Annotated in this window: 48 protein-coding genes (2 of these 48 cut by a window edge); 17 read left to right on the top strand and 31 right to left on the bottom strand. The window is 41.7% G+C overall.

The features are described from left to right. Positions 1–540, bottom strand: the 5' portion of a protein-coding gene (locus tag IQ274_RS12340) for a sucrase ferredoxin (protein WP_163931661.1). 438 nt of this gene lie to the left of the window's left edge; only the first 540 of its 978 coding nucleotides appear in the window; it begins with the start codon at positions 538–540; its stop codon lies off the left edge, out of view. Between the two features lie 1036 nt (positions 541–1576). Between IQ274_RS12340 and IQ274_RS12335 the strand changes: the two genes are divergently transcribed. Then, the gene (locus tag IQ274_RS12335; protein ID WP_194142416.1) at positions 1577–2329 is read left to right on the top strand and encodes a Mut7-C RNAse domain-containing protein; all 753 of its coding nucleotides are present in this window, start codon (positions 1577–1579) and stop codon (positions 2327–2329) included. Positions 2330–2333: 4 nt separating this feature from the next. Here the strand turns inward: IQ274_RS12335 and IQ274_RS12330 are convergent, their stop codons facing one another. Further along, positions 2334–2555: a hypothetical protein gene (locus IQ274_RS12330; protein ID WP_163931665.1), complete on the bottom strand. Its 222-nt coding sequence runs from the start codon at positions 2553–2555 to the stop codon at positions 2334–2336. A gap of 111 nt (positions 2556–2666) precedes the next feature. Here IQ274_RS12330 and IQ274_RS12325 point away from each other — a divergent pair, with 111 nt between their 5' ends. Together IQ274_RS12325 and IQ274_RS12320 are read left to right on the top strand one after the other, a co-directional pair. Then, positions 2667–3668, top strand: a complete 1002-nt coding sequence (locus IQ274_RS12325; protein WP_194142415.1) for an ROK family protein — start codon at positions 2667–2669, stop codon at positions 3666–3668. Continuing rightward, positions 3669–4331 (top strand): HAD family hydrolase, encoded by a 663-nt coding sequence (locus tag IQ274_RS12320; protein ID WP_228058157.1) that lies wholly within the window; start codon positions 3669–3671, stop codon positions 4329–4331. It abuts the gene before it with no gap. A gap of 17 nt (positions 4332–4348) precedes the next feature. On the opposite strand, the gene proB is transcribed toward IQ274_RS12320, so the two are convergent. From proB to IQ274_RS12270, 10 genes are all read right to left on the bottom strand, one after another. Next, positions 4349–5452, bottom strand: a complete 1104-nt coding sequence (gene proB, locus IQ274_RS12315; RefSeq protein ID WP_194142413.1) for a glutamate 5-kinase — start codon at positions 5450–5452, stop codon at positions 4349–4351. Between the two features lie 294 nt (positions 5453–5746). Continuing rightward, complete coding sequence (locus tag IQ274_RS12310) at positions 5747–6286, bottom strand: YqeG family HAD IIIA-type phosphatase (protein ID WP_190962947.1); 540 nt, start codon at positions 6284–6286, stop codon at positions 5747–5749. A gap of 53 nt (positions 6287–6339) precedes the next feature. Further along, entirely contained in the window at positions 6340–6966 is a 627-nt protein-coding gene (locus IQ274_RS12305) for a hypothetical protein (protein WP_163931720.1), read from the bottom strand. Positions 6967–7173: 207 nt separating this feature from the next. Then, positions 7174–7746, bottom strand: a complete 573-nt coding sequence (locus tag IQ274_RS12300; RefSeq protein ID WP_012407134.1) for a DUF3727 domain-containing protein — start codon at positions 7744–7746, stop codon at positions 7174–7176. Positions 7747–7888: 142 nt separating this feature from the next. Further along, positions 7889–8365 carry a Holliday junction resolvase RuvX gene (gene ruvX, locus IQ274_RS12295; protein ID WP_194142412.1) on the bottom strand — a complete coding sequence of 159 codons (477 nt, stop codon included), beginning with the start codon at positions 8363–8365 and terminating at the stop codon, positions 7889–7891. Further along, positions 8365–9603: a GNAT family N-acetyltransferase gene (locus IQ274_RS12290; RefSeq protein ID WP_194142411.1), complete on the bottom strand. Its 1239-nt coding sequence runs from the start codon at positions 9601–9603 to the stop codon at positions 8365–8367. The genes ruvX and IQ274_RS12290 overlap by 1 nt, the downstream gene beginning before the upstream one ends. Before the next feature lie 221 nt (positions 9604–9824). Next, positions 9825–10031, bottom strand: a complete 207-nt coding sequence (locus IQ274_RS12285; RefSeq protein WP_012407131.1) for a hypothetical protein — start codon at positions 10029–10031, stop codon at positions 9825–9827. A 144-nt stretch (positions 10032–10175) separates the two neighbouring features. After that, positions 10176–10667 carry a hypothetical protein gene (locus IQ274_RS12280; protein ID WP_194142410.1) on the bottom strand — a complete coding sequence of 164 codons (492 nt, stop codon included), beginning with the start codon at positions 10665–10667 and terminating at the stop codon, positions 10176–10178. A 119-nt stretch (positions 10668–10786) separates the two neighbouring features. Beyond that, positions 10787–12943: a pentapeptide repeat-containing protein gene (locus tag IQ274_RS12275; protein WP_194142409.1), complete on the bottom strand. Its 2157-nt coding sequence runs from the start codon at positions 12941–12943 to the stop codon at positions 10787–10789. Between the two features lie 184 nt (positions 12944–13127). Next, positions 13128–13472 (bottom strand): hypothetical protein, encoded by a 345-nt coding sequence (locus tag IQ274_RS12270; RefSeq protein WP_194142408.1) that lies wholly within the window; start codon positions 13470–13472, stop codon positions 13128–13130. A 468-nt stretch (positions 13473–13940) separates the two neighbouring features. On the opposite strand from IQ274_RS12270, the gene IQ274_RS12265 reads away from it, so the two are divergent. Then, positions 13941–14372 carry a hypothetical protein gene (locus tag IQ274_RS12265; protein WP_194142407.1) on the top strand — a complete coding sequence of 144 codons (432 nt, stop codon included), beginning with the start codon at positions 13941–13943 and terminating at the stop codon, positions 14370–14372. Positions 14373–14421: 49 nt separating this feature from the next. Here IQ274_RS12265 and IQ274_RS12260 read toward each other — a convergent pair whose 3' ends face one another. The 6 genes from IQ274_RS12260 to petB form a co-directional block, all read right to left on the bottom strand. Continuing rightward, the gene (locus tag IQ274_RS12260; protein ID WP_163931695.1) at positions 14422–14793 is read right to left on the bottom strand and encodes a hypothetical protein; all 372 of its coding nucleotides are present in this window, start codon (positions 14791–14793) and stop codon (positions 14422–14424) included. Positions 14794–14864: 71 nt separating this feature from the next. Next, on the bottom strand, positions 14865–16046 hold the full coding sequence (locus IQ274_RS12255) for a glycosyltransferase family 4 protein (RefSeq protein WP_194142406.1): 1182 nt from the start codon (positions 16044–16046) through the stop codon (positions 14865–14867). Positions 16047–16056: 10 nt separating this feature from the next. Then, positions 16057–17046, bottom strand: a complete 990-nt coding sequence (locus tag IQ274_RS12250; protein WP_163931702.1) for a GDP-mannose 4,6-dehydratase — start codon at positions 17044–17046, stop codon at positions 16057–16059. Positions 17047–17388: 342 nt separating this feature from the next. Next, positions 17389–17829, bottom strand: a complete 441-nt coding sequence (locus IQ274_RS12245) for an ATP-binding protein (RefSeq protein WP_041565844.1) — start codon at positions 17827–17829, stop codon at positions 17389–17391. A 358-nt stretch (positions 17830–18187) separates the two neighbouring features. Further along, positions 18188–18670 carry a cytochrome b6-f complex subunit IV gene (gene petD / locus IQ274_RS12240; RefSeq protein WP_012407122.1) on the bottom strand — a complete coding sequence of 161 codons (483 nt, stop codon included), beginning with the start codon at positions 18668–18670 and terminating at the stop codon, positions 18188–18190. A 258-nt stretch (positions 18671–18928) separates the two neighbouring features. After that, the gene (petB, locus tag IQ274_RS12235) at positions 18929–19576 is read right to left on the bottom strand and encodes a cytochrome b6 (RefSeq protein ID WP_012407121.1); all 648 of its coding nucleotides are present in this window, start codon (positions 19574–19576) and stop codon (positions 18929–18931) included. Between the two features lie 506 nt (positions 19577–20082). On the opposite strand from petB, the gene ctpA reads away from it, so the two are divergent. Beyond that, positions 20083–21327 carry a carboxyl-terminal processing protease CtpA gene (ctpA, locus tag IQ274_RS12230; protein ID WP_163931705.1) on the top strand — a complete coding sequence of 415 codons (1245 nt, stop codon included), beginning with the start codon at positions 20083–20085 and terminating at the stop codon, positions 21325–21327. A 471-nt stretch (positions 21328–21798) separates the two neighbouring features. Here ctpA and IQ274_RS12225 read toward each other — a convergent pair whose 3' ends face one another. Beyond that, complete coding sequence (locus tag IQ274_RS12225) at positions 21799–22293, bottom strand: GNAT family N-acetyltransferase (RefSeq protein ID WP_163931708.1); 495 nt, start codon at positions 22291–22293, stop codon at positions 21799–21801. 293 nt (positions 22294–22586) lie between these two features. Next, positions 22587–23759, bottom strand: a complete 1173-nt coding sequence (locus IQ274_RS12220) for an RpoD/SigA family RNA polymerase sigma factor (RefSeq protein ID WP_114083591.1) — start codon at positions 23757–23759, stop codon at positions 22587–22589. Between the two features lie 803 nt (positions 23760–24562). Between IQ274_RS12220 and priA the strand changes: the two genes are divergently transcribed. Then, positions 24563–27226, top strand: coding sequence for a primosomal protein N' (gene priA / locus IQ274_RS12215; protein ID WP_194142405.1), 2664 nt, complete (start codon positions 24563–24565; stop codon positions 27224–27226). Between the two features lie 136 nt (positions 27227–27362). Here priA and IQ274_RS12210 read toward each other — a convergent pair whose 3' ends face one another. Both IQ274_RS12210 and IQ274_RS12205 read right to left on the bottom strand, forming a co-directional pair. After that, complete coding sequence (locus IQ274_RS12210; RefSeq protein WP_194142404.1) at positions 27363–28037, bottom strand: response regulator transcription factor; 675 nt, start codon at positions 28035–28037, stop codon at positions 27363–27365. 59 nt (positions 28038–28096) lie between these two features. After that, positions 28097–29239, bottom strand: a complete 1143-nt coding sequence (locus tag IQ274_RS12205; RefSeq protein ID WP_194142403.1) for a sensor histidine kinase — start codon at positions 29237–29239, stop codon at positions 28097–28099. A gap of 525 nt (positions 29240–29764) precedes the next feature. Here IQ274_RS12205 and kdpA point away from each other — a divergent pair. The 4 genes from kdpA (at position 29765) to IQ274_RS12185 (ending at position 36202) form a co-directional block, all read left to right on the top strand. After that, a complete protein-coding gene (gene kdpA / locus IQ274_RS12200) occupies positions 29765–31450 on the top strand; it encodes a potassium-transporting ATPase subunit KdpA (RefSeq protein WP_194142402.1) in 1686 nt (561 codons plus the stop codon). Between the two features lie 350 nt (positions 31451–31800). Further along, positions 31801–33906, top strand: a complete 2106-nt coding sequence (gene kdpB / locus IQ274_RS12195; RefSeq protein WP_194142401.1) for a potassium-transporting ATPase subunit KdpB — start codon at positions 31801–31803, stop codon at positions 33904–33906. A gap of 343 nt (positions 33907–34249) precedes the next feature. Next, positions 34250–34852: a K(+)-transporting ATPase subunit C gene (kdpC, locus tag IQ274_RS12190; protein WP_012407111.1), complete on the top strand. Its 603-nt coding sequence runs from the start codon at positions 34250–34252 to the stop codon at positions 34850–34852. Positions 34853–35047: 195 nt separating this feature from the next. Then, positions 35048–36202 (top strand): universal stress protein, encoded by a 1155-nt coding sequence (locus IQ274_RS12185; RefSeq protein WP_175586589.1) that lies wholly within the window; start codon positions 35048–35050, stop codon positions 36200–36202. Between the two features lie 4 nt (positions 36203–36206). Here IQ274_RS12185 and IQ274_RS12180 read toward each other — a convergent pair whose 3' ends face one another. From IQ274_RS12180 to IQ274_RS12170, 3 genes are all read right to left on the bottom strand, one after another. Then, positions 36207–37703, bottom strand: coding sequence for a carotenoid oxygenase family protein (locus IQ274_RS12180; protein WP_194142400.1), 1497 nt, complete (start codon positions 37701–37703; stop codon positions 36207–36209). A 116-nt stretch (positions 37704–37819) separates the two neighbouring features. After that, positions 37820–39235, bottom strand: a complete 1416-nt coding sequence (locus tag IQ274_RS12175) for a folate/biopterin family MFS transporter (protein ID WP_163928394.1) — start codon at positions 39233–39235, stop codon at positions 37820–37822. A gap of 482 nt (positions 39236–39717) precedes the next feature. Continuing rightward, positions 39718–40521 carry a hypothetical protein gene (locus IQ274_RS12170; RefSeq protein ID WP_163928396.1) on the bottom strand — a complete coding sequence of 268 codons (804 nt, stop codon included), beginning with the start codon at positions 40519–40521 and terminating at the stop codon, positions 39718–39720. Between the two features lie 706 nt (positions 40522–41227). On the opposite strand from IQ274_RS12170, the gene IQ274_RS12165 reads away from it, so the two are divergent. The 4 genes from IQ274_RS12165 (at position 41228) to IQ274_RS12150 (ending at position 46985) form a co-directional block, all read left to right on the top strand. Beyond that, entirely contained in the window at positions 41228–42466 is a 1239-nt protein-coding gene (locus IQ274_RS12165; protein WP_163928398.1) for an anhydro-N-acetylmuramic acid kinase, read from the top strand. Between the two features lie 135 nt (positions 42467–42601). Beyond that, positions 42602–43048 (top strand): hypothetical protein, encoded by a 447-nt coding sequence (locus IQ274_RS12160; protein WP_114083579.1) that lies wholly within the window; start codon positions 42602–42604, stop codon positions 43046–43048. A gap of 485 nt (positions 43049–43533) precedes the next feature. Further along, the gene (locus tag IQ274_RS12155) at positions 43534–44547 is read left to right on the top strand and encodes a glycosyltransferase family 2 protein (RefSeq protein WP_194142399.1); all 1014 of its coding nucleotides are present in this window, start codon (positions 43534–43536) and stop codon (positions 44545–44547) included. An 884-nt stretch (positions 44548–45431) separates the two neighbouring features. After that, positions 45432–46985 (top strand): serine/threonine-protein kinase, encoded by a 1554-nt coding sequence (locus IQ274_RS12150; protein WP_194142398.1) that lies wholly within the window; start codon positions 45432–45434, stop codon positions 46983–46985. Positions 46986–47462: 477 nt separating this feature from the next. On the opposite strand, the gene IQ274_RS12145 is transcribed toward IQ274_RS12150, so the two are convergent. The 5 genes from IQ274_RS12145 to abc-f form a co-directional block, all read right to left on the bottom strand. After that, positions 47463–47660, bottom strand: coding sequence for an NblA/ycf18 family protein (locus IQ274_RS12145; RefSeq protein WP_041565841.1), 198 nt, complete (start codon positions 47658–47660; stop codon positions 47463–47465). A 665-nt stretch (positions 47661–48325) separates the two neighbouring features. After that, positions 48326–49051, bottom strand: coding sequence for a Stp1/IreP family PP2C-type Ser/Thr phosphatase (locus IQ274_RS12140; protein ID WP_163928404.1), 726 nt, complete (start codon positions 49049–49051; stop codon positions 48326–48328). An 18-nt stretch (positions 49052–49069) separates the two neighbouring features. Continuing rightward, on the bottom strand, positions 49070–50755 hold the full coding sequence (locus IQ274_RS12135; RefSeq protein ID WP_163928434.1) for an ABC1 kinase family protein: 1686 nt from the start codon (positions 50753–50755) through the stop codon (positions 49070–49072). A 144-nt stretch (positions 50756–50899) separates the two neighbouring features. Beyond that, positions 50900–51226 (bottom strand): DUF6825 family protein, encoded by a 327-nt coding sequence (locus IQ274_RS12130; RefSeq protein WP_163928406.1) that lies wholly within the window; start codon positions 51224–51226, stop codon positions 50900–50902. Positions 51227–51364: 138 nt separating this feature from the next. Next, a complete protein-coding gene (gene abc-f, locus IQ274_RS12125; protein ID WP_194142397.1) occupies positions 51365–52999 on the bottom strand; it encodes a ribosomal protection-like ABC-F family protein in 1635 nt (544 codons plus the stop codon). A 522-nt stretch (positions 53000–53521) separates the two neighbouring features. On the opposite strand from abc-f, the gene IQ274_RS12120 reads away from it, so the two are divergent. Next, the gene (locus tag IQ274_RS12120; RefSeq protein WP_194142396.1) at positions 53522–54202 is read left to right on the top strand and encodes a Uma2 family endonuclease; all 681 of its coding nucleotides are present in this window, start codon (positions 53522–53524) and stop codon (positions 54200–54202) included. Positions 54203–54214: 12 nt separating this feature from the next. Here the strand turns inward: IQ274_RS12120 and IQ274_RS12115 are convergent, their stop codons facing one another. Then, positions 54215–56929, bottom strand: a complete 2715-nt coding sequence (locus IQ274_RS12115) for a CBS domain-containing protein (RefSeq protein ID WP_194142395.1) — start codon at positions 56927–56929, stop codon at positions 54215–54217. Positions 56930–57080: 151 nt separating this feature from the next. Here IQ274_RS12115 and psbZ point away from each other — a divergent pair, with 151 nt between their 5' ends. Together psbZ and ribH are read left to right on the top strand one after the other, a co-directional pair. Beyond that, entirely contained in the window at positions 57081–57269 is a 189-nt protein-coding gene (gene psbZ / locus IQ274_RS12110) for a photosystem II reaction center protein PsbZ (RefSeq protein WP_012407095.1), read from the top strand. Positions 57270–57458: 189 nt separating this feature from the next. Continuing rightward, positions 57459–57671 carry the 5' portion of a 6,7-dimethyl-8-ribityllumazine synthase gene (gene ribH / locus IQ274_RS12105; protein ID WP_094346524.1) on the top strand. Its footprint extends 366 nt past the window's final position, so 213 of the gene's 579 nt are visible here — the first part of the coding sequence; its start codon is at positions 57459–57461; its stop codon lies off the right edge, out of view.

Below are 57671 nucleotides of genomic sequence, written 5' to 3'. Positions count from 1 at the left end.
CCGATGGCCACCAAAGTGTGATGATTTCCAAATTCGCACATTATCTAAGCACAAATCAGCATTTTTCGCTGTCACATGAAAGTAAAAAGGAGCGCCATATCTAGCACAACACTTATCATGGCTACCGTGGGTACAAACTAAAATATCTCTAGTTGTACTAGTTTCTACTTCAAAATTAGAATCGATACCCCATATCCACTTTTGGACAACTCCTGCCACTTGCTCAATATTTGCTAGCTTAAACTCTTGCTTATGGTATCCATTACTTAGCCCCTCTTCTTTTTGATAAATTAAAAGTGTAGTGTGATTGACCTTGTGTGATACATCATTAGCAATTAAAAGAAATCTAATCGGTAGTTTAGCACGCTTCACTTCTTCTACCAAAACCCTCAAATTCTGAGGTACCCATTTGGAATTAAGGGCTTCTGATGTCCAAGGTAAAGGACACTCAACTAAAATATAAGTTTGATAATTAGTGGCACTACCAATAACATCTTCTCCTACTTGACGTGAATCGTCAGAACAAAAAAAAGTATTCATCTCGCTGTACTCATTAGCGTATTTTATGGACAAAAGGTATTACCAAATACATTTGTGTTCTTCACTACAATATCCTTGGCTAAAGGAGATACAAAAGAACAATATTCATTTCCCTATTAAAACTAGGTAGCCACTTTATAACATCATTATTGATCGAGGTCTTTCCGGTTAATAAATTTTCCACAATAAAGATAAATAGTGTCAAGATAGATTTTTCCGTATGAGCGACGTTAATTTTGTATCTAGTTTTATTGTTCTTTGGTATTTTATAAATTTTCACTTGCTGAAACTCGGTTTTTATGAACTTGCTTTCTTGGGTAAAATCAAATAAATTCAATCTTATACATAGACGCAAACCTACTTGGAGAGTTACCAAGGATTAACTTGCTGACAATCTCAATGTAGCCGATACTACAACTAAAAACATGGCTGGCAATAAGATACTTGTTTAAAGTTTTGCTGAAGTTATTTATATAGTTACTTAACAATCCTGTTTTTACATCTAAAAATCTAGTTTGTTGTCTTTCTTTTGAACAAGATATTCCTAAAGAGCGATGTGGAATCAGCCAATACGAGTTTAAAAATCTTTCTCCCCTATCTACTTTTAATATATCTATAAGTTTATACATATTGCGAATAATTCTCAATTAAATTAGAAAAATAAAAACAACCCAATTAGGGATAAATGCTTTAGTGCCCCATATTTCATGCACGATAAGTTAATGTTGAAAACTAGTGACCAATTATTAACAGCATCACTGAAATCAACATTGACAAACTTGTTATTTACCTTCTTACCTAATCTAACTTCATGAAGCTTATGTCAGAGTTTGATGATAGGCATCTAATTTGACTGTAACTGAACTCAATAATAAATGCAAGTATTTGAGAATCTTTATACTTTTAATTAAGCTAAATGGGCATTTTATAGTAGAAATACTTCACTTTAACAAATATTGATTTTTTCAATACAATAGATAGAGTTTTGCAATTGTGACAAATTGTTGCCAGTAGGGTAATCCAAATATCTGTGGCTATGGCGATCGCATATTTCTACTTCCATGCAGAATTGAATCATTTTTTACCACGGCATCACAAGCAGGTGAAAATATCTCATTTTTTTGAGGAGAAAGCTTCAATTAAGGACATGATTGAGTCGTTAGGTGTCCCTCATCCCGAAGTTGATTTTATAAAAGTTAATGGTAAATATATAAATTTTTCTTACATAGTTGCGGATGGAGATGCTATCAATGTTTATCCAATTTCAGCTAGGAGTGTGATTATACCAAGCATTTCTGTTTTGCCAAAACCGCTCAGTATTATCTGCTTTGTTTTAGATATTCATTTAGGGAAGCTGGCGACATCGTTACGACTTTTAGGTTTTGATACTTTATACCGCAATGACTACGAGGATGATAATTTAGCCCAAATATCCTCTAGCCAAGGGCGGATTCTGTTGACTCGTGATAAGGGTCTATTGATGCGTAGTTTGGTAACGCATGGGTATTACGTTAGAAACACTAACCCTCAAGAACAAATTATAGAAGTACTACAACGCTTCGACTTATTTAAATTAATTGCACCATTTAAACGGTGTTTGCGTTGCAATGGATTATTAGAATTTGTAGATAAGCAATCCATTATTGAACAAGTGCCAGAAAAAGTGCGATCGCAGATCGATCAATTCCAGCGTTGCCAAGACTGCGATCGCATTTATTGGAAAGGTTCCCATTATGAACGATTGCAACAGTTTATTGATGGAGTAATCAATTCACAAAAAGTTGAGTAACTATTTACCCAGCTGAGATATTCCCACTAATTATTTGACTACCTCCGATTCTGGGATCTTCATCTTCGCCATTCAAATTATCAGGAGTGGGATTTAGCTTACTCTCTCCACTAACTTCTTTTGGTTCAATGGGATCTGCCTCTTGAGCTTTATCAATATAAAGAGAGTGAGGAGTTTCTTTAGCATGAGAGAAATCGATCAATGGATCGGGTTGCTCAGTATTCATGAGTTGCTAAATAATAGTTTAGTTTTTTCTAGTGTTAAATGTATCTTGAGTGCAAACATCTTTCTTCAGAAAGAAACTAGGTTCTGTGATGGTATAAGAAAAGGTGAGTGAATGACATTAATTTTAGCTCTCGATTTTGGCGGAACTAAGCTGGCGGCTGCATTGGTAAATGTTGGTTCGAGAAAGTGGTTACGTTATGAACGTCGTCTATCACCAGTAGGTGCAAATGCTAGCACTGACTTGGAAATTATGCGATCGCTCATTTACTCGTTGCTAGAAGACGCAAAACCTGCTGCGATCGGTGTCAGCTTTGGCGGCCCGGTTGACGCTTCCACGGGGACGGTGCGGCTATCTCATCATGTCGCTGGATGGGAAAATATTCCTCTCAAAGCTTTGTTGGAGGAGGAGTTTGGTGTTCCTGTTGGTGTAGACAATGATGCCAATGTTGCTGCTTTGGGTGAACACCGCTTTGGTGCGGGACAGGGATACAATAACCTGTTTTACATTACTGTCAGCACTGGCGTGGGTGGTGGTTGGATACTCAATGGCCAGCCTTGGCGGGGTGCTGGTGGGATGGCTGGCGAAATTGGACATATCGTTGTAGATCCGGCTGGGCCAGTTTGTTTGTGTGGGAAACGGGGATGTGTGGAACGTTTGGCTTCGGGGCCTTATATGGCCCAAAATGTTAGGGAAATTTTGGAAAACGTAGACGCGCCAGCGGCTTCCCGGAGGGTACCGCAGAGGCGCGAAGGACTCAGAGATGGAGAGATTTTGAGGGGTTTGGTGGGGGATAATTTAACGTTGCTGACGGGGCAGTTGGTAAGTGAAGCGGCGGCAGCTGGGGATGATTTGGCCAAGGAAGTTTTACACAAGGCTGCTTGGGCGCTGGGTGTGGGTATTGGTAATGTGGCAAATTTGATGAATCCGCAGCGCTTTGTGTTGGGAGGCGGTGTGACGAAGGCGGGTGAGGATTTTTGGCAGGTGGTGCGTCAGGTGTCGCGGGAGACGGCTTTACCGGAGGTTGATTTTGAAATTGTGCCGGCGGTGCTGGGTGATGATGCGCCTTTGTGGGGGGCTGTGGCGATCGCTTCTATGACAATCCCGAATTTGTAAATGAGTCAGGCGTGGAGCGTAATGCAAACAGAATTAGTTATTTTTGACTGTGATGGAGTGTTGGTAGACAGCGAAGGATTAGGCAATCGCGTTCTTGTGGAATTTGTCGCTGAGTTTGGGCTGGCAATGAAACTTGAAGAAGCCATTTTATTATTTAAGGGTTGCAAAATGGCTGATTGTATTACTGTCATTGAGCAAAAACTTGGGAGAAAAATGCCGCAAGATTTTGTAACTCAGCTTCGTGCCCGCACTGCTGAAGCATTCGAGCGTGAACTACGTCCTGTAGAAGCAATAGAAGCAGCTTTAGACAAGATTAATCTACCTATTTGCGTTGCTTCCAGTGGCCCGCCAGAAAAAATTAAGTTAGCTTTGCGTGTAACTAATCTGTTGTCTCGATTTGAAGGGTGCATTTTTAGTTCGTATGAAATTGAAAGTTGGAAGCCAGCACCTGATTTATTCTTATATACAGCTAAAAATATGGGATTTCAAGCTCCATCTTGCACTGTTGTAGAAGATAGCGTTTTGGGTGTACGTGCAGGTGTTGCTGCTGGTATGAGAGTTTTAGGTTACACCGAGCAAAGTGAGGCTCATCTACTTGAGGCATCTGGAGCGCATATCTTTTACTCTATGCACCAACTGCCTTCTTTGCTATCACACTATTAGACTATCGGCGCTCCATCCTAAATCAAAACCAAATTATCCCGGTGAATAACTGTTTCTACACCGGCATAGCCTAAAATTGTAGGAATTTCTCGTGAATGACAGCCACGAATCTTTTGCAGATCATTGCTGTTGTAATTCACAAGTCCTCTGGCAATTTCGTTACCGTTGCTGTCACACAATTGCACAGCATCCTGTGTATCAAATTCTCCTTCTACTGCCTTAATTCCAGCAGCTAATAACGATTTTCCTGCTAGAGAAATTGCCGCGATCGCACCTTCATCTAAATACAATTTACCCGCAGGTAAAAGTCCGTAAGCTATCCAACGTTTACGCGCCGAAGTTGGTTCAAGTTGCGGTTCAAAATGCGTTCCAATAAGTTCGCCTTGGATAATTTTTTCGATATTCCGGGGAAATCGCCCTTGAGTAATTACAGTCCGCACTCCCGCAGCGATCGCAATCCTCGCAGCCGAAATTTTTGTCACCATCCCACCAGTACCCCACTGAGAACCTTGGGAACCTATTTGTAACTCAGCTAATTCTTTAATGCTACTAACTAGAGCGATCGGCCGCGCATCTGGCACGGAACGGGGATCGGCTGAGTATAGCCTATCGACATCGGTGAGCAAAAATAGCCAATCTGCTTCTACTAAGCTGGCAACTAATGCCGAAAGAGTGTCATTATCACCAAATTTTAGTTCGTCTATCGCTACGGTATCATTTTCATTGACTATGGGGATCACTCCCAGCCCCAGTAATTCCTGAAAGGTGTTGTAGGCATTGAGATAGCGGCTACGCTGTACTAAGTCACTCCGTGTCAGTAATACTTGAGCGATCGCCTGTTGCAAGGTAGTAAATAAATCATCGTATATCCGAATTAACCTACCTTGTCCAACTGCTGCTACAGCTTGTTTGAGTGCGATCGCTTTAGGACGTTCAGTTAACCCCAACCTTGCACAACCCACACCCACAGCGCCAGAAGAAACCAAAATTACCCGGTGTCCCTGACTTCTCAAATGGCAAAGTGTTTCCGCCAAGGTAGCAATAGTGGAAAGTGCTAATTGTCCCGTTTCTGGTTGAGTAAGGCTAGAAGTACCGATTTTGACAACAATTGTTTTAGTCATTGGTCATTGGTCATTAGTCATTAGTCATTGGTCATTAGTCATTAGTCATTGGTCATTGGTCATTAGTAACTGACGAATGACTACGGATAAATGACAAAGGACAAATGACTAAAGAAATTTTAAAGCGCCAATCCCTCTATAGTGAAGGCTGACGCTTTACGGGTGTATATTTACTTAGTATGAGTTAGGGTCTTTTTTGGCTGACCCCATGTTATTAATACTTATGATCCCCGATTTTTGGCTTCCAGTAAGATTCCTTAACCATTTCTTTAGATTTACTTTCCTGACGATTTTTTAAGTTTTGTGAATCTTGCTTTTCTTGGGGGTAATAGAGGCTCCTAAGATTTCAGATATCCAAACTTCAAAATTGCGGACGGGATGAGAGCGGAGGGCTGCGTCTGCATGGACAATCGGCTCAACTAGAATGGTAAACATCCCCAGGCGATTACCTGCTATGACATCGGTAAATAAGCGATCGCCTACCATCCCGACTTGATGCACTGGTAGATCCATTGTTCTGACTGCTGCCCTAATTTTGCGTCGAGAGGGCTTGGCTGCACCCAAATAGTAAGGTAAATTGAGTGATCGCGCAATTCCCCCAATTCGTGCTTCACTCAGGTTGTTACTTACCAAACACAATGCAGTACAGGTACGAATTTGTTCTACCCACTCTCGTAGTTCTGGGGAAGCCATCCCTACTGTAAAAGGTACTAAGGTTTCGTCTACATCCAACACCAGCCCTTTAAGCCCGTATTTTTGAATAATATCTGGTGTTAGATTCAACACTGAACCTTCTAAAATCAAGTCAGGTTGCAAAAGGTTGTTCCAGGCCATAGTCAACAGTCAAATTTAAATAGCTCAGACAAATGAGCATAACCCAATATAGTTTAGTTAGTCGAACTGCATTCTGGAATATCTCCCTGAACATTTTGAGATAAAATCCCTAATATCTTATCTATCTCTTTGATGTAATAATTACTCAAATCAATAAATATATCGTTTTCTTCTAACTTCAAAAACTTCCAAATATCCCCTGTAGTTACTGCGCCGTAAATTTTTCTGATTTCATTTCCTTCTTGTTGATTAAACAATTGTGCTGCCAACATTGCGGCCGCACATTGACCTAATCCCCCTTTAATATTTTCATTTTTGGCTTCAATAATAACCACTACAGGCACATTAATTGTTAGTTGCTCTTTAGAACGACTGATGATAAAGTCACAATAGCCATTCAGACCGTTTTCTGCATCTACATTAAAATCTGTTCCAGAAAATAAACTAATTGGATAATTAGCTCTGCGTCTTACCTCCAACAAGATCGGAGTGATAATCATTTCTGAACGAGCTTTTTCAGTATTAATTGCTAAAGCCAATTCTGTAGTTTCTTCTAAAGAATTTTTGAGTTTCTCACTTGCCTGTAAAGGTTCTATGTCGGCACATAAATCAGTTTCTTCATCGATGCGGATGCTGAATGACTTTTTAAATTTACTTAATGTAAAGTCGCTATAAGCCATTTTCAGCACCTCATGGTAATTTTTTATTATTGGATTAAAAATCCTTGCCAAAATGCTTTTTTCAGAATCTTAAACAACACAAATTACCCCAATTTGGTATCAATGTTTCATTGCTTCCAAATTTAATGGGATATGGTAAAAGGTTTAAGTAGATTTCGATTAAAATAAAAATTCAAAATGAAAATGTAACATTTTGAATTTTTATTTTTATTCTACTTCATTAAAAAGATGTTCCTCTAACAGGGGTTGCACTTTGCGAAACTCCTCTGGAGAGAGTAATTCCGGTTCACCTGTTTTTGTTATCCGTGCAAAAAATAACAGGGGATCGAGGGGTGTATAAATTGCATACTCCTGATCTTCATCATAGAAGCTAGCAAGTAGCTGTAATTGCTCTGGATCTAAATCTGCCTCTTCGTCTTCAATTTCTAAGGTGAAGAGTTCTGATTCTTCAACTGGCGGTAAATCACCTGCAACCGTCAAAGCATAAGCTGTGTTCTTCAATATCAGATTCTGCTCAGATAGTACAGCTTGGGCAGTGGCAAAAATTTGCTCAATGATGTTGTCGTCTTCTACCAGAACCGCTTCTTCTTCCTCATCGTCGCCTTCCCAAGAAAAAATCTCTACAGGTGAGTCTACAGGAAGAAGTAAAACGTATTCTTGTCCATCAACCTCAAGGGAATGCTCTACATAACATTCGAGCGATCGCCCTTTTTCATCGGTTAAAGTGATGGAACCCGCATGAGCGTTATCATTTTCTTCAGGAAATGGAGGAGAAAACATAGCCGAAATGTAAAAATTTAATAAATACCAGCAAGTTGAGAAATCGCTTAACTATTTAATGATATTTTATGTCAACAAAATAGCTTTACACGTAGATACAACTGCTAGCTAATCGTTTTTCAGAATATCATGTTAAAAGGTATCAATATTCAATAGCCGCAACTGAACTGCGGGAACTAGTACGCTTAATATCCAGCCATTGTTGCAAGATCAAAGCAGCTGCCTTGCGGTCAATCAAAGCTTTATGGCGTGATGGAGAGCGGTTTTCAGCAATTAGCAGTTGCTCTGCTTGAAATGAAGTTAATCGCTCATCCACATATTCCACAGGCAGTTTCAAGGCTTTAGTAAGTCTTGTAGTAAATTTTTGAACTTGACGCGCTTGAAATCCTATAGAGCCATCCATTGAATAAGGTAAGCCCATAACTAGGATTTGCACCTCGCGTTCATTAACTATTTGCCGGATTTGCTCAACATCCTGCTCAAAAGATGTGCGCTCAATTGTGGTAATCCCAGTGGCAATTAAACCCGTGCGATCGCACCCAGCCACACCAATCCGCTTGCGACCAAAATCTAGTCCCAAGGCTGAAATAAAGGGTTTTGGCTGCTCCTGGGATATCACTAATTCTCCTGCTCTGCATCTGCTGATTCAGGAATCGGCAATGCTTCTATGTTTGGGTTTTTTACCGAAAAGTTAATCGGTTCTGACTTAATTGGCAATGGTTTATCTGACGATGGCAGCTTTCCTGGTTGTATCCATGACATTCCACCTGGTATAGGTTTACGTGCCGGTTGTAAACCTTGCAGCATATCAGTCCACTGAATTCCTTCTAAAGAGACAAATTTCGACTCTCGTAGCTTGTGCCACACCGAGCGAGACATAACTAATGTATGTTTTATGCGTTTTGCGCCAATTCTTTCCAAATACTCTTCTCGCTCTGCCTGATAGTCAGAGGAGGCTAGTTGTAACCCTTGCTGAGGAAAATCTTGGGCAATCCGAGCCAGTTGAGATAACAATTCTGGATACAGCCAGGTGTAAGCAGGATGAACTGTCAGCGTTGCAGAGTGAGGAACTTCTCCCTTCCGGTCAAGTTGCACCTGAAAATAGCCGATCGCAGCTTTGCGTTGGGGTTCAAATACATAACCGCTGACTACTTCTGTTTTCGTCAGCCATTGCTTCACTGCATCAGTCAGAGCGCCGAATAAACTGGTTTTGAAGTCGCGGGTATTTCTGTCAAAAACCTGACGTACCAGAGGTGGCATAGATGCCGTATCTAGTTGATATAGCAACTGGGCATCAGCATTACTCACTGGCAAAAGGTTGGGCAAATCTGGCTCTGCTTGTGCCAATTCAGCCAGTAATTCTGGCCCAATTTCCCAATACGTCATTTCTGCCAGACGCTGGAATCCATTTTGGCGATATAGTGCCAGCGCCTCTATGTCATTGATGTTAACTTCCAGTAGCCAAGTGCGAGCTTCCAAAATCGATTCAAAGCAATGACGCAAAAGTTGCGAACCAATTCCTTGTTTATCGACACCACGCTCTAACAGCACTTGATCGATGCGCCAAGTACTGCGTGTTCGGTTAAAGGGTGACACTTGAATCATTCCTAAAAGCATCCGCCCTTGCTCTGCCACATAAGCACAGAGGCGATACTGGAGTGGGTTAGGAAACCAACTCAAAAACTTGAGTAATCCATACCAGCGACGCAGCATGAGCATCTGGCTGATGGCAAAACCTGCTCCCTGGGGAGTAAGGGCTGCGAATGACTCTTGAGTTATGCGCTCAATTCCGTCCAGATCCCGGTATTGGACTGGTCGGATAACAACGCTGAGGTTTCTGGGAAGTAATGAAGTCATTTTTATTCGAGCCGCTATTTAGCCTTAACTAACTGCTCTTCAAAGGAACTGCTGCAATAATATTAACTGCTTTCTGCCCTTTACTAGTGCGTCAAAAGTGTGATTTGAGTAATTTAATACTTAAAAAAGCAGAAAAGCAGACCTTGTGAGAACACCATTGGCGTTAACGTAACAACATCTGCCTTTATTTTATTTGAATTTTGATTAAAATTTGTATATATTTACAGCCCTTGTCGAGAAACTAGCTTTTCAAAGTGGGCTTGGGTTTGATGGAGTAATTGCTGGCGACTGTCTACCAGTGTTTGTTTCAGGGATGGAACAAGATTGCGAGCTTGCAGAGTCATGTGAAGTTGCAGGTTGGCAACATATTCACTGAAATCTTGATTCACTTCATCTGCGCCCGCATCTGTTAATAAATTTGATTCCATTGCCACTGTGTTCTCCTGTGTTAATCCTGTGCTATTTCTCTTCATGACAAAAAATTATCATGTTGTTTGGACTAACTTCTTAATTTGCAATGAAGTTTAACGCTTCTTAGGGATAGCGATCGCAGCAGGGTTTTATTTAGCCCATTAAAATCTCAAACCAACACCACCTTGTACAGAGATAGCTGTACCACCGCTATCACGGTAGGCATCAAAAGCAATGATGGCGTTGCCAAAAAGCACAGTATTGCTATTTGGGATCATATAATCAATTCCTGGTTGTAAAGCAAAACTGATTTTGTCGCCCACAGGAGAAGATCCACCACCACCAGCCAAGACTAACCCAGCACCCAGGTACGCATCAGCTTGCCAGTTAAGGGGAAAATCGTAAGAAACCGTTGGCACAACTGCCGTATTATTACCAATTAATACTTGGGCACGCAGTGAAAGCGGTGCTTCCAAAAGCTTGTAGCGCCCAGCTATAACTCCCCCAAATTGGATACCATCAGTAAAACCAACAGTGGGGCCTATACCTACATAACTGCCATAAGCTACTTGAGCTTGTGCTGTTTTAGTAGTCGCCAGACTCAAAACCAAGCTAGCTCCCAAAATTGAAACCAAATATGGAACATACTTCATAACCGACTCCTCACACCATTTTGTTATTGGGCATTGGGCAATGGGCATTGGGCATTATTATTCTTCCCTTGTCTCCTTTGTTTCTCTCATCCTCCCCTGCCCCTCTGCCCCCTTCCATTCTACGGGCAACGAGGATGAATGCCTCCTTGAGTACAAATGTATGCTAGTTGCTTGGAATCTAAATTTTTGGCTTGAGAAAAATCAACCCCTTGGACTACGGCAGATACTGAGCCTAAATCCGGGGTTTTGACAAATTGATCTGCTGGATCTTCTTTGCTAGGGGCGAGAATTGCCCCCTTAAAATCTGCTCCTGCCACATTTGCCCCCCGTAAATCTGCAAGACTTAGGTCAGCATTTTGTAAGTTAACGTTTTCCATCTGAGCAGAACGCAAAACAGCACCAGCTAAACGAGTGGCGCTTAGGTTAGCATTGCTGAGATTAGCACGATCCAAATAGGCTCCTGATAAATCTGCTCCTTGCCAATCAGTGTTAGTTAAGTTGGCAAAGGATAATTGCGTTCCTATAGCAGTGACACGACCTAAACGGGCAGCGTAAAGATTGGCTTCGTTCAATTTAGCATCACCTAAATCAGCCCCAGTTAAGCTGGCTCTTTCCAAAACTGCGTTTCGCAGATCGGCTCCTACTAGTTGGGTGCTGTTGAGTTTAGCGTCATATAGACGCGCGTTAGATAAGTTGGCTCTGTTGAGAGTGGCGCGGCTCAAATCGATCCGGTTCATCAAGACGCGACTAAGGTTAGCATCAGTAAGATTGGCTTGCTGCAACTGAGCTTGGCTTAAATCAGCTATTACATCGTCGTAGGTATCCCAACGCCCATCTTCACCCACACCTCGAAAGCGGCTACCCTTAAAGCTAGCTTGGTTGAGATTTGCAGATTTAAACTTAACTCCTGATAAATCAAGGTTGTCTAGTACCAAGTTGAAGAATGAACTACCTGGAGTACCGCTTTGACCTAATTGGGTGCTACTTAGGTCAACGCCTTCCATTTTTCCACTATATACAGAGAGAATTTTGTTGATTGTTCTTTGATTTCTTTGTAGCCGCCCTTGTCGCAATTCCCGCTCTTTTGTTGCAGCACTGCCCACAGACTCCAGTTCGCTAACCAAAAACTGATTCTTATTTTTTAATTCGGGGATAGCTTGGGGCCCGACAGTTGTCAAAGATTGTTGAATGGTATCCAAGAGGCTGGGGTTGGTTTCGCTAACCAATAAATCCGCCAGAAATTTTATGGATTGTGGATCGTTAAGACCACCCATAGCCAGAATTGCACTTTGGCGTTGCTCATTAGTCGCCCCAGAGTTCGGAGTTAATTGTTTGACAAGTTCGAGGAACTGTTGGCTATTAATTTGTTTAGTTGCTCGCTGTGATTGTTGAATTTGGATATAAACTTGAGTGCCGATTAAAGTTGCCAACACGGCCGTCATACTCGTTAGTCCCACCCCAAACAAAGTCAGGTTAGGATTTTGCTGTATCCGCCGCCACAGGTTGGATGAATGGTTGGTTTCATCTACCGTTAATTCTTCTCCCTCTTGTCCTTCTGCTTGATCATTACCACCGGCAGATTGAGCTTGTCTGTTATTAGCTAAGAGTGAGGATGGTAAGGGACGAGTCGCATCTATTGTATAAGTGCCTGCAAGTTGATCGTGCAGGGCGCGACGACCCCGGCGCGATGGTAAGCCGATCCCTTCACCCACAATCATTAATAAAGACAAAAATGTGAATAATCCTAAATTCGGAAAAGCAAAGCTGTAGCGCCACAGCAGATAGGCAATGGAAATAGGTACAGTCCAACGTCCCACTCCTTCTCTAATGACAACTGCTCCCAATCCGGGAGGCTTCCCTTGCTCGTTGACAACCCGCACCTTGAACCAACGTTTCGGAATTGTTCTACCAGTTTTAGCTAGTAAGTACAATTGCCACCATGAGAGAGTTACAGGCGCTAACAGGGCGATTGTCCACAAAATATTAGTCGGCCATGCGACATTACGGATACCATAGCTCACAGGCAGAGCTAGGGGTCTAGCGATCGCTCTTTCCGTCACTACCAATACGGGGTTAAGAGGTACTCGGTTAAGATCGCTTCTAGAATTCGCATAAACACCAATGCCGAAGGGAATCAACCCACTGGCAACCACTAGTGTGATTTCAGCCGCCCAAGCAGCAAAACGCCTACTTGCTAGCAACATTGAACTGGCTCTTTCTGGTTCTTTTGACTGACCAGATTGATTACTACTTCTCCTCACAATTGGTGATGTCATCAGATAATTCCCTTTGATATTATTTTTACGCCGCGATCGGCACAATTAAAATAGACTAAGCTAATCGGCAAAAAGAAAAGCATATTGAAATAGAATTGAGGAGTTATGAGAGTCAGGAGCCTTTTGTATTATGACTCCTGACTCTCACAACTCCGGGCAGATTGCCAAGTAATTGCATATCAACTTATTGCTTACGTTGAAAGCTACTAGACACAAAAAATTTGTATCCAACATACACTAACGCTGCTAAAAGTGCCAGAGTTATTACAGATGCAATCAGTTTAAACACTGTTTGCAGCATCGCCAAGCCTACTAGCAGCGTCACACCCGAAACTACCAGCTTTTTTGTCCCAGATAAGCCGTTGAACCAAATCTTAAATCGCTCCAGTTGCAAGCTCAAGTTAGCAAAAACAGACTGAGGCATCTGTTTTTGTCCTTGTGGTTGATAAACAACCCCAGGTGCGGAATTAATCTCTGCCTCTAACTTATCGAGGCGGCGCTGTAAGTCTTCTTCTGGTTGAGGATTCATAAATCTTTTTCTACCTCATTTAGCATATTTATTCGACAACAGACCAACTAAATTCTATTTTTGGTGGTTGTCTTAGTGATTTTAGCTAATGTCTGTGTGTGTAATACCCTTCTGACAGGTAAAAATTATGTTTTTTTGTTATTGTCTGGTAATTTATCTAATTTTTACAGTAATTTTACGTTTCTAAAATGTAAAAAATAAGGCTTTTTAAACAGATGCCTATTCTACTGGTGGTTAAATATTTTAGTAGAGAAGCGATCGCCAGCCATCATCATATATGAGTAAATTTGCAGGATAAATGTAAAGCCTTTACTTAGCGACAGCTCTACATCCCATCTTCACAAACAATTTTTAATTTAATGGTATTAGGTTATACGGCAGCTTTTGGAACCAAGATAAATTGATATCGTCAATTAAATTACACTGTATAACAATAATTGCTCTAAAAAATCTGGAGCATTAATTAAAATGAAAACGCTTCGGCTACTTGCAATTCTTCCCATATCTTTGGTGATGAGCTTGGTTTTTACTGAGGCTAATTTGGCACAGACACCAAATGTCCAAATAAATCGGACTTTCCAGCCAGATCCACTGGTTTTGAACGGAAAGTCTGGGGGAACTGTCAAAAGCAATTGTGGCAATATTACTACTGAACCTAGCCAAGTTATTCAGGTTACAGAGTCACTACCTTATTTACGATTAACGGTAGAAAGTCAAGGGAAGCCAACGCTGTTGATCGACGGGCCAGGGGGACGTTTTTGTGTAATGGCAGATAGTTCCTCTGGAGGCAAGGCAGAGCTTCCTGGTTACTGGCAAGCAGGAAGATACACGGTGCATGTGGGCGAACTATCCCAGCAGCAGTTTAACTACACCCTCTCAATCTCGCAAAAAAACAAATAGTCATTAGTCATTTGTCTTTTACTAATAACCAATGACTAATGACCAATGACTAATCTTCAAGTGATTTGGCTGGAACTTCAACAGCAGTGACATCAATTGTGCCTTCTGGTGTGAAGCGCTGAAAATGACTATTTTGTACTAACAGCGACTCACCACAGTTGGGACACTGTAACTGACTGTTGTTTAAACCCGTAAATTCATATCTACAGACGGGACACTGGTCAGCAACCAAGTTGCGTTGCAGCCACCAACGAAAGCCAAAAAAAGCCACAATGGGTGCTAAAAACAGCAACCCGACAATAATTAGCAACGAATTAACCAACCAACCTAGGCCCAGTGATGCCAGCAACCAAACAACTGCTAGCAGAGTGAGCCAAGGCCGGAGATTTAAAAGATTCAATTGAAATGACTTAAAGCTCATTTTTAAATGTCGTCCTGCTCTCCTTCTAGGATAGCGATTTTAGTCATTGGTCATTGGTCATTGGTCATTTGTCATTTTGACTTAATGACTGAGGATAGGAGCATTTTTTGCAAGTGCTGTTGGAAGGCATCTATGCCAAACAGAGCGATCGCTTGTTCTCGTAGCCACTGTCCATCACATCGTTGGTCATCCCCTTGAAGCATTTCTATACAAGCTGCTGCTACAGCATCAGCATTCCGGTGTGGTACTCGCCATCCCAGTTTACCATCCTGCAAGGGGTCAGCCGAGCCATCGTCATCACCGGATAAGACTGGTACTCCACAAGCCATTGCTTCTAGATAAACAATGCCAAAGCCTTCTTGCGAAGGCATGATATAGGCATCAGCAAGGCGGTAATGTTCCATTAATTCTTCTGTAGCAACAAAACCCGCAAAGACGACGCGATTGCTCACACCCAAATCTTTTGCAAGCTGCGCCAATCGCGGTTGGTCATCACCGCGACCAATTACTAAATATTTCACTTCTGGGAAAACCTGAGCAATTTGTGGTAATGCCCGAATTGTGACATCTACACCCTTGTAAATATCCCCTGACCATAAGCGTGCTACTGTCATTAACACCTTAGAACCAGTTAAACCATATTTTTGAACGAATTCTGGCTGCTTGGAACCAGGAGTAAATTTATCTCCATCAATTGCACAAGGCATCATCTCTACCATTTTGGGGTTTAAACCATTGGCAAGACAAGCGCGATCGCGGCTGTAACGGCTAATTGTCCAAATTTTATCTGCTGATGTCAGGGCGCGACGTTCTTGATTTTTTAGAGGTTCCCAGACTTCTTTGCCATAAGTTAGCACGGTGTAAGGAATCCCCAAGGGCTGGCAAAGAGTTTGGATTAATACTGCTAAGTTAATATGACCGCAGAAAACTTGCTGCGGACGGTTTTGCAATAGACACTTGAGTAAAGCTGCTGTCATTTGCAGTCTCCCTAAATGAGGGGACTGATTTTTAAAGTAATGAAATTTTAAGTTCTCGTCTTCAAACAGATTTAAACTATCAGGGCTATCTCGCAGCAAAAATACTTCCGCCTTGTAAGCTTGACTTAATCCCAGATAGGCGCGAAAAATATCTTTTATATATGATTGAATACCACCTTCGTGGGCAAAAATTTCTAAAAACACGAAGACATGGTTAGTTTTTTGGTTAACTTTATCACCTACCTTTAGGTTTTGTGTCACTTTAGTGATATGCATATTAGGTTATTTACACTTGGGTTAAGGGCGCAATCGCACCGCTTTGTAACCGCTCTAAATCTGTTTTTACCATTTTTTCTAAAAGTTCCTCAAAGCTTACTTGGGGTTCCCAGCCAAGATTTCTTTTAGCTTTACTAGGGTCAGCTACTAGTTGAAAATGCTCATCTTGTCTCAATAAACTGGTATTTAAAACTATATAGCGCGTCCAATCCAATCCGACAGACTCAAAAGCTGTGGCAACTAAATCTCTAACACTGTGCAGTTTTCCAGTGCCAATCACATATTCTTCTGGTTCATTGACTTGCAACATGAGCCACATAGCTTCTACGTAATCTCCCGCAAAGCCCCAATCGCGTTTCGCATCTAAATTACCCATTTCTAAGGTGTCAGTTAAACCCAATTTAATCGATGCGGCTGCCAAAGAAACTTTTCGGGTTACAAACTGAGGTGCGCGGAGAGGAGACTCATGGTTATATAAAATTCCACTACAGGCAAATAGGCCATAGCGCTGTCTGTGATGCACCATCGTCCAGTGGGCGTGCATCTTGGCCGCAGCATAGGGATTTTTGGGACGAAAAGGCGTTTCTTCATCTTGAGGCGAACTAAATACATCGCCAAACATTTCCGAACTGCTGGCTTGATAAAATCTGGTAGACAAACCAACCTGTCGTACTGCTTCCAAAAGTCTGGTAGCTGTACCAGTGATCAAATCTAGGGTTCCTAATGGGTCGTTCCAAGAGTCGGGTACAAAACTGGGAGCCGCCAAATTGTAAATTTCTTGGGGACGTAGTTGCTCAACTGCGGTCAACAGCGCCCCACTATCCCTCAAGTCAACCGTAAAAATTTCTACCTGATTCGCCAGTGTTCCCAGCTTTGTCAAATTAGGTTGTCGATGGGGAGGTACTAATCCTACAACTCGATAGCCACGGTTGAGGAGCAAATGGCTGAGATAATAGCCATCTTGACCAGTTATTCCTGTAATGAGGGCTGTTTTAGTCATAATCTGTCCCCTATTATCTCTATCTCTATTAAGGACTAAATAGCAGTTGTGGGAGAAAAAACATTCCGACTCTCAACACTGCTGACAAATCTTAACAAGGGAGCTAATATAACTCGAATGCTATCTTTACTGTATTCACTAATTCTTTTTATACAAAAATATTTTTGAGATTTTACAAAAAAATCATAATAACTAAGCAATTTTACGCAAAAAATACATTATTCCAATTCAAATCATATTGAAAAAGGAATATACTTTATCAATCAAATAACTACATTTTGTAGCAAAGAGTTTTTCCGTTCATACTTCTGTTTTGAAGTAAGTGGTTTAACTTCGCTTTTCTTATTGTGCTTCTACAGAGTATTTGACGATGAGAAGGCAATTTCTACCATCTGCACCACGTTCGTATACAACACGGTCTGCCAACCGCCGGAGGAGGAACCATCCATACCCGCCTACTTGTAGAGTACCTGGGGCTGGCTCTGCGATCGCATCAGGATTAAAAGGTTTTCCATAATCCCAAATTCTAATCTCTAGGCGATCGATCCACAGATCAACGTTAATTTCAATGGTTGTTTCTGGGGGTAAAGCATGATGAGCGTGACGAACAGCGTTGGTAAAACCTTCTGCTAATGCTAAATTGAGGCGATCTAGTTGAGTTTTTGACCAGCCAAGTTGAGACAGATGTTGCAGACAAAATTGCTCGAACCATTCTTGCACCTGGTTTAGGAGGCTGAGTTCGCTCTTAACCTTCAGATGGTCTTGCTGCACTATGGTAAACATTAACTGTGACTTAAATATAAATAAACCCAAGTTGCTAGTTATTAAATTTTGCATGATTCGCCAAATTGTTCTGATGTAGAAAAATCTAAATTGAGATATTTTATCTACCAAAATACAAAACATGAACGATTTTGGCATTTATAGCGTTGTAACTAGCAACTTACGTTAATTAAGTGAAAAATGTTTATATTTGATGAATTTTGGTGATTTTAGATTTTGGGATAGCTTTTCAATCCAAAACTCAGATCCCGAATGCAATCTGAACTATTAAAATTGACGCCTGTAGATTTCTTCCAAAAACATATCTGTAATATGCTCTTGAAACTCACAGGCGTCAAAGCACTTTGTAGTGACTAATTTAGAATAGTCCCAAGGTCAAAGATTTATCCAATGGCAAGGCAGCACCAATACCCAGCCACACGGTGACAAGAGTGCCAACGAGGAAGACTGTGGTTGCAACTGGACGACGGAAGGGGTTTTGGAACTTGTTGACGTTCTCAATAAAAGGAACGAGAATTAGCCCAACTGGTACAGAACCCATTGCTAACACTCCTAAAAGTTTGTTAGGAAGCGATCGCAAAATTTGGAAGACTGGATACAAGTACCACTCTGGTAAAATTTCCAATGGTGTGGCAAAAGGATTTGCTGGTTCACCGGTCATTGCAGGATCTAGCACAGCTAGAGCCACAATTGCAGCGAAGGAACCCATGATCACGATTGGAAAGACATAAAGTAAGTCATTAGGCCAAGCGGGTTCACCATAGTAATTGTGACCCATGCCTTTGGCGAGTTTGGCTCTTAACTGAGGATCGCTCAGGTCAGGTTTTTTTTGTGTTGCCATTTTGAAATGTGCTCTCCTGCTTAAGTTAAATTAAAGCATTTGTGAAGGCTATCAGCTACTAGGCAAACCTAGCAGGCAGAAAGCAGCGTTTTGTTTGTCTACGTTTATCCACCTGGAAGGAATTTACAGCTTTGGGCTTCAGATGAAGTGTTTATTTTTGGGAACTTATGTGCAATTAAATTTATTGTGTTTCATAAGTTTAAAACAAACAACTTCACCTGAAAACTGACAAATCTTGCCTTTCGCTAATAATTGAGATTACAAAGGCCCGGAAATGCCTTGCTTGCGGATCATCAAGAAGTGAAACAGCATGAAGACTGCAATCAACCAAGGCAGCACAAAGGTGTGTGCGCTGTAGTAACGAGTTAGTGTTGCTTGACCAACACTTGAACCGCCGCGCAGCAGGTCGGAGATCAGAACGCCAACTACGGGAATTGCTTCTGGTACGCCACTAACGATTTTTACAGCCCAGTAGCCAACTTGATCCCAAGGTAGGGAATAGCCGGTAACTCCAAAGGAAACTGTAATTACAGCTAGGATGACACCGCTGACCCAAGTTAGTTCGCGGGGCTTTTTAAAACCACCTGTGAGATAAACCCGGAAGACGTGCAAAATCATCATTAACACCATCATGCTGGCAGACCAGCGATGGATGGAGCGAATTAGCCAACCGAAGTTTACTTCATTCATGATGTACTCCACTGAGGAGAACGCTTCAGTGACTGTTGGCCTGTAGTAGAACGTCATGGCAAATCCAGTGGCAAACTGGATGAGAAAGCAAACCAGGGTAATACCACCCAAGCAGTAGAAGATGTTGACGTGGGGAGGGACGTACTTACTAGTAACGTCTTCAGCGAGTGCCTGAATCTCCAGGCGTTCCTCAAACCAGTCGTAAACGTTGGCCATACAATCTCAAGTTCCTAAAAGTCGGTTGCGGTTGATAAATCCCGAAGCTTTAAATCGGCGACTAAAATTCTGATGGTTCCAAGCCTCGGCATCCTGCGGGTTCGCCCAAGGGGTTGCCGCAGGCTAGGGTAACAACAGAATTGTCTATGGACTTCTCATAAGCCGCCTCTTATGACTTCTCTCCCAATTAGCAATTTTGGGATTTTGGTAAAGACGAGTTTATTTCGTTTGCTTGTCAGCTTTCAGCGTGCTAAGAGTCTTCAGAAACTTTACACTCTGTAAAGAAGGAATATATTGCGATCTCTTTACGCCCCTGCACAGAAAATGGTGGACACAAAGTAGATTTTATCCTTTCGTGAGTGGATACAACGCATCAGTTGACTGAACAACTTGATGAGAGAAATGCACCACTTCTATAAAAAAAGTAACATAATCGAGAGATAGATTTCATCAACAACAGGACAACTGAGCATTTCTAGGCAATTTGGGTTGAGGTGGAATTGATAATGGGGTTCATGAACAAACAAGTCTTTCGGGTTGGATTTTCGTTGTTAATGGCGTTTTGGTTGGCGTTTGGTACGCTTACCCAGCCTGCGGTGGCTTTAACGGGGGAACAAAAGCTGGTTTCCGAAGTATGGCGAATTGTTAATCGCACTTATCTAGATGAGACTTTTAATCATCAGAATTGGGCGGCTGTGCGGCAAAAAGTTCTAGAGAAGCCGCTTACAGACGCAAATGCCAGTTATGCGGCAATTGGGAAGATGCTCAAGAGCCTTGATGACCCTTTTACCCGCTTTTTAGACCCGGAACAGTACCGCAGCTTAAAGGTCAATACTTCTGGGGAACTGACTGGGGTAGGATTGCAAATTGTCCTGAATCCTGAGACTGGGAAGTTGGAAGTAGTGGCTCCTATAGCAGGTTCACCAGCAGATAAAGCGGGGATTAGACCACGCGATCGCATTCTTAAAATTGAAGGCGTGCCCACAAAAAATCTTACCCTAGATGAAGCTGCAACTAAAATGCGCGGGCCAAGTGGCAGCCTTGTTACTCTCCTCATCGAACGGGATGGAGAGCCAGAAACGGAAATTAGATTAACGCGCGATCGCATTGCTCTTAACCCTGTGGTTTCAGAATTGCGTGTTTCCACTGAAGGTACATCTATTGGTTACCTACGTCTCACTCAATTCAATGCCAACGCCTCAACGGAATTGGCACACGCTATTTCTAGTCTAGAAAAAAAAGGCGCTGCTGCCTACATTCTAGATTTACGAAATAATCCTGGGGGATTATTGCAATCAGGAATTGAAATTGCCCGTCAGTGGTTAGATTCTGGTACTATTGTCTACACTGTGAATAGACAAGGCATTCAGGGTAGTTTCGAAGCCTTTGGGCCAGCCCTGACGAACGATCCTCTGGTAATTTTGGTGAATCAAGGAACTGCCAGTGCTAGCGAAATTCTGGCTGGCGCACTCCAAGATAACGGTCGTGCCCAGTTGGTAGGCGAAACCACTTTTGGTAAGGGTTTAATTCAATCTTTATTTGAATTATCAGATGGTTCGGGATTGGCAGTCACAATTGCTAAGTATGAAACTCCTCAACACCGGGATATTAACAAACTAGGTATTAAGCCAGATAAAGTGATTTCCCAAGATCCAATTAACCGCGAACAGATTGGTACTGAAGCGGATCTGCAATATCAAGCAGCAGTGGAACTTTTGAAGAAAGACTTGGTTGTGGCAGGAAAAGTGTAAAAGCTAAAGAGTTAAAAGAGGTTTCTTGATTAAGCTTACGGCTTACGCAAACAATAACCAAAACCAGGATTTACAGGTAAGGGCAATACCCTGCGTGAGTACCCCTACCTGGTTAAGTTTTGTGTAAGTCCTAAAGCTAATTAGGCGGTACTACATGAATTGTCAAATTTTGTGCCTTTGCCAAGTTCGGACTCGACGCTAATTTGACAACCATGTTTTTCCACAATCATTTTATGAGCGATGTCTAGACGACAAGCCGCTCTGTGTCTACGCTAATCCCAACCCTGTATTTTTACTGCTAGCTTTTGTCATCAATAAATGATCAGGTTCGCAAATGTTAAGCAATATCTGGTTAATTAATAGCCTTTTTAAAGAGGGTTAGTGAGGATCTAAAAGTGCTTAAAGTTTAGAGAAAAACACTTTTCCAACAACCTCTTGTGACTACTGAATTCAGAATAGCTGAATTTTTCTTCAATTGACAGCCCCTAACTGCGTAAGCGCGTCTTCTGTGACACGGCAAATTCGCCAATCATCTAATATAGATGCTCCTATACTACGGTAGAATGCTTTAGCTGGTTCATTCCAATCCAACACACTCCACTCTAACCGTCCACAGTCACGTTCTATAGCTATCTGGGCTACTTTAGAAATAAGAGCTTTACCAATACCTTGCCTACGATACTCTGGTAAAACAAATAAGTCTTCCAGATAAATTCCGGGCTTGGTCAAAAATGTTGAATAATTATGAAAAAATAGGGCAAAAGCAACAGCTTGACCAGCAGTTTCTGCTAAAATCGCTTCTATATATCTGTGCGAACCAAATAAATGCTCCTTAAGTGCCAGAGCATCGCCAGTGACAGCATGAGATAATTTTTCATACTCAGCAAGTCCCTGAATTAATTGAAAAAGTACGCTGTAATCAGTTGGTTCAGCAAAACGCAAAATCAAATTGCTACACGAAGTCATTTGTCTATAGTCTACAGTTCATAGTCCATAGTCTATAGGTAACTGTGCAATTTTTTTTTAAAATGACTAAACAAAAGCCGAAAAAGGTACAGAATGACCGTTTTTTGAGAGTTGCGGTAGTCGAAGCTCAAGAAATATAAATATACCAGCCCCTAAATTCATTATTGGAGCTAATTAAGTCAAACCATGCGGGTAATTCAAAATTCAAAATTCAAAATTAAATATCTATTTTTGAATTTTGAATGGGAACGAAGTGATGATCAGGTATTGCGTCTCTATCTCCGTAAATGTAACTAAATTAACCAACCTTTTAAGCGTTTAGCTATGTGGGGACGGCGCAATTTTCGCATCGCTTTGCTTTGAATTTGGCGCACTCGCTCACGGGAAAGATTGAACATATTGCCAACTTCTTCTAACGTACAGGGTTCGCTGGTGGTCAAACCATAACGCAGAGAAATCACATCTTTTTCTCGTGGAGTTAACACATCACCTAGTACTTCCCAAATCTCCTGACGCATCATGTTTTCATTCATTTTTGCTTCTGGAGACAGGTTATCTTCATCTTCTAGCAAATCCATCAATTCCGTGTCTTCTTCTTTACCGACACGGTGGTTGAGAGAAAGTGCTTGACGGCGTAGCTGTTGTAGTTGGCGTAGTTGTTGTACGCTAATTTCCAAAGCTTCTGCCATTTCACCTTCGGTAGGATTCCGACAGAGTTTTTGCTTTAGTTCCCGTTGAGCTTTTTTGAGTTTGTTAAGCTTTTCAACAATATGAATAGGTAGCCTGATTGTCCGCGCATCGTTAGCTATAGCCCTGGTAATCGCTTGTCTAATCCACCAATAGGCATAAGTAGAAAACTTATATCCCTTATCTGGATCAAACTTTTCTGTAGCGCGATTTAAACCCATTGCTCCTTCCTGAATTAAATCCAGAAAAGGCACTCCCCGATTTAGATATCGTTTAGCAATAGAAACTACTAACCTCAAGTTGGAGCGAATCATTTTGCGTTTCGCTACTCTACCTTGATACAAGCGACTTTCTAGTTGCTTTTCGGTCATTTCTAGCTCGGAAGCTACTTCTAGTTTGGTAGGTTCCTGTCCTAGTTTTAAGTTTAAAGCAGCTTGTAATTCCCTAATTTCCTCTAGAAATCTAACTCGCCGCGCTAACTCTACTTCTTCATCAGCTTTTAAAAGCGGATAACGCGCCATCTCTTTAAAAAACGCGCCGACAGCATCGTCATGCTCGGTTTTATTGTATCCCGAAGGGCGGGCCGCCGCCATGTCATCTCCATCGCGTTCATCTGATTCCAGATTTTCTACTACAATTGGAGGCTCTTCATCTGCCACTGCATCTAAACTATCGAGTGATGGTTCTTCAATATCAGCAGCATTCTCCAGTATTTCCATTTTTCCCAATTCAACAATGTTCATAGTTTCCTTTAGGGATTGTTGTTTTGTTTGGTACATAATTTAGTTACAGCTACTCGTTTGAGGCTTGGTAGTTTTCCCTAATGTACGAATGCACCCCTTTATATGTCGGAAGAGAAGCTTCTACTAATTTCTATTCAAGAATAAAAATCTATATCTACTTACAACCTACGGGTTACAGTTAGATACAACCCATAACGTAACTGACCTTAGCACCCAACAAAACGTTCTTCTCAGGCTTCTAACAGATTATATTCTTCATTTTTTTCTTAATTACCAAATATGTCAAACCCCCTCAAACTTTCTCAACCTGAACAAACATAAAAATCTCAGCTAACCATCCAATTTTCTTAAACTTTCATATATTTTTCTAAATATATATTTTCCTGTTTAGGTATTTGGAAGTCACTGGATAAATTTAAAACCTGGTGATGGGGTTATGCCTTCCCAATTTCAAGTTACCCAAATGATACAAATTACAATAATGGCAGCTTAATTTTGGGATGATCTTATTTGTATAAAAGCATCTCATATACAGAAAGGGTTGAATATCTATCGATAGGCGGAAAAAGGCTACTCCCTATTTAGTAGATAGAGTAACTGTTGCAGAAAGTGCGGACATGCTTTTATTGATATAGTGGGTACCAAATATTTATTGCACGTATAGTTGATACGAATTTGTCTAGTAGATTACATAAGAGGAAACTTATCAAGTATTATGAAGGATAACAGTATTGAAAAATACTATTTAAATTTAAGAAAGCAAAAAATTAGAGTTTAGTTAGCTAGGTTAATTTTGACCAGCTATGTGAGGAAAATATTTAACTATAAAGTCAGCAACTATGTATATTAATGACATAAAATTATCTCCTTTAGTGGTGGCTGAACCTAGTGAATCGTACCAATCAGGTACAACTATTAATAGGTGGGTTGAAGTACTGGTAGACTGTCCAGGAAGTACAGGATTATTTACTTATCGATTGCCAGCCCAGTTAGAAATAAAACCAGGGGATATTTTGAGCGTGCCATTTGGGGCACAACAATTAGGAGCGATCGCAATTCGGTTACTGGCACAACCAAATGTTGATTTAGCACCAGAAAAAATCCGAGAAGTAGAAGATATAGTCAGCGTTGGATTTTTCCCAAGTGCTTATTGGGAATTACTCAATCGAGTTGCTGCATATTACTATACGCCTCTGATTCAAGTAATCCGGGTTGCTCTACCACCAGGGTTGCTGGGGCGATCGCAGCGCCGTATCCGCCTTGTTAGAGGAGGGGGAGGAGGGGGCAAGGGGCACACTTCTCTACGAGACGCTGCGCGAACGGCTACGCTCAGTGACCAGGGAGCAGGGGGAAGTAGTTATTTGCTAGCACCTTCCGATCCTTTAGCTTTCTTGACTCCTACTGCGCGGCAAGTTTGGCAACTTTTGCAAGTGCAGCCTGCGGGGGATTATAGTTTCGCCTACCTTCAACAAAAAGTCAAATCTGCCTATCGGGGAATTCGGGAGTTGCTGCGATTCGGTTTAGTAGAAAGCTATTTAGAACCGCCACGGCTGACTCGACCAAAGCTACAAAAAGCAGTCACGCTGACAGGTATAATTGATAGCGACTTAACTACCCGCCAGCGAGAGATTTTGGAAGTGCTACGGCGGCATAATGGGGAGTTGTGGCAAAATGAATTACTGCAAATTTGCAATGCTAGTTCTTCTATTCTCAAAACGCTGACACAAAAGGGTTATATCGTTATTGAAGAACGGGAAGTATTGCGAACCGAACAGGGCCCAGCATTAGCAGGTGATGGGGCTAAATCTTTAACTGCTGCCCAAGCTAGCGCTTTGGAAACAATCCAGACATTAGATGGATTTGCTGAAGTTTTATTGCATGGGGTGACGGGTTCAGGAAAAACCGAAGTATATTTGCAAGCGATCGCACCTCTTCTCAACCAAGGCAAATCTGCCCTCGTTCTAGTCCCCGAAATTGGACTGACACCCCAGCTAACCGATCGTTTTCGTGCCCGTTTCGGCAATAAAGTCAGCGTTTATCACAGCGCCCTCTCCGACGGTGAACGTTACGACACTTGGCGGCAAATGCTCACAGGAGAACCTCAAGTTGTCATTGGTACGCGCAGCGCCGTTTTCGCGCCTTTGCCCAACTTGGGTTTAATTATTTTAGATGAAGAACACGACAGCAGCTTTAAACAAGACTCACCCATACCTACTTACCATGCCCGCACTGTCGCCCAATGGCGAGCCGAACTAGAAAATTGCCCCTTATTGTTAGGTTCCGCCACCCCTTCCTTGGAAACTTGGGTAAGCGTGGGGAGGCAGGGGAGCAGGGGAGCAGGGGGAGAATTCGTAACTCCTCACTCCTCACTCCTCACTCCTCACTCCTCACTCCTCACTCCTCACTCATCACTCAGCACTCATTATTTAAGTTTGCCCGAACGCATCAATTCTCGCCCTTTACCGCCTGTGGAAATAGTCGATATGCGGCAAGAGTTGCAGCAGGGAAATCGTTCTATATTTAGTAGATCGCTGCAAGAAGCTTTGCAACAGTTGCAAGAGAGAAAACAACAGGGAATTTTATTTATCCATCGTCGGGGACACAGTACTTTTGTCTCATGCCGCAGTTGTGGGTATGTGTTGGAATGTCCGCATTGTGATGTGTCACTGGCGTACCACCACACCGAAGAAAAAGCACCGGAATTATTGCGCTGTCATTATTGTAATTATGCGCGATCGCATCCCAAATACTGCCCCGATTGTAGTTCCCCTTACCTGAAATTTTTCGGTAGCGGGACTCAGCGAGTAACGCAGGAATTAGCGCGACAGTTCCCAGAGTTACGCTTGATTCGTTTTGATAGCGATACCACCCGTAACAAAGGTTCACACCGGACTTTACTCACCCAGTTTGCCAACGGCGAAGCGGATTTATTAGTTGGTACGCAAATGCTCACCAAAGGTTTGGATTTACCACAAGTGACACTTGTGGGCGTTGTCGCCGCCGATGGATTGCTAAATTTATCAGATTATCGCGCCAGTGAGCGGGCATTTCAAACCTTGACTCAAGTCGCTGGACGTGCTGGTAGAGGTAACGATCCAGGGAGGGTGATTGTACAAACTTACACTACAGAACATCAGGTAATTGCGGCAGTGCGATCGCACGATTATCACTCTTTCTCCCAAGCTGAGTTAGAACAACGCCAAGCCCTCAATTATCCCCCTTATGGGCGGTTAATTTTGTTGCGCTTAAGTAGTCTCGATCCCATTCAAGTGCAAAATACAGCACAAATCATTGCCACAGCCTTGAGTACAGAAGAAGAATTCGAGATATTAGGGCCAGCACCAGCAAGTATTTTACGCGTAGCAAATCGTTATCGCTGGCAGATATTGATTAAATTTGCTCCCGATGCATTGCCACAATTGCCAGATTGGGAAGAAGTGCGATCGCTTTGTCCTTCGTCTGTTAGCCTAACTATTGATGTAGACCCATTAAATATTATGTGATTTTCTTGGGCTAAAAGATTGAGAAATCTGGTTTATCTAAAATAGTCCATTGATAGGTTTGTAGTAAGCACTTCAGTGCTTGAATATTTGAGGACTAAAGTTTTTACTACAAAAGTATTTAAGATTGAATTTTAATCTAATGAATTAACAATTCTGGTGCTACCAATCCTTTTTGGATCGCTAAGACTGCGGCTTGAGTGCGATCGCGTACTTCTAGTTTCTGCAAAATAGCATGAACATGAACCCGCACTGTACCAGGGGCAATGTAGAGAATATCAGCAATTTCTTGATTGCTTTTGCCAGCTGCTACCAGTGCCAAAATTTCTTGCTCGCGCTTCGTTAGGGGATTTTCTAGGTTTCCCTCAGTTTTTGCAGGCAGCGCCGCAGTAGAATTGCCCTCAAAAGCTGCTCTAATCTCTGTTGTTGCCGTTTGATCCCACCATGAAGCGCCAGCTGCAACCGATCGCACTGCCAAGATCAGAGACTCAGCAGGAATACCTTTCAGACAGTAACCTTGGGCCCCAGCCGCAATTAAGCGTGAAATCAGAGGTTTCTCAGAACGAGATGTTAAAACCAGAATTGGTAAATTTGGGTGCTTCTGCTTGATTTGGCGGCAAGCTTCAATCCCACCAATGCCCGGTAAACCTATATCTAGCAAAACCAAATCCAGGGGATAGCGATTTGCCAATTCTACAGCTTGTTCCCCATCTTCTGCTTCTGCAACAATCTCCAAAGTAGTTTCTTGCTGCAAACGCATCCGCAGACCAAGCCGAAACAACTCATCGTCTTCAACTAGTAAGATTTTTGTCATTTGTTATTGGTCATTGGTCATTGGTCATTGGTCATTGGTCATTTGTCATTAGTCATTGGTCATTGGTCATTGGTCAATATCCCCTGCCTCCCCTGCTCCCCTACTCCCGGTGGTGGACAAGCTGGGAGTCGAAAACCAAACATTGCTCCCCGTGGTGAGCGATTCTCTGCCCAAATTGTACCCCCATGAGCAGCGATAATTTGCCTGGTTAAATAAAGCCCTAGTCCCGATCCTGAGACGTGGCGATCGCTATGTCCTTGATAAAATCTCTCAAATAAGTGGGGTAACTCTTCTTCTGTAAAGCCAGAACCAGTATCGAGTATTTTTACCACTTGATCGCTAGAATAACCTTCAAGTACCACTTCCACTTTACCGCCACGAGGGGTATGGTTAATGCCATTACTCAGGAGATTGGTGAAGACTCGCCCCAGTTGCAAAGGATCGCCATTTACCCAGAGAAAGCTCCGAAAATCTGATTCGCCATAGTGCAGTGAAATATAAACCTGACGTGTTCTCGCTAGTTCAGTCAGGGTAGCGATTACCTCCTCTGCCACAGTTGCCAAGTTAACAGGTGATATCTGTAGTTTCAGCCCTTCGGCATCATTGCGGTATACATCTAAAAGAGTTTGGACTAATTGCAGTGTACTCCGATGACTACGAGCCATAGTTTGGAGGACTTTTGCTTGCATTGGCGTAATTTCACCAAATTGCTCATTTTGAAAATATTTCAGCGTTTCAATCGCTCCTAATAAAGGTGTTTTCAAATCATGCGTTAGGGTAGAAACAAAATCTTCACGCATAATAGCTAATTGTTCTTGAGAGCGTAATTGTGCTTGTGTATAAGCGATCGCTTCTTCATTGCGGTGGTTGCGGTCACTTAACCAACCTGTTACCATCAACGCCAATACTGCAATCAGCCGATTTGCCAACGTTGAGGCATTAATCACTTCTCCTCCGGGGACAAACAAATTCAATAATGTTAATCCTGTAGCGGCAAGAGTGATCCCCAATACTGCTTTCCGATTCAATCGAGAATCTGCTAACAAAATTGTCCCTGTGTAGAGGTAGCCAAATACGTACTCAGGTGGTGTCAAATATTCTAAGCCTATGACGATCACAAAGGCGATCGCTATTAGCCCATAAGTCTCCCCACGCCCATTTATAGCTTCTTTCATAGCCACTAATCGACTTAATATCGTCATTTCTGATTTACTAAAAAATCTTTATCCTACAATCTTTACAACTATTTAATTCAGCGATTATGATTTATCTGCAATCTATATCTGCAAATATTCACTTGAGCATTAACCCGAAAATTAAGATTGTCCAGATGCAAAAAAGGGGACTGGGGGCTGAGGATTGGGGACTGGGTAGTTGTCGACAAGGGACAGAGTATCTAACACAACCTTCCCATACCGTCATTTATTTAATAAAATCCTCTTAAATATTTATATTCTTTGAACGTAGCAAACTTCCAAAATGTATTGTATAAACAAATAATACTAACTAGCGAAATAGATGAATTAAAAGTAAAGATTAAATATTTTTAACAATAATTTAAACAAGTATCTGGAAAATAGCAATAACTGAAAATAGTAAATCCAGATTAAAAAATGGCGGTGATATGAGATATCACTAAATTCCTCCAAATCAAATACTTCAACAGTTAATCTGTTATTTCTAATAATTGGCTTGCTAGAACTTAAATTTTACCCGGCGCGAAATATATGGGACAAGGTTTTTTGCAAATTGGCTTAATGCTGTGTATTGTCATAGCAATTACTCCGCTACTTGGTAGATACATCGCCCATGTCTTCTTGGGAGAAAGAACACTACTGGATTTTTTAATGAACCCCATAGAGCGAAGTATGTTCGTACTAGCGGGTGTTCGCAGAAAAGATGATATGACTGGTTCGCAGTATATTCGGGCTGTGCTGTACAGCAACCTGATTATGGGTATTTCAGTGTATTTACTGTTATATTTTCAGAGGCTGTTGCCCTGGAATCCTAACGGTTTTGGTGCGCCCAGTTGGGATGTATTACTGCATACAACCATTTCCTTTGTAACGAATACCGACCAGCAGCACTATGCTGGTGAGACAACCTTAAGCTATTTTAGCCAGGTAGCGGCTTTAGGCTTTTTGATGTTTACCTCCGCAGCCACCGGTTTATCTGTGGGAATTGCCTTTATTCGCGGGCTGACGGGTAGAAAACTGGGAAACTTTTATGTCGATCTTGTCCGTGCAATTACGCGCATATTGCTACCGATTTCGATTATTGGAGCGATCGCTTTGCTTCTAACAGGTGTACCACAAACATTAGCGAAGACTATGGATGTGAGAACCTTAGAAGGCGGGACACAATATCTTGCCAGAGGCCCGGTGGCATCCTTTGAAATGATCAAACTTTTGGGCGAGAATGGCGGTGGCTTTTTTGGCGTAAACTCAGCACATCCTTTTGAAAATCCCAATGGCGCTTCTAACTTGATAGAAATGATCGCCATGATTTCTATCCCAGCAGCCTTAATTTACACCTACGGTATATTCGCCAACAACATCAAACAAGCTTGGCTGCTTTTTTGGATGGTGTTTGTGATTTTTGTCGTTCTGGTGGGAGTGACAGCTGTGGGAGAATTGCAAGGTAATCCCCTAGTTAATAACGCCTTTGGATTAGAACAACCCAATTTAGAGGGGAAAGAAGTGCGGTTTGGCTGGTTACAAACGGCATTTTGGGCAGTTATGACTACTGCTACTATGTCTGGCGCTGTGAATGGGATGCACGATTCTTTGATGCCCCAAGGAATATTTTCGACTCTCTTCAACTTGTTTATCCAGGTTATTTGGGGTGGTCAGGGCACTGGAACAGCTTACTTATTTATTTACTTAATTCTTACAGTGTTCCTAACTGGACTAATGGCAGGACGCACCCCAGAGTTTTTAGGACGCAAAATTGAAAAACGCGAAATTGTCCTCGCCAGCGTCGTGTTGTTGATTCACCCAATTCTAGTTTTGATTCCCAGTGCGATCGCCCTGGCTTATCCCATCTCTCTCTCTGGAATTAGTAACTCTGGCTATCACGGTATTTCTCAAGTAGTTTATGAATACGCCTCAGCCGCCGCAAATAATGGCTCCGGCTTGGAAGGGTTGAGAGATAACACCCTGTGGTGGAACTTGAGTACTTTAGTTAGCTTAATAGGAGGACGCTACATTCCGATAATTGCCATCCTGCTGTTAGCTGACGGTATGTCTCGCAAACAACAAGTACAAGAAACCCTTGGTACTCTAAGAACTGATTCTCTAGTATTTACTGGTATCACTGCTGGAGTGACATTGGTTTTGGGAGTATTGACTTTCTTTCCCGTTTTAGCTTTAGGCCCCATAGCTGAGGGTTTGAAACTAGCATCTGGCAATTAGAAAATTTATGAGTTATAAGTCTGGAATTAAGAGAATACCAAAAAATAAATAAATTATCCTGTTTTGTAGGGGAGGCAGTGCTTTGTGCTGAATCCATCGCTGTAGGAGGGTTTCCTATCGTAAGCGACTGGTGTTAGCGAGTCTTGTCTACGACACCTTGTTCGCGTTCGATCGTCCGTCCTTCTGGTGACAATCGAACGCGAATAGAGGTAGGTAGGAACGAGCATCGCTTTGGCATTGTGTTCGCGATCGCATAGCGTGCCCTAAAGGTTGGATCTATTTTTTATTGGAAACTCCTAACTTCTAACTCCTAACTCCTAATTTTTAACTTTTAACTCCTAACTTTATTCATGAATCAAGTGGCAACTAACTTCAGAGCTAGACGGCCAAATCCTCGTTCTGGCGATCGCCGTCAAGGACGTAAAAAAGCAAGGACAAGTAAAAAGTGGCTGTACTTAAGGGCAATTAGAGATGCTTTTGTGAAGCTCAATCCTAAGTATGTAATCAAAAATCCAGTAATATTTGTGGTTTGGGTGGGGACAATCATCATTCTATTGCTCACGATTGATCCCAATTTATTTGGCCCAGCCCTACAAAAGAACCCGCAACTTTTCAATGGCTTACTGTCGGGGATTTTATTCTTTACAGTTTGGTTTGCCAATTTTGCTGAAGCATTGGCAGAAGGGCGGGGTAAAGCTCAAGCTGATGCCTTGCGATTAACCAAATCAGAGGCGATCGCTAAAAAACTCGCTCCCGACGGCACAATTAGTGAAGTTTTATCCACCAGCCTGAGACAGGGCGATAACATCTACGTCGTTGCTGGCGATATAATTCCCGCCGATGGCGAGGTAATTATGGGCGTTGCCTCAGTAGATGAATCGGCAATTACTGGAGAATCTGCACCAGTATTAAAAGAATCAGGCTCTGATGTTTCCAGTTCTGTCACTGGTGGGACGCGGATTATCTCAGATGAATTAATTATCCGCATCACTACTGACCCCGGTAAAGGCTTTATTGACCGGATGATTGCCTTAGTAGAAGGGGCAGAACGCAGCAAAACACCCAATGAAATTGCCCTGACAGTATTGTTGGCAGTTCTCAGCTTAGTATTTTTGTTAGTCGTGGTAACTCTGCCCGCACTTGCTTACTATGTCAATAGTCCAGTCAGCATACCAACTTTAATTGCCCTATTAGTGGCATTAATTCCTACAACCATTGGCGGCTTACTCAGTACCATCGGTATTGCTGGTATGGATCGAGTTGCCCAATTTAACGTCATTGCCACTTCCGGAAAAGCAGTCGAAGCCTGTGGTGATGTAAACACTTTAGTTCTTGATAAGACAGGTACAATTACCCTCGGCAACCGTTTGGCGGAAGAGTTTATCCCTATCAACGGTCATTCAATATCAGAAATTGCTAATGTTGCGTGGGCAGCTAGTGTCTTTGACAATACACCAGAAGGTAAATCCATTATTCGACTGGCAGAAAGACTAGTAACACGGTTTGATTTCGACTCCAACCAGGCAGAAGGAGTTGATTTTTCCGCCAAAACACGGATGAGTGGGACTAACTTACCTGGTGGTTATGAGGCAAGAAAGGGAGCAGTAGAAGCCATTAAAGGATTTGTCCGTTCTCGCAACGGACGCGATACGCCAGAATTGGATGCTGCCTACGAACGAGTTTCTCGCTTGGGAGGTACACCCTTAGCAGTGAGCCTAGATAACGAAATCTATGGGGTTATTTATCTCAAAGATATAGTTAAACCTGGTATCCGCGATCGCTTTGAGCAACTGCGACGGATGGGAGTGCGTACCATTATGCTAACTGGAGACAACCAAATTACAGCTTCTGTCATTGCTAAAGAAGCTGGAGTGGATGACTTCATCGCTGAAGCCACACCAGAAGACAAAATCAGTGTGATTAAAAAGGAACAAGCAGCAGGTAAACTAGTTGCCATGACAGGAGATGGGACTAACGATGCTCCCGCATTAGCCCAAGCTAACGTCGGCGTTGCCATGAATACAGGGACACAAGCTGCAAAAGAAGCCGCCAACATGGTAGATTTGGACTCCGATCCGACAAAGCTGATCGATATTATTAGCATTGGTAAACAATTGTTGATTACTCGCGGAGCTTTGATGACATTTTCTATCGCTAATGATATTGCTAAATATTTTGCAATTATCCCAGTGATATTTGTCGCTGCTAATCTACAAAGCCTGAATATTATGAATTTGACTAGCCCTAAGTCTGCTGTACTATCAGCGCTGATTTATAATGCTTTGATTATTCCAGCTTTGATTCCCTTAGCATTGAAGGGTGTGCGGTTTAGGCCACTGACAGCTAATCAGCTACTCCAACGCAATATCTTAATTTATGGCTTAGGTGGGGTGATTGCGCCATTTATCGCCATTAAGTTGATAGACATACTGATTACACTTGTAGGTTTGGCTTAAGGATAGAAAAAGTAGAGACGCTGCGAAACGAGCGCATCTTGACCAAAGTAAAATAATAAACATTTTTACTTTTACCGTTGAGAGAGAGAACCAAAAGAATATGAATAAACAGGTCGATGTTTGGGAAAAGTTTTTGTCGATAAATCTGATACAGGCGATGTTCTTTGTTTGGTCGCAATTGCTTAAACAACACTCACACTCGCTATTTTTATCCTGCTGTGCTTGAATGTGGTAATTGCCCTAGATATTTATGCTGTTAGCAGCAGCATCTTTGAACATCGTTCTAATTGGGTAAAAGAATTAAAATTAAAAATTAATTTTAGTAATAATTGGAAAAGTTTTTATGGCTATTATTCGAGAAACTATCAGAGCAATTTTTATAACTCTAATGCTTTGGTTGTTGACTGCAATCATCTATCCTCTGATCATTCTTGTAGTGGGTCAAGTTTTTTTGCCCTATCAAGCGAATGGCAGCATTATGCTGAATCTAAATAATGAACCAATTGGTTCAGCTTTGATTGGTCAGCTATTCACATCTGAGCGATATTTCCATCCTCGTCCCAGTACTGTTAGATATAGCCAAGGAAAAAAAGCAAAGCCAACTGGCATATCTGGAGCCAGCAATCTTGCTGCTAGTAATCCAGAGCTACTAAAGCGGATTCTAGAAGAGGCAAATCAATTGCGAGACGAAAATCTTCAACCGATCGCTGATATGATTTATACCTCTGGTTCTGGTTTAGATCCGCATATTTCCTTCAAAGCAGCACGACAGCAATTGACGCGGGTTGCAGGTGCAAGGGGAGTTAAAGAAGATGAGATTCTACGTTTAATTAACAAGTATACCGATGGCAGATTTTTATGGATTTTTGGTGAGCCAGGAGTCAATGTTCTCCGATTGAATTATGCTCTTGACTTGCAAGATATTAATCGTCAGCAAAATCAATAAATGGGCATAGGGCATAGGGCATTGGGAATTGGGCATTGGGCATTGGGCAAAACAGTTGCGAGTTGTGAGCAAAGAAATCAGATTTACTATTCACCACGGGCTAAACGCATTACTACTGCTAACAGTATTTATAAGAAGCATGGGGAAAGCGCTGTTTTCCGATGAAATAGGATTGCGATAGAAACCAAGAATGAAATGTCAGATAATAATACTGGTTCGAATGGCACTGCACCTTTAAATTCTAGAAGTTACTCACTTTATCCGGCACGACGGCGGGGTAAACATAAAATATTTATTGGTATGGCTCCTGGAGTAGGCAAAACCTACCGGATGCTAGAAGAGGGACACGCACTTAAACAAGAAGGAATTGATGTCATCGTTGGGCTTTTGGAAACTCACGGACGCAAGGATACGGAGGAGAAGGCAGAGGGACTGGAGATTTTACCCCGTAAGCAATATCTTTGTGGTGAGTTGACACTAACGGATATGGATACAGATGCTATTTTAAAGCGATCGCCCCAATTAGCCTTAATCGATGAACTTGCCCATACCAACGTCCCTGGTTCCCCACGCGAAAAACGCTACGAAGATGTAGAAGTAGTTTTGGCAGCAGGTATTGATGTCTACTCCACAATGAATGTGCAACATTTGGAAAGTCTTAATGACTTAGTAGCTAGAATTACTGGGGTTGTAGTCCGTGAGCGTGTTCCTGACAGAATTCTGGATGATGCGGATGAAATATTAGTGGTAGATGTTACGCCAGAAACACTGCAAGAACGGTTATTAGAAGGCAAGATTTACGCATCCGAAAAAATCCAGCAATCCCTCGATAATTTTTTCCAACGCCGTAACCTGATTGCTTTGCGAGAGTTAGCTTTGCGCGAAGTCGCAGACAACGTAGAAGAAAATGCGATCGCTACTACCCATAATGGACAATCCTGTAATATTCATGAGCGCGTTTTGGTGTGTGTATCCACCTATCCCAACTCAGTACAGTTGTTACGCCGGGGTGCGAGGTTAGCTAGCTACATGAATGCCCCACTTTATACTTTGTTTGTTGCCGATCCAGAACGGTTCCTCACCAAGGAGGAAAGCCTACACATCCACACTTGTGAGAAACTCTGTAACGAATTTGAAGGTACTTTTCTTCGTGTTACCAACAGTAACGTAGCTAATGCGATCGCAGAAGTCGCCGAGAAATATCGGATTACCCAAATTGTAATTGGAGAGAGTCAGCGATCGCGCTGGCAAATGCTCCTCAAAGGATCTTTGACGCAAAAATTGGTGCGCTTGCTCAAAAATATCGATTTGCATATCATTGCCAGCGAAAAAATGGTTTCATCCAAATAAAAGATCAAATTTCCCCAAAAACTTCAGAAGTAAAGCTTCCATGCAGACCGTAGGGAATATGATGCTTAAGATGTAGCCTTGCAATCACTCCTTTAAAGAAATCACTAGCATCCAAAATTACCAAATCTGAGCGGTGATGGGCAGCATCATAAACTAAAGCTAATACCCAACCATCATCTTCCTTTTCAGAATCTGGGCGCGGGACAAAAATCGGTTCACCCACAAAACCACGGGGTGCAGCACTCCAAAACTGTTTTTCTCCAGAGTGCAAATCAATTTTCAGTAACGCTTGTAAGGGAGCATTACCACTCTCTGCATGAGCCGCACCTATATATAGATATCGATAAGGGTGTCCCACATTCGCCGGATGGATGCTGGGAAATTCGCAACAGCGACTATCAATCAATTCTCGCTGGACTGTCCCATTCTTGAGATTTAGATAAAATCGCCAAAGTTGCCCAGGTGAAGAAGCTTCAAAATCAACTTGTCGAAAATCGCTTTTAGGCTCCACTTCTGGTAAATCTTGGTAGCAAATAGAATCAATCAGAACTTCCTCTCCTACCTCAAAAGCATTAACGTGGTGGAACACGAAACCCGACTGTGTTTCCAGAAATTTTATCTCTTCTTGCCCTTCTTTGGGAAAGCGGGGAATAATTATAATTTTAGTTGGCTGATTTGGTTGAAATTTGATACATTCTCCTGCCGCACGTATTCCCAAGGCAAAAGGTATGGGATTAAATGTGACAGGATTTTGAAAGAAGATGCAGTAGTTGTGAGTAATAACAAAATCGTGAATGAAACAGAAGCCGGGAACCTTATGAGCTTGCTGTCTAACAATTTCACCCACTAAGTTTAGCTCGAAAATAGTAATGGTGGTAGATAATCCTGGCTTAATCGAGAAATTTACTAGGCGAGGTTCGCCCCCGTCTTGTTCACAATTCTTTTCCAAGCGGGGATGGGCAGCGAAAGCTTCACCTGCTGACAAAGCACCATTAAAATATTCATTTCCCAAAGTTTCAAGAGTGTTGGGATCGAGATGATATGCTTCAGAAGCTTCCCACAGTGCTAGCAGTTTACCACCCCAATAGATAACATTTGTATTAGCTATATTTTTGAGTTTGAAGTCAAAGATATTCGCTCGCCAACCACCGGGTTTTTGAGTACCAAAAGTACCGCGATAAAGAATTTTTCCTGCCTTTTGTTCTGCCAAATACCCAGTTGTACGAACAAAGCGGTTACGAAAATGGGCACGACCGTTGGTAAAAGTAATTTTGCTAATCATCCCATCTCCATCAAACGGGTGATGAAAAGATTGCCCATTTACATCCAGTAAACCGGGGCCATTTCTAAATAGCGTGCCTTCTAATTCTCTGGGAATTTGCCCTTCTATTTCATCAATCCAATAATCAAATTCTTGGGTGAGAGATTGATACCCACCTTGCCAATCTGCACGAGTATAAGATTTTTCTATAACTGGGCTTCCTTGACTTTTCAAATGCATAAGCTTTGTTTTTTATTGTTATCTTGTACAAAAATATGTAGCACCTAAAAAAAATTTTGTTGCAGCAAGGTTGCAACAGGGAGGCAGCGCACTGACTCGACTTTGGATTTATTACACTATTCCACTATTTCCGACTCTGGTTCTGTTAGTACCAACTCAGACATCAAATCAGGTAAGAAAGCTTGTTCCCCATCTTTGGATGTCTCAGCTTGCTCTTCAGCAGCAGGTAGCCAGTTGATAAATGGTAGGGGTAACAGTGTACTAAGGTTAGTAATTATCACCAATAGCCAAAGTGACTCAAAATTAGTTGCAGTGATCCCTAGCCAATAGGTGAGTAATGCCCCCAATGCTTGGGAAACCGTTCCTGCTGAATTAAATACCGACATCAACAAGGCAAATAAAGTTGCTTCCACTCCAGAGGGACAAAGCCTTGCTGCTAGAACCATGACTTGCATAAAGGCAATTTTCCCCATCACAGTGAGAATAAGACTATCGCCCAAACTAAACCAGTGGTCATCTATACCCAACAGCCGATTTGTGTGAGTCACTAACAACAGCATCGTCATCCCTAACATTGAAGAAAGGACGGTACTCCAAGCAAAAATCACGCGAAAAGGAATGCTTTTGAGGAAACGTTGAAAAATCCAAACACCTGCTAAAGAAGCGAAACTTGTCACCAAGTTTACCCGCCCCAAAAATTCTGGTTCAAAGTGTAATTCGTTGGTAGAGAAGTAGAAAAAGGCTGATTCAGCATTTGGGGTAGCTTGCCAGATGAAGACAAAAGCCGTTGGTAGCCAAATTGTTTTTTGGGTAATAGCTTGGCGTAGCTGCTTCAGTTGATGTTTGATTGGTAAAGGGTTAGTTTGATTACTCTCATTTGTATCTTTACTAACGGGAGATTCAGCAATTAACCAAGCTACCCCTGAGACAATGAGAGGGAATAAGGCGGTAATTCCAAAGACAGTACGGGTAGTAAAGTATTGAAGCAGCAGACCGCTAAAGTATGCTGTTATTAAACCTCCGATCGCAGAAGCACCCCAGCATACAGATTGTAGTGAACCAGCTTTTGCCTGGGATTCACCTCTGGCACGTTCCACAACTAGCGAGTCAACTATCACATCACTCATGGCGACACTAAGAGAACCAAGAGCGATCGCTAACGTAGCCGCCCAGCTAGTATGAACTATTGTGGCCAAACTCATCCAGGAAGCAGTTCCCAGTATCCCAGATAAAATTAAGTAAGGACGACGACGATAACCAAATATAGGTAAGCCATCAGAGATAAAACCAAACACCGGCTTGATCATCCAAGGTAGGAAGACAATTCCCAATAGCGCCGACACCTGGACTGGACTCAGCAACAGTTCATCTTTGAGGAAAAAGCTCACGGCTAAACGCGATAGCCCTAAAATTCCTTGAACAAAGTAAACGGTGAGAATTGCAATTAACTCCGCATTGGGTTCATTACCCAAGAAGATTTTTTGTGTGAATGAGTCTTTGACCTTGGACAAGCCAGATGATTGAAACGCCATTCGATAAATATTTTTTAAGTTTTATCTACTTTTCTATCATATCGATTCTTAAAACTTAGGCTTTAGGATCAGTTCTATGCCAAGTTAAGCTTTTAGGCTGGGTAATGCCAATATCTTTAAGCAGAAGGCAATCTAGGCATTATCTAAATGTTGTAGAGTGGTTGCCCATAAAATAAATAGCAAAACAATTAGGGTGAGTTTACCTAAGTAAGCTCACCCTAACTTGTGTTTAATGTTGACTTTTTGCTGGAACTTCTGAAATCCTGCCTACGGCACACTACGCGAAGTAGAGCCTGGGAGTAAGGCATAGAGAAAATCAGGCAAATCTTACTGAGCTAAAATTGGTGTCTTTAATAGAATTGCTTTAAAGCAGTGCTATTAAAGTGGCGATCACTTGAGAGTGATATTCTCTTAATTATCATCAGAAGTGCAGAAGATACTTAATGTAAGCTAAAAATTATCTTGTTTGCAAGCCACTAGACTTATGATAATTGCAAAACTGACTTTTTCTTGACTTGACGAATCATAACTGAAGCAGCACCCACAAAACCAATTGCAAAAACTCCTAATAAAGAAGAAGACTCAGGCACTGCTTGAGTAACAATATTACCAGTGATACTCTTGTAACTACTGGCGACTGTGTGATTATCTGATTCAAAACCAGTTCCGCCAATATTGGTGAATTGAACTTGATCAAAAGTTCCACCAACATCGTAGAAGTTGATGAAAGCAAAGGGTTCTCCCTTATCCTGATTTAGGAATGCCGAATTAGGATTACCGTAGTAGCTATCTTTATTTGGTAGTTTTGCGATATAGTTAACCACGTCAGCGGTGGTCATAGTATAAACAACCTGACCTTGTGAAAGAAATGTAAGTACGTTGCTAGCATCTCCAGCAGACCACCAAAGCCCAAAGTAGCTTTGTGGGGTTGTCAAATTGAGGGTAGAAACTTTTTGACCATTACCCGATCTATTCGTGTCTACATCAAAATACTTGCCTGTTCCACCAGCACCACCATATTGTTCTGCATCCATGACCAGAGTATTCTGATAGCTGCCAATATTTGTTGTTCCATTATTCCATTGAAATCCTGTTGCACTGTAACCTTGTGTTTGTGCATCAAAAGTTTGCACATTAGCATTAACAAGATTTGATAATTGTGCATTTTGTACGCCTGCGTTTTCTATTGATACCGCAAAAGACGCAGCCATTACAGGACGGCTAACAGTAGCTAAGGACAAAACAACACCAGAAGCGATCGCAGACTTAATTAAAAGATTTTTCATTTGACAATCCTTTTTCGTTTTTTAATCTTTCGTGTTCATAGCCTCATTGTGCAATGTACTTCTAGATTCCAACATCAGAAGTATTACTACTTTTTTGATTTGACTATAACCAGATAGAAATGCAGGCTATTGGATTTTATTTAGAGGATAATCACTGATGTTATGTTGTACGATGTCTATAGCTTTATGTAGAAATTGCGAAGTTATCAGTGAACAATTGTAAATAAGCTTTATTTATAAAAAGTGCTATTTTTTGATTCGCACACAGTTTATATTTTTAAAGTTCGAAATCAAGATTAGATTAGGCATTTTGCTATACCAAACACATGAAAATCCGTGCTTATCCATTGGCTCAATAGTTTTTCCACATCAAGCTCAAGATTAACTTGCGTCTTTCTTCTTTAAGGTTATTAAATAACCTGCATTTTGCTGTGTGATTAACTTCATAATCTTTTTATGAGAACCAATTACATCATTTTTCACAATACATCCAGATAGGTCTCATACATTTCATAACTCTGGAATTGCTGTAATTTCAAAATTATTCTTTTGACTTCAAGGGAATACGACGTTATTCTGTCGACTGCCTCTTACCCTTTCCCTCAAAATTCATCTTTTTCCAATCAACTATGCCACCTTACTTTTTTTGACATGGGTAGTAGCATGAATTAAACTACCTCTTGCAATCCAAAAAAAATCTTGAACAATGCATCCGACTGAAAAAGCTGCTGTCTCTACTCGCGTTATCGGTTTAATTAGTGGCACATCCGTAGATGGCATAGACACTGTGTTGGTAGAGATTTCCGGTACAGAATTGGATCTTAAAGTTGAGTTACTAGCCGGTAAAACATATCCTTATCCATCTGAACTCAGAGAGAAAATACTAGCGGTTGGTGCAGGCGTTGCCATCTCAATGGCAGAATTGGCAGAAATAGATGATGCGATCGCCCAAGTCTTTGCCCAAGCCGCCCAAAATATTCAAATTGGTCATCAGCTAGCTACTCTCATTGGCTCTCACGGTCAGACGGTTTATCATAGACCACCCAAAGAAGGAGCAGGGGGAGCAGGGAAGCAGAGGAACAGGGGGAGAGAAATGCTCACTCCTCATTCAGCACTTAGCACTCCTTTGGGTTATAGTCTCCAACTAGGGCGGGGTGAATTGATTGCCTATCTTACGGGCATTACAACTGTGAGCAACTTCCGCGTTGCTGATATCGCTATTGGTGGTCATGGTGCGCCTCTCGTGCCCAGAGTAGATGCCTATTTGCTCAGTCATCCTGAAGAAGGGCGTTGTATTCAAAATATTGGTGGTATAGGTAATGTAGCTTATATTCCGCCTCGGCATGGTGACTGGCTCTCAAAAATTCGCGCTTGGGATACTGGCCCAGGAAATAGTCTGTTGGATCTGGCGGTAGAGCATTTAAGCGCTGGTGCTAAAACTTACGATGAAAATGGCAATTGGGCAGCAAGTGGTACTCCTTGCCATCCTTTGGTAGAACAATGGCTCAACCAAGATTACTTTCATTTATCACCGCCCAAATCTACTGGTCGGGAGTTATTTGGTGTGACTTATCTACATCAGTGTTTAAAAGATGCCCAAGAATACCAACTCAATGCTGCTGATATACTGGCAACTCTGACGGAACTGACAGCTGCTTCGATTGTTCATAGTTACCGCACTTTTTTGCCAGAAATGCCACAACGAGTACTATTATGTGGTGGTGGTAGCCGCAATCTCTATTTGAAACGTCGATTAGAGTTATTGTTGGCATCAATCCCAGTATTGGCTACAGATGAAGTTGGGTTAAATGCAGATTTTAAAGAAGCCATCGCTTTTGCAGTTTTAGCCTACTGGCGGCATTTGGGCATTCCTGGCAATCTACCTACTGCTACTGGGGCACCTCAAGAAGTGCTTTTGGGAGAAATTCACCAAAGTCAGTCCTGAGTTCTGAAACAGACAGAAACAATAAAAAATTTCTTCATTATTCACTCAGGACGGACTAAACGCCCCGCTATTCATGTACAGCACTGCTATAACTGTAATCTTGGCGGTACTCGATCAAGACAGGGAATATATAAGGTGGCTCATACTTTTTTATTGGAACCAGGACGCTGGGCAATGCAAGGAAATTGGCTGGAACGAAATGGTATGCCAATCAGCGTCAAGGGTATGACCTTGGTAGCTTGGAATCGAGATAACTGGTTCACTATGGCTACAAAGCTGATATTTCCTGGTAGCGATCGCTCAGAAATCTCTCTACAATACAAAGGACGATTGCATGAGGGAGAGCGCCAGTATACTTTTTTACTACAACATAATATTTTGGGGCAAGTTGAAGGTGAAGGCTGGATTGGTCTAGATACTATTGTGCAGCGTTACTGGGTACTAGGCGATCGTCAACGTCGTAGTGGCTTTGAAACCCTACATCGGATTTCCGAAGATAGATATTACCTAAGTAGTGGTATCTTGGCTGGTCATTTTTTAACTAACACAATGGAAGTTAGCCTAGAGCGTCAATCAACCTAAGAGCAATGACCTCACTGCTGTAAGTCTAACCTGTAAACTGAAGCCATATTGTCTAAATTAACTCTAGCAACGTAATGGTTTGGCAATGTTCAAGTTTATTTTCACCAACTTACTTAAGGCAACACATAATATCAACAAAACTAATTTATTCTCAATAAAGTTAAAAATCTCATTAAGACTTATTTATTGATAAAAATTTAAGCGACATCGATAGCGAGTATTCGTCCTGCTGCAAAGAAGCAAGCTACGCACAGCGTCTCGTAGAGAGTGTCATAGCCCGTCCTAGACATCGCTTTGATTTTGCAAACTAAACCAAACGAAAAATAAGCATTTTACGTTGGTTTTTAATGTTGGTTGCGATAAAGAGTAATTTTAGATGCGTTTGCCCTACCGACTACTTAGTTGTATAGTAAAGAGGAAGTTATCAAAATTATCTTCATAATCTTAGGACTATTAATTAACTGTGTAATCAGGAGTTCAGTTTTATGAATCCTAAAGTATCCGTCATTATTCCTGCTTACAATACTGAAGCTTATATTGCGAAGGCGATACAGTCAGCCTTAGAGCAAACGCTCAATGATATTGAAGTCATCATAGTCGATGATGGTTCAAGTGATAAAACTGTAGAAGTCGCTAAAAGTTTTACTGACCAACGCCTCAAAGTAATAGTTAATCAACAAAACCTTGGAGTTTCTGCTGCGCGTAATCGTGCCATCAAAGCAGCTAAAGGAGAATGGGTTGCTGTTCTTGATTCAGATGATTGGTATGCTCCTGAAAGATTAGAAAAACTTCTGTTGCTGGCAGCAAAAACAAATGCAGACATAATTGCTGACGATCTCTATTTAATCCACGATGGCGCAACATCTCCTTGGAGTACATTTATTCAAGAAAATGGAGAGTATCTAGATGAAGCTCTCCAAATTGATCTCATTTCTTTTGTAGAAAGTGGTGTCTATGGAGAACCAGTGTTGCCTTTTGGTTTAAGCAAGCCTATATTCAAACGAGAATTTTTACTTAAGCACGGCATTCTATACGATGAAACTGTGAGCATGGCTGAAGATTTTTGGTTTGATGTGGAATGCCTAATCAATGGTGCCCGCTTTTTTATTGTGCCAGAACCCTATTATTTCTACCGCTCACGCCCTATTTCTCTTGTACGTCAAAGTATATTATCACGTCTAAATCAATGCTGCATAGCTACTAATTCTTTCATGCAACAAGAAAGGGTGAAAAACAATCCAGCTTTAATGCTTGCTCTATCTTATAATCTTGCATCCTATAAAAAACATCTAGCTTACTATCAAGTTGTAGTGCCTATAAAGCAAAGAAGATGGTTAACAGCATTAAGAGAAATCATGAAAAATCCGCACTTCTTTTCTGTTTTTATTTCCCGATTGAACAATATTATTAAACGTCGAATACAATACTATCTAATGGGTAATAAATCAGTTTTTGATATGTCTTATAACCTACAGAAAAAACGAACAATAGCGAATTGATATTATCTGAATTTCATGCGTAAATCATACATTTTCACCTAGTTATAATAAGTCTGAAGGTTAAAAACCTGGTCAAGCAATAAGTATCTGTTGTTATCCCTACTGAACAAAACAAAGGCAGAAGGCAGTTTTGCTGGAAGTAGAATGAAAGTGTTAATCAAGTAAAACTTTAGTTGTGAGTCATTGACCACTAAAATCACAGTTACAAATTATTCTAGCAAACTAGAGAACTTTTGATGTATGAGACATAAGGGCTTGGAGCTGATATAAAGCTAGACAGGAAGCCCTTATCTCTTTTCTTGATGCTTTATTGATATTCAAAACCCTGACTCATCACTCAGTTATCATAACTCTGTAGTGAGTGTGGTAGTTCCCAATTAAGATTTTTGGCAGATGCTAAAGTTATCTATTGACTCAAAATTGGGCAAACTAAAACTACAACATAATTAAAGTGCAAAATGATATGAAGCTTCATTATCTACTCTTTCCGCTTGTTTGCTCTGGCATATTGCACCAGTTGTAATTACCATCTCTGTTGCGAACTACCACAGGATGGCTGCAATCTTCTAAAAGAGGGCTAGAAAAAGCTAGATAGCACTGCGTAAATGTATTTACTATCTTAATTAAACAAGACTTGGGGCAAAATCCTCTTCTTAAAGGTAGGCAAATTTCCACCTCAGTGTACTAGCACAGAACTGTGTAGATAGAGCAACGACTGGAAATCATCCAACAGCCTATCCTATAAGCTTTTTGTCTTTTGACTTCTATTTCTGCCTTATGGTACGAATCTAGCAAGTCATTTCTGGGCGCAATAATTCAGATATCAGTTTGAATGCACTTTTTCTCCTAAACACTTACAACCTGCTTTTGGATTCAAATTCTCTATGTCAGACCCCAACATTGGTCGCTTACTCAGCAAACGCTACCAACTCCAGGAGTTAATCGGTACTGGAGCAATGGGTCGAGTTTATCGTGCTAAAGATACTTTGTTGGGAGGCGTACCTGTCGCGGTTAAGTTTCTCGCTCTATCAATTCAAAATGAAAAGATGCGATTGCAAGACCGCTTTGAGCGAGAAGCAAAAACCTGTGCTTTACTAGGTCAAAAAAGTATCCACATTGTCCGAGTTATGGACTATGGCGTAGATGAGAATAACACCCCGTTCTACGTCATGGAATATCTACAAGGACAAAGCCTAAACAATATTATTCGTAAGCAACGACTGCCTTTACCAAGATTTCTGAGTATGGCGCGTCAACTAAGTCTGGGGTTACAGTGCGCTCATGATGGCATCCCAGTTGAGGGCACAATTTGCCCAATTATCCATCGGGATGTCAAGCCAAGCAATATGCTAGTGATTCAAGATCCTAGTTTCGGAGAATTGGTCAAGGTTCTAGATTTTGGTATTGCTAAGTTATTACAGTCGGATGGCGACCATACAAAATTCTATTTGGGGACATTGGCTTATTCTTCTCCCGAACAGATGGAGGGTAAGGAATTAGACAACCGTGCTGATATTTATAGTTTGGGTGTAATGATGTTTGAGATGCTCACAGGCAAAATGCCACTAGTGGCACAAACTCATTCTTTTGGAGCATGGTATAAAACACATCACTATCAAAAACCACGTTCTTTTGCCGAGGTTGCACCTGGGTTAGAACTACCAAAAGAAATCGAAAATTTGGTGATGAGTTGTCTCGCTAAGGTAGCACGCGATCGCCCCCAAAGTATCACCGAAATCCTGAGAGTTCTAGCATCTCTAGAAAAACCTGAGCATACACGCAAAGTTAAGCAAGATAGCTATGCCCTAATTCCTACTACTACGGCTAGTCCTGAGCTTGAACAGAAGACTAAAGCCGATTTGCGGGCATCCTTGTCTAACGATGAAATCGCTCGTGCTATTTCTTGGCCCCAAAATAAACCAATTGCCGATATTGTGTTTCCTCAGTCCATTCAAAGCAATGGGGAAGTTTTACCAGCGCTATGGGTGATGCTACCGCAAGAAGAAATTCAGAAGCGCTTACTCTGTACCCGCTATAACCAATTTCTTTTCATCTCTATTCCCCATCCCATGTTGCTATGGATTACTGTCATCTACAACCGCAAGCATGGTGCCAAATGGTTACCTTACTACCTTGATCTTAAAACCAGTCTTGGTCAAGAAATTACTCGGTTATTACAGCACACAGGTTACTACCGACTGTTGTTCTTTGCACGAGAAACACCAAATCGTTGTACACACATCTTACCTTCCAGCGTCGCTTCTGCCCAGCGTCAACGACTACAAGAGTGGGTCGCAATGAGCAACACATTGATGTCTTCTGCCGACCCGCAAATGAGTAAAAGCTTGCTCAAAAATGAGTACGAAAAAATTAAGCCTCAAATTCTGGCAAAATTGGAAAGCATTGATACAGATTCTCCATACGATCTTTCCAGCTAGGAAGAATTTCTTAATATTACATGTAATATATGTAGCTAAGGGCTACTAACTCAAAGAATGTAAACTTTTATAAACAAAATATATATAAAGATGTAAGTTCTAGTTATATGTATAAAGAGTGAAAAACACAAGCTGCAAAATCAAGGATGTCTAAATTATCTCTGAATATTATTGCGTAGATATTTTCAGAGAGTTGTAAATTTACGCAGGCGTAATTCTCTGACTAGACAAAAGAGACAGTAAAAGAGTTTTGCTCAAGTGAACAGTAAGTTTAGCCTACAAAGCTAAAGTTATGTCTAGACTCCAGCAGATGTGCAGTCGAAAGTTTTACTAGTTGTTAGTTAATTTATTGAATTGAATTCTTCCGCCGCTCTTTTAGAATTGTTTATCGAAGTTGACGCCCCGACATCCCCAGCTCTTTTCCTCCTTGGAACCAAGCAAGAGAAGGAGGTCGTCCACTGCGACAGTAGAACGACTCTATGCCATAGTGGAACCGGAATCTAAGCCCCACTGGTGTTTAAGAAGCTCCTGATAAGTTGCCTCGCGCACTACCATTTGCTCATAGAGCTTTACTAGAAAGTCTTTAGCTTGGTCGTGGCTCATATTCTGTACTTGAGTGGCAAATGAGCAGATGCTGAATTGCTGTTCCAAGGATAGTTTCATTGGTTGGTTCATATTTAACTCCGTAAAAAAACGCGTAAAGGTGATATCGCTTACAGAAGTCCAAATGGGATAATAATTGGACTTGTATGTGTCCAACATTTGTTCCTCCGTATTAAGAAAGATAACAATTGTTTGACACGTTGCCCACATCCTAAGTGTGGATTTTTTTTGATATGATATCTTGCACCTAATCCTGCTGATATACTACCCAAGTCAGCCGAGCCGTATTCCGGAAAATAAGCTCTGTTTGAACGAAGTGTAGATATAACTACCTCTCAACCATTTCTGCTTTGCACTGATCTCTTTTGAGGAGATAAGCAGATTTTGTCCTGAGTCCTATACGTTTTCCTGTTTGAGAAAAACATTAAGACACTCTGTCTCCACAAATAAATATGGAGGAAGCTTCGGAAGCTAGGACTTTAAGGAGGTTGGGAAATGAATGGTAATAAGCGTGAATTATAGTCGCTCTACCTTATTATGTGCAAGATGTCAATTTATCAATTTGATGCAAATTCAGCCTCATTAGGTGACTTTGGAGGCTAAAAATATTTGTATCAAATTGTAAAAACTAAAAATGCTCACACTGAACAAATTGCTGAGTATATCTACCAGAATTGTCATTTGTCATTTGTCAGTTGTCCTTTGTTTAAGCTTACTAAGCATCGACTAATGACTATTTATTCTAGTGAGACGATGACAACTGTGATGTTATCGTGCCCTCCATGCTCCTTAGCAGCCTCAATTAGAGAGATGGCGGCCTTATCAAGCCAAGGAACATCTAAGAGACAGCTAGCAATCTTCTGTTCCACAAGTTCTTCTGTAAGACCATCACTACATAAAAGCAAGCGATCGCCAGCTTTGACATCTAGTGGTTGCACATCAATCTGATGCAAGTCTTCACGCCCCAAACAGCGCGATAATACATGACGAAAAGGATGCGATCGCGCTTCATCTAAGGTTATGTCACCGATTTTGATTGCCCGTGCAACCCAAGTGTGATCTTCTGTTACCTGCTCTAAGTGCGATTCTCGGAAGCGATACAGCCGCGAATCGCCAACATGAGCGCACCAGGGCGATTCTGGGGCGCGAAAAATTACTGCTACAACTGTTGTGCCCATATCGGCACGTTCGGGATGATTTTGCTGATCTTGCAAAATCGCTTCATTGGCACCCCACAAAGCTTGCTCTAGCAATTCTTGAGAAGATTTAGAAGATTCCCAATTTGCCAGCAAATATGCCTGAATTTCTGCCGTGGCTATACGACTTGCTTCTTCACCTCCAGCATGACCACCCATTCCATCGGCAACAACAAAAAACCGCCCTTCTGGGTCGACATAGTAAGCATCCTGATTATTAGAACGAATAAGTCCCGGATCGCTAAAACCCGTGAAATTAAGTTTCATAATTTTTTTTTGCAACAATTAATACATACGATCGTAACGGTCAAGGCGCAAAAGTAGTTGGATCAGGATCACTGAAATCCCTAGTGCTATTAAACCAGGCAGCAGTGCCCACCAGACATGATTGCTAACCACTAAGATCGTAGCTGAAAGTGTGAAACCACTGATTAACAGAGCATAGCTCATTGAGAGCTGAATACTGCTCTGCCTCCGCAATAGCCGTTCAGTTTCTATAGACCGAACGCGGAGGCGCATATCTCCGCGTTCTAGCTTTTCTAGCGTATCCTCTAATCTACGTGGTAGACCAAAAGCGGTACTACTTACCTGAGCTGCTTGACGACTTAATTCATTAATAAAGGTATTCCCCTCAGAACCATTCATATCGGTCATAAGCTGCATTGCATAAGGTTTGGCAACTTCCATAAAGTTAAACTCTGGATCTAAACCTTTGCCTACTCCTTCTAGGGTAGAAAAGGCTCGCATCACAAAAGTGAAGGTTGCTGGAAATCTAAATGGCTGATTATAAGCTATTTCATAAAGGTCGTCACTGATTGCCGCCACAGACTGATTTTCAAAGGGCTTATCCATAAAATGATCCAGCATGTACTGGACGGAACGCCGCACTGGGCCCATATCATCTGTTGGGGCGATCGCGCCTAAATCGATCAGAGACTGCACAACGCGATCGCCATCTTTTTGAGCGATGCCAAACAGTGTTTGCATCAGTCCCTCGCGCACGTTGGATTTGATCCGCCCCATCATGCCGAAATCGTAGAATATTAAAGCCCCACTTGCACTAATAGCAATATTGCCTGGGTGAGGATCGGCGTGGAAAAAACCACTATTGAGTAGCTGTAGTAAGTAAGCTTGAGCGCCTTGACGAGCGATCGCCTTTCGATCCAAACCGGCTGCTTCTAAAGCTTCGTATTGGCTAATTTTAATTCCAGGGAGATATTCTAAAGTCAGCACTCTGGAACTGGCGTAACGCCAAAATACTCTTGGGACATTCACCCAATCGTAGCCACGAAAATTCCGGCGAAAAGTATCGGCATTACGACCTTCGTTAAGATAATCAATCTCTTCCCAAAGAATGCGACAACATTCTTCATAAATACCTAACCAATCTCTTCCCCGTCCCCATTTGGGATGGTTTTGAAAGTAGCGGGTAATTCCTTTGAGAATTTGTAAATCTATTTCAAATAACTTCTTTAATCCAGGACGTTGCACTTTAACAACAACCGATTCCCCACTATGCAGCACAGCTTTGTGTACTTGCCCCAAGCTAGCAGCAGCTAAGGGAATTGGTTCAAAATTATGGAAGAGTTCAGGAATTTTTTTGCCTAATTCTTTCTCAATGGTCGCTTCTACTTGCTCATAGCTAAATGCCGGTACTTTGTCTTGTAATTTGGCTAGTTCTTCTACATATTCACCAGGGAAGATATCAGCACGGGTGGAAAACAGTTGCCCAACTTTGATGAAGGTTGGGCCTAAATCCAGCAGGGTATTGCGAATCCAAACCGCTTGGGTTTTGCGTCTTGCAGTTTGCTTTACCTCAGTCACGCCACCCGGATAACTCCAAGATTTGTTGTATAGCCAAAGTTTGAACAATAAGGTCAAGACAAAAGACCAAATGTCCACAAAACGCCGTCTGCTAGAGTATTTTTCCCGATTCCAACGGTATGCCTTATCTGAATAACCTTGTTCCATATCCTTTGTGTACCGTTGGTTTGCAACCGAATCACTTGAAAAAGAAGACACTCTGATTCCTAAACTATTTTTTCTTAAGTGTCATTTGTCATTTGTCATTTGTGAGTAATTTTCGACCAATGACCAATGACCAATGACTAAAATTTACGCAGAAGTTCGGCGATGATGTTGCAATTCTGTGCGTAACAGGGCAATTTCTGCTCGTAATTCATCAATATCTGCTTGCAAGTCACCTGAATCAGAATTGGTTTGTCTACCACCTGTAGTAGCTTGACCAGAATTAGCTGCTTCTGCTGACCGATTTGCTCGCTCTAGGACTTCTTCTGTAAACTGGCGCAACTGCTCTCTAGCTTCTGCATCAAATTTGCCCAGATCACTCAAAGCATCGGTCAAGGCGACCTCTAAACGCTCATTAACTACTTCGGCTACTGCTCTGCCTACGAAAAAGGCTTGTACTAGTGGGTTACTCATAAATTTTTGTTACGTTGATCCGCAAGAGAATTATAACTTGCCTGTATGCTTTACGGCTTCTGCTGGGGAGTTAGAGATTTAGAGTTAGTAATATGCCAATTCAATCATTCGCGGAGTTGACAGACATACAAGCGACAGCTACACCGGTCTGGAATAACATATATCATGACATTCCAGCAACTCTCGATAATATTGCTCTGGTGTATTGGGTAAATAGGTTGTCATTTGCAAAGCTTGCTCTCTCAACTTGAAACTTTGAGTAATGTTAATCCGGCTGAGGAAATCTAGATCGTGGGAAATTACCCAAATAGCTCCTTGATAGTCATTGATACCTACTACCATTTGTTCAACGGTTTCAATATCTAGGTTATTAGTTGGCTCATCGAGAATCAGCAGATCGATTTCTGAGATACTGATCATAGCGATCGCTAATCTTGCCAATTCACCACCACTCAGCACAGAGGCGCTTTTGTGAACATCATCATATTTAAAGAGAAAGTGTCCCAACTGTTGACGCAAAAGCTGATAGCTAAGATTAGCATTAGCAGCTTGCATATTTTCCAGAATTGTGCATTGTCGATTTACCAATTCGTAGGTTTGATCGAGATATACAGCTTTCATCGCTGGTGCAAGCAAAACCTCACCTGAGTCCAAAACTACTGTTTGGTTTTCCATTCCTAAAATAGCCTTTACCAGACTCGATTTACCAGAACCGTTTGCGCCGATAATGGCTATGCGATCGCCAGATAATATATGCAATTGAATATTTTGAATCAACAGACGTTCTGATACCCTAAGATTTGCACCCTGGATATTAATTAGATTTCGGTGCTTTTGATTTTTTTCCTCTAGTTGAATACTTGTGACTTTCGTAGTTTTGATTTTCGTCTCTGCAACCTTTTCATTAGCCTTTGCTACTGCTGATTCGTGTTTTTTTTTCGCAGTTCCAGTAGACACTTCAGCTTTGCTTTTAATTAGTCCTGCTGCCATTCTATCAATACTGCCATTAAGAAACTTGGCGCGACCGTTGCGGCTAGATTGAGCTGCGCGTTGCTGTTCTTGTATAGCTGTGGTTTGGGTACGTTTTAGTTCCTTTCTGGCGATTTCGTGCGATCGCAATGCTGCTTCTAGTTCGATTTGTTTCTGTTCTCGATATTGAGAAAAATTTCCTCCATATACTTTCAAAGCATCAGGTGTTAGTTCCCAAGTAACATCTGTAACTTGGTCTAAGAAAAAAGGTTTATGTGAGACAATTACAAACGCACCAGTGAAATTTTGCAGAAATTGTTTTAAGTTTTCTAAAGCTTGCAAATCCATGTGGTTAGTTGGCTCATCTAGCAACAGCAAATTGGGCTGTTGAGATAATCCGATTGCTATAAATAGTTTTGTCAGTTCTCCACCACTCAAGTTAGTAATTGGTAGATAAAGATTAATATTTGTATCGAATTGTGTTTGCAAAATCTCCTCAATCTTCCACCATTCATCTGAGATGGAAATCAAAAAATCAAGTACTGTATCTGCTGTAATCTCTTGTCTGATAGTGCTAATTTGTGGCAAATAGTAGACAACACTGTTAGACCAAACAGAACCGAAGCTGGGTCTGATGTGATCTGCAAGTATCTTTAATAGGGTTGATTTTCCTACTCCGTTGCGACCGACTAAAGCAATGCGATCGCCGGCCTCGATACTCACTTGTATTTTTTGAAATAAAGTTCTATCTAAGCTGAGTTCGTAGGCTAAATTTTCAGCTAATAAGATTGATTTTTTCTGCATTATTCTCAAACCTCAATTCACAAACTTCCACCCGCATGTTCACAACAATTACGGGATATTAGATACAAAAAACTTAGCCGCATACACTTGCCAAGCGGTTAAATGTAAATATGAATGATGGCAATATTCTTAGTGCATGACTATGTGAAGTAACCCTGTCAAACTAGTTGCGTTTATTCTTCGTTGACATTTGTTGCTTTGGCGCAACAGGTGTTTGGTACTACTTAATTTCAGCTATCTCGTTGGAGTTGTGATGAGGTTTGATATTGACTACAGTGTAGCATAAAGATATTTCGGAAAAGTAGCGATCGCTCGTTTTCAGTGGTAAATAAAGATTTTTAACCGCAGAGGCGCAGAGAACGCAGAGGTAAGAGATTCATCTTTATGAAATTGGTTCTGAGATGATAAAGCCTGAATTGGACAATTTACCTGTACCCTAAAAATAGATGATTAGCTACGCGCCATCGCTCACTACAAGACTGTTAAAATAAATCCATAACTACTTGATGCCGTATCCATTCTATGACCATAGCTCAAGAATTAGATGATCAAAAAGGCATCTGCCAAGATGTTATATTTCCCCCTGGTGATCTATATAGTGATGAGCCTCCCTTGGAAAGCGAACTTCATCTACGGCAAATAATTCTACTGTTGACATGTCTGGAATGGTTGTGGCGAGACAGAAATGACTTTTATGCGGCTGGAAACCTGACTATCTACTATAGTCCACGCCAACGCAAATCAGAACACTTCCGAGGACCAGACTTTTTTGTAGTGTTGGGAACTGAACGCAAAACCCGTAAAAGTTGGGTAGTGTGGGAAGAAGATGGCAAATATCCGAATGTAATTCTAGAAATTTTATCTGACTCAACAGCAAGTACTGACAAAGATTTAAAGAAAACAATTTATCAAGATACTTTTCGTACACCCGATTATTTTTGGTTCGACCCTTACACACAAGAATTTGCAGGATTTCATTTAATAGATGGAGAATATCAACCTCTACAACCAAGTGAAGAAGGATATTTGTGGAGTCATCAGCTAGGGTTATATTTGGGACTTTATCAGGGACTATTGCGGTTTTTTACACGAGATGGGCAACTAGTACCAACACCGGAAGAAAAGGCAGAACAAGCCGAACAAAAGGCTGAACGTTTAGCAGCAAAACTACGGGAGTTAAATATAGATCCAGATACAATTTAGACCACAGCTATTTCATTTAGGATAGTGTTGCGCTAAAAAGTCCTCAGCTTCAGTCTTATATTTAATTACTCCATCTAAGGTAGCAGCAAGTATATCATCTAATATTTGTCGATACAGTGGCCCTGGTTTGTAACCAAGTTTCTTTAAATCATTGCCATTCAACAGTGGCTGCACATTCGCCCAAACTGTTAAATATTCCCAAATTTGATGTCTAATCTCTTGCGGACTTTGTAAAGCAATTAAAATCAGCATTGGTAAATCATATTGTCGCAACAACTGTACTACTTGACTGGGGTGTTGCAAAGTGGGTAAACATTCCATCACTTGACTAAAGCTTTGGACTAAGTTCTTCAACCTAACAATGCTATCCTCTTGTAATTGCAAATTTTGTGCTACTTTCACCCGATATTCAGGTGCTAGGTGGGCGATTAATGATTCTAGACGCATTTGCCAGTGAATGATAGTTTGTTCAGCATCAAATCGCCGCAAACAACGTTCTAATAAACGTAATTGTCGCAAGAGTAAACCATCGAGTTTGAGGGTAGGATGGATACATTGCAATGCCCCTAAGTTATCGAGCAACTGCAAAGCCGATTTCCAGTAGGGCGCTTCTAGGATGTGTTTTAATTCTGTTTTTAGTCGAGTTTGTAGGGCTGGGGTTTTGGTATTCTCTTGGGAAGTGCGATCGTAAACACCACTGTTGATGGCATAGCGAATAAACTCTTCCGTTTGCGGTTCAATTTCAAATCCGAAACGCACGGCAAAGCGCACGCCGCGATAAATGCGGGTGGGATCTTCGATAAAGCTGTTAGGGTGTAAAACCCGAATTTGTTTAGCTTGTAAATCGAGTAAACCGCCAAAAAAATCGAGTAATTCACCAGAGCGGGGAGAGGTGAGCCGCAAAGCGATCGCATTAATGGTAAAATCTCGACGATACAAGTCTTGACGAATGGAACTCGCCTCAACTTCTGGATTCGCCGCCGGGTAAGGATAAAACTCTGTTCTAGCCGTGGCAATATCTACCCAAAGAGAATCTAATTCTGGGTCTTTGTGCCACAACAAAGCAGCAGTTTGAAAAGCCCCGTGGATTTCTAAACGAGCCGCAGGGTAAAGTTGTTGGAGGGCTTTTGCTAGTTCCACACCAGCGCCAACATCTGCTGATTTGTGAAAGCCATCAACTACTAGGTCAATATCTTTAATCATCAAAGTGTCCGATGTTGCTTCCGCTAACAGCAAATCCCGCACCGCACCCCCGACGAGATAAAGATGCCAACCCCGTTTTTCCGCTTCTTGCGATGCTGTGGTGAGTAGTTGCCATAATTGAGGAGCAAGGCGATTTTGCAACTCAGTGCTAAGAGGAATTTTGAATTTTGAATTTTGAATTTTGAATTTTTCCTCTCCCCCTTCTCCATCTTCATCCCTTTCTTGATGTAATTCCCGCAAGACATCAGTACGAGTGACAAGACCAACTAACTGCTCATTCTCTAATACTGGCAAGCGTCCGATATCATAAGTGACCATCAGCGCTTCAATTTGTGGCAGTGTTGTATCTGGTGTAATTGTTTTCAGATTTCTTGTCATATAGCCCTTGACTGGCGAATGACTAAATCCGTGGTGCAGGGCGATATCAAGATCCCGGCGCGAAATAATACCTACTAGTTGCCCTTGAGTATCGACTACAGATAAACCAGAGTGTCCATAGCGCAACAAAATTCGCTGTGCCTCAGCAATTGTGGTTTCAGGTAGAATCGTGCGGACAGGAGAAGACATCAAATCCCTAGCGGTGGGGGGATGGGGAATTTGTGCTTTTACCCCCTCAAGGAGTTGTTTTAATATTGCTTGTGAATCAACTCCTCTTAGATTTAGCGATGCGGCTTGTGAATGACCGCCGCCGCCCAAGAGTTGGAATAATAGGTTAAGATTTGTTTTGGGAATTTGCGATCGCCCAATTATAGTTAAGCGTGAATCATTTTCACTCAAAGGATACTCATTAGCCAACAGAATGGCATCAATTTCGGTTAATTCCACGAGTTCTGAAGCCAAACTCGATAGCCCTGGCACAAAAGCATCTGTTTTCAAAATTACCCAAGCAATAGTATATCCACGTAGGCAAAGATATTCTAAATTTTCTAGAGATTCAGTTAATAACTGTTGCAATTGCAAAGACAAGCCAGGGTCACGGTAGGTAGAAATGACCGATAAACTTGCACCTTGTTGCATCAACCAAGCCAAAGCTAAGGCATCCCGTGGTGTGGATTGGTCAAAGGTCAAGGAGCCGGTGTCAACGTGGATACCCAAAGCCATCACAGTGGCTTCAGCAGAAGTCAAGGAAATTTCCTGTTGTTGCAATTGCTCCACAATTAAAGTTGTGGCGGCTCCTACCGAGGAAAGATGCGATCGCGTGGCAGGAATATCTGATTCTTGTCCTAAGTGATGGTCATAAACTATAATTTCTCCCAGATGGGGTAAATCTAACCACTCAGCAGCTTTACCCAAGCGATCGCGCTGTTGCGTATCCACCACAGTCAGAGAACGAATTTTTTCAGGATTCACCGAACGGCGTTCAATTAGAGGATATTCATCCCGATGTAATGCTAAAAAATCCCGTACAGGAGGATGAGAACCGCCAGTCAGCACAATCTTACTTCCCGGTAGTAAGCGCGTTAACCCTACTGCTGCCCCTAGTGCGTCAAAATCTGCGGTTGTGTGGCAAAGAATTAAATCCATAATTTAAGAGTCATTAGTCATCGGTACTTAGACAAAGGACAAATGACTAAAATGTTGCAATTTCTGCTAGCTTAAAAATAATAAGAAAGTGTCAGTGTCGCCCTTTAGGATATTCTATCCTTAGTATTTCGCTGTATTGGGAGAAGCAAAAATGACCATAATATTCCAATTTGCCTTGATAGGTCTAGTCCTATTGTCCTTTGTCCTGGTTGTAGGCGTTCCGGTTGCTTACGCTACTCCCCAAAATTGGGTTGAATCTAAAAAACTACTCTGGGTTGGTTCTGCCGTCTGGATTGCTTTGGTCTTTTTAGTTGGTTTGTTAAACTTTTTTGTCGTGTAGACGACGGCTTTGCTCTGGCGCAGGCACATAATATAAGAACTAGAGGGGCAGAAAAGCCAAGGTCAAAGACCAAAGGAGAAAAGAAGAAATTTTTTCCGATTTCCTTTTTTTTAACCGTGCTTTCCTGCTCCTCTACATTTAAATAAGAAATGTATATTGGCCAGAACTATAGTTGATTAAGAGGCAGTCATGGCAGTTTTCGAGGGAACTTTTACCCAAACGGAGCCTTTGCGGTTTGCAGTGGTGATTGGTCGATTCAATGACCTTGTTACCGGAAAGCTGCTAGAGGGATGTCAAGATTGCTTGAAACGCCACGGTGTAGATCCTAACCCCCAAGGTAATCAGGTGGACTATGTTTGGGTTCCAGGAAGTTTTGAGGTACCTTTAGTAGCTCGCCAACTA

Source organism: Nostoc sp. LEGE 12447 (genome assembly GCF_015206985.1).
Classification (GTDB): Bacteria; Cyanobacteriota; Cyanobacteriia; order Cyanobacteriales; family Nostocaceae; genus Nostoc.
The sequence above is the reverse complement of the archived record's forward strand: the minus strand, read 5'-3'. Positions and strand labels throughout refer to the sequence as shown.

Coding starts and splice junctions, on each gene's coding strand:
- IQ274_RS12180 (WP_194142400.1), bottom strand. CDS start 37,703: ATGCATTTGAAAAGTCAAGGAAGCCCAGTTATAGAAAAATCTTATACT.
- IQ274_RS12145 (WP_041565841.1), bottom strand. CDS start 47,660: ATGAACCAACCAATGAAACTATCCTTGGAACAGCAATTCAGCATCTGC.
- IQ274_RS12115 (WP_194142395.1), bottom strand. CDS start 56,929: ATGGATTTAATTCTTTGCCACACAACCGCAGATTTTGACGCACTAGGG.
- IQ274_RS12305 (WP_163931720.1), bottom strand. CDS start 6,966: ATGGCTTATAGCGACTTTACATTAAGTAAATTTAAAAAGTCATTCAGC.
- proB (WP_194142413.1), bottom strand. CDS start 5,452: ATGACTAAAACAATTGTTGTCAAAATCGGTACTTCTAGCCTTACTCAA.
- IQ274_RS12260 (WP_163931695.1), bottom strand. CDS start 14,793: ATGAGCTTTAAGTCATTTCAATTGAATCTTTTAAATCTCCGGCCTTGG.
- IQ274_RS12275 (WP_194142409.1), bottom strand. CDS start 12,943: ATGACATCACCAATTGTGAGGAGAAGTAGTAATCAATCTGGTCAGTCA.
- IQ274_RS12210 (WP_194142404.1), bottom strand. CDS start 28,037: ATGACAAAAATCTTACTAGTTGAAGACGATGAGTTGTTTCGGCTTGGT.
- IQ274_RS12135 (WP_163928434.1), bottom strand. CDS start 50,755: ATGGAACAAGGTTATTCAGATAAGGCATACCGTTGGAATCGGGAAAAA.
- IQ274_RS12285 (WP_012407131.1), bottom strand. CDS start 10,031: ATGGAATCAAATTTATTAACAGATGCGGGCGCAGATGAAGTGAATCAA.
- IQ274_RS12310 (WP_190962947.1), bottom strand. CDS start 6,286: ATGGCCTGGAACAACCTTTTGCAACCTGACTTGATTTTAGAAGGTTCA.
- IQ274_RS12265 (WP_194142407.1), top strand. CDS start 13,941: ATGAAAACGCTTCGGCTACTTGCAATTCTTCCCATATCTTTGGTGATG.
- IQ274_RS12165 (WP_163928398.1), top strand. CDS start 41,228: ATGCATCCGACTGAAAAAGCTGCTGTCTCTACTCGCGTTATCGGTTTA.
- IQ274_RS12225 (WP_163931708.1), bottom strand. CDS start 22,293: ATGACTTCGTGTAGCAATTTGATTTTGCGTTTTGCTGAACCAACTGAT.
- IQ274_RS12270 (WP_194142408.1), bottom strand. CDS start 13,472: ATGAATCCTCAACCAGAAGAAGACTTACAGCGCCGCCTCGATAAGTTA.
- IQ274_RS12255 (WP_194142406.1), bottom strand. CDS start 16,046: ATGCATATCACTAAAGTGACACAAAACCTAAAGGTAGGTGATAAAGTT.
- IQ274_RS12120 (WP_194142396.1), top strand. CDS start 53,522: ATGACCATAGCTCAAGAATTAGATGATCAAAAAGGCATCTGCCAAGAT.
- IQ274_RS12220 (WP_114083591.1), bottom strand. CDS start 23,759: ATGTACCAAACAAAACAACAATCCCTAAAGGAAACTATGAACATTGTT.
- IQ274_RS12155 (WP_194142399.1), top strand. CDS start 43,534: ATGAATCCTAAAGTATCCGTCATTATTCCTGCTTACAATACTGAAGCT.
- IQ274_RS12245 (WP_041565844.1), bottom strand. CDS start 17,829: ATGTTTACCATAGTGCAGCAAGACCATCTGAAGGTTAAGAGCGAACTC.
- ctpA (WP_163931705.1), top strand. CDS start 20,083: ATGGGGTTCATGAACAAACAAGTCTTTCGGGTTGGATTTTCGTTGTTA.
- psbZ (WP_012407095.1), top strand. CDS start 57,081: ATGACCATAATATTCCAATTTGCCTTGATAGGTCTAGTCCTATTGTCC.
- priA (WP_194142405.1), top strand. CDS start 24,563: ATGTATATTAATGACATAAAATTATCTCCTTTAGTGGTGGCTGAACCT.
- IQ274_RS12280 (WP_194142410.1), bottom strand. CDS start 10,667: ATGAAGTATGTTCCATATTTGGTTTCAATTTTGGGAGCTAGCTTGGTT.
- IQ274_RS12170 (WP_163928396.1), bottom strand. CDS start 40,521: ATGAAAAATCTTTTAATTAAGTCTGCGATCGCTTCTGGTGTTGTTTTG.
- kdpA (WP_194142402.1), top strand. CDS start 29,765: ATGGGACAAGGTTTTTTGCAAATTGGCTTAATGCTGTGTATTGTCATA.
- IQ274_RS12205 (WP_194142403.1), bottom strand. CDS start 29,239: ATGACGATATTAAGTCGATTAGTGGCTATGAAAGAAGCTATAAATGGG.
- IQ274_RS12320 (WP_228058157.1), top strand. CDS start 3,669: ATGAGTCAGGCGTGGAGCGTAATGCAAACAGAATTAGTTATTTTTGAC.
- IQ274_RS12175 (WP_163928394.1), bottom strand. CDS start 39,235: ATGGCGTTTCAATCATCTGGCTTGTCCAAGGTCAAAGACTCATTCACA.
- IQ274_RS12335 (WP_194142416.1), top strand. CDS start 1,577: ATGGCGATCGCATATTTCTACTTCCATGCAGAATTGAATCATTTTTTA.
- kdpB (WP_194142401.1), top strand. CDS start 31,801: ATGAATCAAGTGGCAACTAACTTCAGAGCTAGACGGCCAAATCCTCGT.
- IQ274_RS12140 (WP_163928404.1), bottom strand. CDS start 49,051: ATGAAACTTAATTTCACGGGTTTTAGCGATCCGGGACTTATTCGTTCT.
- petD (WP_012407122.1), bottom strand. CDS start 18,670: ATGGCAACACAAAAAAAACCTGACCTGAGCGATCCTCAGTTAAGAGCC.
- IQ274_RS12325 (WP_194142415.1), top strand. CDS start 2,667: ATGACATTAATTTTAGCTCTCGATTTTGGCGGAACTAAGCTGGCGGCT.
- IQ274_RS12130 (WP_163928406.1), bottom strand. CDS start 51,226: ATGAGTAACCCACTAGTACAAGCCTTTTTCGTAGGCAGAGCAGTAGCC.
- abc-f (WP_194142397.1), bottom strand. CDS start 52,999: ATGCAGAAAAAATCAATCTTATTAGCTGAAAATTTAGCCTACGAACTC.
- petB (WP_012407121.1), bottom strand. CDS start 19,576: ATGGCCAACGTTTACGACTGGTTTGAGGAACGCCTGGAGATTCAGGCA.
- IQ274_RS12300 (WP_012407134.1), bottom strand. CDS start 7,746: ATGTTTTCTCCTCCATTTCCTGAAGAAAATGATAACGCTCATGCGGGT.
- kdpC (WP_012407111.1), top strand. CDS start 34,250: ATGGCTATTATTCGAGAAACTATCAGAGCAATTTTTATAACTCTAATG.
- IQ274_RS12330 (WP_163931665.1), bottom strand. CDS start 2,555: ATGAATACTGAGCAACCCGATCCATTGATCGATTTCTCTCATGCTAAA.
- IQ274_RS12150 (WP_194142398.1), top strand. CDS start 45,432: ATGTCAGACCCCAACATTGGTCGCTTACTCAGCAAACGCTACCAACTC.
- IQ274_RS12290 (WP_194142411.1), bottom strand. CDS start 9,603: ATGACTTCATTACTTCCCAGAAACCTCAGCGTTGTTATCCGACCAGTC.
- IQ274_RS12185 (WP_175586589.1), top strand. CDS start 35,048: ATGTCAGATAATAATACTGGTTCGAATGGCACTGCACCTTTAAATTCT.
- IQ274_RS12250 (WP_163931702.1), bottom strand. CDS start 17,046: ATGACTAAAACAGCCCTCATTACAGGAATAACTGGTCAAGATGGCTAT.